Source organism: Geminisphaera colitermitum TAV2 (assembly GCF_000171235.2).
In the GTDB taxonomy this organism is placed as follows: Bacteria; Verrucomicrobiota; Verrucomicrobiia; order Opitutales; family Opitutaceae; genus Geminisphaera; species Geminisphaera colitermitum.
The window spans coordinates 1-41,108 of record NZ_ABEA03000046.1 but is presented as its reverse complement, the minus strand read 5'-3'; the positions used below and the strand labels follow the sequence as shown (position 1 = coordinate 41,108).

Annotated in this window: 31 protein-coding genes and 2 pseudogenes; 13 read left to right on the top strand and 20 right to left on the bottom strand. The window is 62.0% G+C overall.

Translation table 11 applies throughout. From position 1 onward, the window contains the following. From nusG to OBACDRAFT_RS05985, 4 genes and pseudogenes are all read left to right on the top strand, one after another. Window positions 1-491: transcription termination/antitermination protein NusG (nusG, locus tag OBACDRAFT_RS06000; RefSeq protein ID WP_043583723.1), on the top strand; the 491-nt coding region annotated here is incomplete at its 5' end. 280 nt (window positions 492-771) lie between these two features. Continuing rightward, a pseudogene (locus tag OBACDRAFT_RS29430) lies at window positions 772-1,197 on the top strand (transcription-repair coupling factor); the annotation flags it as partial. A gap of 215 nt (window positions 1,198-1,412) precedes the next feature. After that, the gene (gene mfd, locus OBACDRAFT_RS26270; protein WP_232766724.1) at window positions 1,413-4,040 is read left to right on the top strand and encodes a transcription-repair coupling factor; all 2,628 of its coding nucleotides are present in this window, start codon (window positions 1,413-1,415) and stop codon (window positions 4,038-4,040) included. After that, entirely contained in the window at window positions 4,037-5,092 is a 1,056-nt protein-coding gene (locus OBACDRAFT_RS05985) for a peptidylprolyl isomerase (RefSeq protein WP_043583719.1), read from the top strand. Before mfd ends, OBACDRAFT_RS05985 begins: the two co-directional genes overlap by 4 nt. 168 nt (window positions 5,093-5,260) lie before the next feature. Here OBACDRAFT_RS05985 and argA read toward each other — a convergent pair whose 3' ends face one another. The 5 genes from argA to glyA are packed head-to-tail and all read right to left on the bottom strand — an operon-like array spanning window position 5,261 to window position 10,321. After that, a complete protein-coding gene (gene argA / locus OBACDRAFT_RS05980; protein ID WP_052361299.1) occupies window positions 5,261-6,607 on the bottom strand; it encodes an amino-acid N-acetyltransferase in 1,347 nt (448 codons plus the stop codon). A gap of 42 nt (window positions 6,608-6,649) precedes the next feature. Then, complete coding sequence (locus OBACDRAFT_RS05975) at window positions 6,650-7,264, bottom strand: hypothetical protein (RefSeq protein WP_052361298.1); 615 nt, start codon at window positions 7,262-7,264, stop codon at window positions 6,650-6,652. 18 nt (window positions 7,265-7,282) lie between these two features. Next, on the bottom strand, window positions 7,283-8,245 hold the full coding sequence (locus OBACDRAFT_RS05970; RefSeq protein WP_232766722.1) for a Ppx/GppA phosphatase family protein: 963 nt from the start codon (window positions 8,243-8,245) through the stop codon (window positions 7,283-7,285). A 31-nt stretch (window positions 8,246-8,276) separates the two neighbouring features. Continuing rightward, window positions 8,277-9,029: a 16S rRNA (cytidine(1402)-2'-O)-methyltransferase gene (gene rsmI, locus OBACDRAFT_RS05965; RefSeq protein ID WP_232766720.1), complete on the bottom strand. Its 753-nt coding sequence runs from the start codon at window positions 9,027-9,029 to the stop codon at window positions 8,277-8,279. Between the two features lie 26 nt (window positions 9,030-9,055). Then, window positions 9,056-10,321 carry a serine hydroxymethyltransferase gene (gene glyA / locus OBACDRAFT_RS05960; RefSeq protein ID WP_043583711.1) on the bottom strand — a complete coding sequence of 422 codons (1,266 nt, stop codon included), beginning with the start codon at window positions 10,319-10,321 and terminating at the stop codon, window positions 9,056-9,058. Window positions 10,322-10,456: 135 nt separating this feature from the next. On the opposite strand from glyA, the gene tilS reads away from it, so the two are divergent. Further along, window positions 10,457-11,674, top strand: a complete 1,218-nt coding sequence (tilS, locus tag OBACDRAFT_RS05955) for a tRNA lysidine(34) synthetase TilS (RefSeq protein ID WP_052361305.1) — start codon at window positions 10,457-10,459, stop codon at window positions 11,672-11,674. A gap of 45 nt (window positions 11,675-11,719) precedes the next feature. Further along, window positions 11,720-13,849 (top strand): ATP-dependent zinc metalloprotease FtsH, encoded by a 2,130-nt coding sequence (gene ftsH / locus OBACDRAFT_RS05950; RefSeq protein ID WP_043583709.1) that lies wholly within the window; start codon window positions 11,720-11,722, stop codon window positions 13,847-13,849. Between the two features lie 55 nt (window positions 13,850-13,904). Here the strand turns inward: ftsH and OBACDRAFT_RS05945 are convergent, their stop codons facing one another. The 10 genes from OBACDRAFT_RS05945 to OBACDRAFT_RS05900 form a co-directional block, all read right to left on the bottom strand. Then, a complete protein-coding gene (locus OBACDRAFT_RS05945; RefSeq protein WP_043583706.1) occupies window positions 13,905-15,188 on the bottom strand; it encodes an acetylxylan esterase in 1,284 nt (427 codons plus the stop codon). Window positions 15,189-15,500: 312 nt separating this feature from the next. Next, the gene (locus OBACDRAFT_RS05940) at window positions 15,501-17,615 is read right to left on the bottom strand and encodes a glycoside hydrolase family 31 protein (protein WP_043583704.1); all 2,115 of its coding nucleotides are present in this window, start codon (window positions 17,613-17,615) and stop codon (window positions 15,501-15,503) included. Window positions 17,616-17,655: 40 nt separating this feature from the next. Further along, window positions 17,656-18,717 carry a zinc-dependent alcohol dehydrogenase gene (locus OBACDRAFT_RS05935; RefSeq protein ID WP_043583702.1) on the bottom strand — a complete coding sequence of 354 codons (1,062 nt, stop codon included), beginning with the start codon at window positions 18,715-18,717 and terminating at the stop codon, window positions 17,656-17,658. Between the two features lie 33 nt (window positions 18,718-18,750). Further along, window positions 18,751-19,737: a Gfo/Idh/MocA family protein gene (locus tag OBACDRAFT_RS05930; protein ID WP_043583700.1), complete on the bottom strand. Its 987-nt coding sequence runs from the start codon at window positions 19,735-19,737 to the stop codon at window positions 18,751-18,753. A gap of 33 nt (window positions 19,738-19,770) precedes the next feature. After that, entirely contained in the window at window positions 19,771-21,360 is a 1,590-nt protein-coding gene (locus OBACDRAFT_RS05925; RefSeq protein ID WP_125069371.1) for a hypothetical protein, read from the bottom strand. Window positions 21,361-21,452: 92 nt separating this feature from the next. Continuing rightward, window positions 21,453-22,157, bottom strand: a complete 705-nt coding sequence (locus tag OBACDRAFT_RS05920; protein WP_043583696.1) for a prepilin-type N-terminal cleavage/methylation domain-containing protein — start codon at window positions 22,155-22,157, stop codon at window positions 21,453-21,455. Window positions 22,158-22,179: 22 nt separating this feature from the next. After that, complete coding sequence (locus OBACDRAFT_RS05915) at window positions 22,180-23,007, bottom strand: DNRLRE domain-containing protein (RefSeq protein WP_043583694.1); 828 nt, start codon at window positions 23,005-23,007, stop codon at window positions 22,180-22,182. A 61-nt stretch (window positions 23,008-23,068) separates the two neighbouring features. Then, window positions 23,069-24,265 (bottom strand): LacI family DNA-binding transcriptional regulator, encoded by a 1,197-nt coding sequence (locus tag OBACDRAFT_RS05910; RefSeq protein ID WP_081721842.1) that lies wholly within the window; start codon window positions 24,263-24,265, stop codon window positions 23,069-23,071. Between the two features lie 125 nt (window positions 24,266-24,390). After that, complete coding sequence (locus OBACDRAFT_RS05905; protein ID WP_043583692.1) at window positions 24,391-25,728, bottom strand: type II toxin-antitoxin system HipA family toxin; 1,338 nt, start codon at window positions 25,726-25,728, stop codon at window positions 24,391-24,393. Further along, window positions 25,725-26,129, bottom strand: a complete 405-nt coding sequence (locus tag OBACDRAFT_RS05900; protein ID WP_043583690.1) for a helix-turn-helix domain-containing protein — start codon at window positions 26,127-26,129, stop codon at window positions 25,725-25,727. Before OBACDRAFT_RS05900 ends, OBACDRAFT_RS05905 begins: the two co-directional genes overlap by 4 nt. A 347-nt stretch (window positions 26,130-26,476) precedes the next feature. Here OBACDRAFT_RS05900 and OBACDRAFT_RS05895 point away from each other — a divergent pair, with 347 nt between their 5' ends. The 4 genes from OBACDRAFT_RS05895 to OBACDRAFT_RS05885 all read left to right on the top strand — a co-directional run bounded on the left by OBACDRAFT_RS05895 (window position 26,477) and on the right by OBACDRAFT_RS05885 (window position 29,450). Continuing rightward, on the top strand, window positions 26,477-27,997 hold the full coding sequence (locus OBACDRAFT_RS05895; RefSeq protein ID WP_043583688.1) for a carboxypeptidase M32: 1,521 nt from the start codon (window positions 26,477-26,479) through the stop codon (window positions 27,995-27,997). A 159-nt stretch (window positions 27,998-28,156) separates the two neighbouring features. Beyond that, window positions 28,157-28,468: a divalent-cation tolerance protein CutA gene (cutA, locus tag OBACDRAFT_RS05890; protein WP_043583686.1), complete on the top strand. Its 312-nt coding sequence runs from the start codon at window positions 28,157-28,159 to the stop codon at window positions 28,466-28,468. Window positions 28,469-28,506: 38 nt separating this feature from the next. Continuing rightward, window positions 28,507-28,662 (top strand): small basic protein, encoded by a 156-nt coding sequence (locus OBACDRAFT_RS26265; RefSeq protein ID WP_081721840.1) that lies wholly within the window; start codon window positions 28,507-28,509, stop codon window positions 28,660-28,662. A gap of 104 nt (window positions 28,663-28,766) precedes the next feature. Next, window positions 28,767-29,450, top strand: coding sequence for a DedA family protein (locus tag OBACDRAFT_RS05885; RefSeq protein ID WP_043583730.1), 684 nt, complete (start codon window positions 28,767-28,769; stop codon window positions 29,448-29,450). On the opposite strand, the gene OBACDRAFT_RS05880 is transcribed toward OBACDRAFT_RS05885, so the two are convergent. From OBACDRAFT_RS05880 to OBACDRAFT_RS05870, 3 genes and pseudogenes are all read right to left on the bottom strand, one after another. Then, on the bottom strand, window positions 29,431-30,327 hold the full coding sequence (locus OBACDRAFT_RS05880) for a transglutaminase family protein (RefSeq protein ID WP_052361295.1): 897 nt from the start codon (window positions 30,325-30,327) through the stop codon (window positions 29,431-29,433). The genes OBACDRAFT_RS05885 and OBACDRAFT_RS05880 overlap by 20 nt on opposite strands. Next, entirely contained in the window at window positions 30,324-31,361 is a 1,038-nt protein-coding gene (locus OBACDRAFT_RS05875) for an alpha-E domain-containing protein (protein ID WP_043583684.1), read from the bottom strand. Before OBACDRAFT_RS05875 ends, OBACDRAFT_RS05880 begins: the two co-directional genes overlap by 4 nt. 172 nt (window positions 31,362-31,533) lie before the next feature. Continuing rightward, window positions 31,534-33,017 (bottom strand): annotated as a pseudogene (locus tag OBACDRAFT_RS05870) (circularly permuted type 2 ATP-grasp protein). A gap of 386 nt (window positions 33,018-33,403) precedes the next feature. Between OBACDRAFT_RS05870 and OBACDRAFT_RS30585 the strand changes: the two are divergent. Next, window positions 33,404-35,164, top strand: coding sequence for a hypothetical protein (locus tag OBACDRAFT_RS30585; RefSeq protein WP_043583682.1), 1,761 nt, complete (start codon window positions 33,404-33,406; stop codon window positions 35,162-35,164). A gap of 486 nt (window positions 35,165-35,650) precedes the next feature. Here OBACDRAFT_RS30585 and OBACDRAFT_RS05860 read toward each other — a convergent pair whose 3' ends face one another. Both OBACDRAFT_RS05860 and OBACDRAFT_RS05855 read right to left on the bottom strand, forming a co-directional pair. Continuing rightward, window positions 35,651-37,189, bottom strand: coding sequence for a YifB family Mg chelatase-like AAA ATPase (locus OBACDRAFT_RS05860; protein WP_043583680.1), 1,539 nt, complete (start codon window positions 37,187-37,189; stop codon window positions 35,651-35,653). A 365-nt stretch (window positions 37,190-37,554) separates the two neighbouring features. Then, a complete protein-coding gene (locus OBACDRAFT_RS05855; RefSeq protein ID WP_198529849.1) occupies window positions 37,555-38,256 on the bottom strand; it encodes a M50 family metallopeptidase in 702 nt (233 codons plus the stop codon). A gap of 325 nt (window positions 38,257-38,581) precedes the next feature. Here OBACDRAFT_RS05855 and OBACDRAFT_RS05850 point away from each other — a divergent pair, with 325 nt between their 5' ends. Beyond that, complete coding sequence (locus OBACDRAFT_RS05850) at window positions 38,582-39,160, top strand: LysE family translocator (protein WP_232766717.1); 579 nt, start codon at window positions 38,582-38,584, stop codon at window positions 39,158-39,160. An 87-nt stretch (window positions 39,161-39,247) separates the two neighbouring features. After that, window positions 39,248-41,011: a SulP family inorganic anion transporter gene (locus tag OBACDRAFT_RS05845; RefSeq protein ID WP_081721839.1), complete on the top strand. Its 1,764-nt coding sequence runs from the start codon at window positions 39,248-39,250 to the stop codon at window positions 41,009-41,011. Window positions 41,012-41,108 lie beyond the last annotated feature (97 nt).

Sequence of the window (41,108 nt, the reverse complement as noted above, 5' to 3'; positions counted from 1 at the left end):
CGCTCGAATACGCCTGGTACGTCGCGCACACCAAACCCCGTTGCGAAAAAAAATTCGCCGCCCTGATGGACGCCGAACACTGGAACCGGGAGCTATTTTTCATCACCAGCGAACGCCGCTACGGCAACCGCCGTCGCGTTTACGCAAAACCCGTCTTTCCCGGTTACGTTTTCATTTGCATACCCCCTGCGCAAAAAAGCCGCTGCTACCAGCAGGAACTCCTCGTGCGCCTCATCGAAGTGGACGACGAAGCCCTGCTCCTGCGCCAGCTTGAAGACGTGCGCCGCCTGCTCGCATCCGGCAACGAAATGATCCTCTACCCCCTGCTCAAGCGAGGCGCCCGGGCCCGCATCAAGAGCGGCCCCCTGCGCGGCATCCAGGGCATCATCGACAACCCCGCCAATCCCAGCGGCATCGTCCTCTCCGTGGACGTCCTCCAGCAAGGCGTGCTCGTCAAGATTGCCATCGAAGACCTTGAGATCGAACCCTGATTCGTCCGCCACGCCCCCGTCGCCATCAGCACCGACTCTCCCCGTCGGCACCAAGCACACCGGCGTCTGCCCCCCCGCGCGCGGCTACGTCCTCGCGCACATCATCCGTCATGCCCCCGCCGGCGTGCCCGTGTGGCTCATCGTCGCCCCCGACGCCAAAACCGCCGCCCAACTCGCCGAGGACACCCCATTTTTCCTAACCCTCTCGCTCTCCTCCACGGCAAAACATCCCGCATTCCAATCCCTCCTCTTCCCCGAATCCGCCCCCGCCACCCGTGAAATGGCCGACGCCTTTGCCGCCTCCGCCGATCGTCACGCTGTCCTGTCGGCGCTCCGCGCCGTCAGAAATCAGAGGCCAGAGGCCAGAAGCCAGAGACCAGAAAGCAAAAAACATCCCGCAGCCGAAGCCCGTCCTCTGGCTTCTGGCCTCTGGCCTCTCTGCATTATCACCACGCCCACGGCACTACTCCAGTCCGTCCCCGCTCTGGAAGAATACGCCGCCCGCGAAATCACCCTCACGCGCGGCCAGACCATCGGCTTCCAAACCCTCCTCGAACAACTCCGCGCCCTCGACTACGATAGCGAAGCCGTCTGCGAAGCCCCCGGCCACTACGCCACCCGCGGCGGCATCATCGACGTGTATCCCGTCACCGCCACCCAACCCTGCCGCCTCGACTTCTTCGGCGATGAAATTGAGGAAATCCGCACCTACGACCCCGTCACCCAACGCTCCGACGCCACCCTCGAACAAATCACCATCGCCGCCTCCCCCCGCCTCCATCTCAACCCCTCGCGCACCGGCCTTGCCGCCTACCTCCCCTCCGCCACCCAACTCATCCTCGTCGAACCCGCCGCCATCGAAACCACGCTCTCCGCCCTCTCCGACGAACACCGCGCCCACCTCAACCCCCTCCTCTCCCGCTGCGCCGCCCTCCACGGCATCTCCGACCTCGACGAAACCTCCGCCCTCCTCGACCGCCCTCCCCCCCCCGCCAAACCGACTGGCCCCTCGAAAGCCTCCGCCACCACCGCCGTTACCCCTCCGACGACCTCCTCGCGCAAGACCGCCTCGCCGCCGAAGAACAGGCGCGCGACGAATTTTTCACCCAACTCGCCCACTGGCGCGACGCCGGCCACGCCCTCATCTGCGCCCTCTCCAAAGACGCCGAAGAACACCGCGCCCGCGAACTCCTCGCCGCCCACCTCGCCTTTGCCGGCACCCCCAAAAAACGCCTCCCCCATTTCGTCCGCGCCACCGCCAACGAAGGCTTCCTCCTCCCCTCCACCCACTCGACCTCCCCCCCCCCCCCCCTCGTCTTCCTCACCGAGACCGAACTCTTCGGCCGCCAGCGCACCCGCCATGCCGCCTCCGCCACGCTCGCCCGCAAAACCGTCCACCGCGCCCAAGTCGATCAACTCCTCGACTTCGCCGAACTCGTCGAAGGCGACCACGTCGTCCACCTCCAGCACGGCATCGCCATCTACCGCGGCCTCACCCGCATCGACGTCAACGCCAGTATCCGCGAAGTCATTACGCTGGAGTTCGACGAAGGCGTCACCCTTCACGTCCCCCTCCAGGAATCGCACCTCATCAGCCGCTACGTCGGCCTCAGCAAAACCCGTCCCCAACTCGGCAAAATCGGCTCCAACCGCTGGGAAAAAACCCGCCGCGCCGCCGAGCACGCCACCATCGATCTCGCCGCCGAACTATTGCGCATCCAGGCCGCCCGCGAAGCCCAACCCGGCCACGCCTTCGACCCCGACAACGACTGGCAGCAGGAATTTGAAGCCGCCTTCCCCTTCACCGAAACCCCCGACCAACTCCGCGCCATCACCGAAACCAAGGCCGACATGGAACGCCCCCGCCCCATGGACCGCCTCATCTGCGGCGACGTCGGCTTCGGCAAAACCGAAGTGGCGATCCGCGCCGCCTTCAAAGCCGTGCAAAGCGGACGCCAGGTTGCCCTCCTCGTCCCCACCACCGTCCTCGCGCAACAACACCTGAACACCTTCCGCGAACGCATGGCCGGCTACCCCCTCGTCGTTGAAATGGTCAGCCGCTTCCGTACCCGCGGAGAAATTACACGCATCCTCGCCGCCACCGCCGCCGGTCAAGTTGACATCCTCGTCGGCACCCACCGCATCCTCAACAAAGACGTCGTCTTCCGCGACCTCGGCCTCGTCATCATCGACGAAGAACAACGCTTCGGCGTGCAACACAAAGAACGCCTCAAAGCCATGCGCGCCACCGTGGACGTCCTCAGCATGAGTGCCACCCCCATCCCCCGCACCCTCTACATGGCCATGACCGGCGCGCGCGACATGAGCGTCATCGAAACCCCGCCCACCAACCGCCACCCCATCCAAACCATCGTCAAAACCTACGACGAAAAACTCGTCACCGACGCCATCCGCGCCGAACTCTCCCGTGGCGGCCAGGTTTTTTACCTCCACAACCGCGTCCAGACCATCGACCTCGTCGCCGCCCGCCTCGCCCAACTCCTCCCCGACGTCAAAATCGCCACCGGCCACGGCCAGATGAGCGAGCACGCCCTTGAGCGCATGATGACCGAATTCGTTGCCGGCGACTACCAAGTCCTCGTCTGCACCACCATCATCGAAACCGGCCTCGATATCCCCAACTGCAACACCATCATCATCGAAGGCGCGGACCGCTTCGGCCTCTCGCAACTCTACCAACTCCGCGGCCGCGTAGGCCGCTTCAAGCACCAAGCCTACGCCTACCTATTGCTCCACCGCCACACCCGCCTCATGGACGTGGCCCGCGAACGTCTCAACGCCCTGCGCACCCACAACCAGCTCGGCGCCGGCTTCCGCATCGCCATGCGCGACCTCGAACTGCGCGGCGCGGGCAACCTCCTCGGCCCCCAGCAAAGCGGCCACATCGTCGGCGTCGGCTTCGAACTCTACTGCCAGCTCCTCCGCCAGTCCGTCGCCCGCCTCAAAGGCGAAAAAACCGCCGCCCGCCACCGCGCCAGCGTGAAACTCGATTTCGTTTACGTCGGCGAAAGCGGAGAAGCCAGAGACCAGAAGCCAGAGTCCAAAGGCCAGAGTTCACAGACCAGTTACGCCGCCATCAAAGCCGCCGAATCCGCCGCCGCCGGTTCCGTCGCGGTTGAACCCATTCAAGCCCGCCTCCCCCACGCCTACATTGGTGAGACCCGCCTGCGCATCGACTTTTACCGCCGCCTCGCCCTTGCCGAAACCCCCGCCCAGCTCACCCAAATCGAAACCGACCTCCGCGACCGCTTCGGCGACTACGCCCCAACCTCGCACTCCGACCCCGTCCGCGCCCTCCTCCTCCTCACCGAAATCCGCATTCGCGCCGAAGAAAAAAACCTCATCCTCATCGAAACCCAAGGTTCCATCCTCAAATGCGTGCGCGCCCCCGCCGGTCCCGGACGTCCCGGCGAATTCGTGCAACTTGGCACCCGGTTTCCACGATTGACCGCTCCCAAGCCCCTCCTACGTTTGCGCGAAATACTGACGTTTCTACAAAACCTCTCCGATTCACCCGCCACCACATGACCGGTCTCCGCTCCTTTTCCGCCACCATCCGTGTTTCTCTCATCCCGGTCCTTGCCGCGCTCGCCGTCGCCGCCCTCCACGCGCAAAACCCGCTCACCCCCGGACCGCTCGCCACCCCCGCCGCCGCCAGCACCAACGACGACGGCCTCGACATGCGCTTCGCCAACGGCATTGCCGCCATCGTTGAAGACCGCGTCATCACCGTTGACGACATCCGCCGCGAACTCGCCCCCATCCTCCCCCAAATCCGTAGGGACTCCCGCAACGCCAAGGAATTCCAGGACAAAGTCCAGGCCGTGCAGGAAGACATCGTTCGCAGCCTCATCGACCGCACCCTCATCGTAAAAGACTTCTACAAAGACGGACGCCGCCACATTCCCGCCAGCTACATCGACAACGCCATCTCCGACCAAATGGCGCAAAAATTCGACAACGACCGCGCCAAATTCCTCAGCTACCTGCGCGCCCGCGGTCTCACCCTCCGCGACTACCGCAAGGAAGTCGAAGAAGACCTCGTTTACGGCTACATGCGCAGCCAGCAGCGCAAAAGCCAGAGCATCGTCAGCCCCGCCCGTGTCGAAGCCTACTACAAGCAAAACGAGTCCAAGTTTTATCAGGAGGAGGCCATCCACCTGCGCATGATCCAGCTCAACCGCGAAAACGGCCAGGCCGACGCCCATCTCATCGTCCGCGCCAACGAGATCATCGACAAATTCAACAACGGCGAAAAATTCGAAGACCTCGCCAAAGCCTACACGCAGGACTCCCGCAAAGCCCGTGGAGGCGACTGGGGCTGGCAGCGCAAAGTCGATCTCAAGCCCGATTTCAGCACCCCCCTCTTCTCGCTCAAGAAAGGCGGAGTCACCGCCCCCATCCTGCAAGGCGACGCCTGTTTCATTCTCTACGCCGAAGACTACCGTGCTGCTGGCGTCCCGGCGATTGACGAAGTCCGCGACCAGATCGAACGCACTCTCATCGCGCAAATGGCCCGCGAGTCTCAGGAGAAGTGGTTGGAAAAACTCCGCCGCGGCGCCTACATCAAGCTCTACTGAGCGCATCCCCTTAGGAGGGCGGGTCTCCCGACCCGCCAGACGCGGCATAGCCGCGCCCATCCGAAAAGCCGGGGGGGGGGGGGGAGAGCCCGGAAGGGGAGGGGAGGTCGGAAGGGCGGCGTTTCACGCCGTCGGCGGGTCAGGAGACCCGCCCTCCAGAGAGAGGGTTTACAGCGTCTTGCGCAGGACGCGGGCATTGCGGCCGTTGTCCTCGTAGGCCTTGAGACGGGCTTCGGGGAGGATGGTTTTGTCCACTTCCTCAAAACCCATGACCGACGTGAAAAAGGAAAAGCTCTGCGTGGAAAGCGCCACGATGGTGCGCACGCCGCGGTCCTTGGCGCGCAGGCAGGCATAGTCCACGAGTTTGCGGCCCACGCCGCGGTTTTGATAAAAGGGCATCACGTAAAGCGAGCCGATCTCGGCCAGCACGGGCTTGTCAGCGGAGGAGGAGGAGGGGGCGGAGTTTGTATCGAAATAAAAATACAGGGTGACGCAGGCGATGATGTTCTCGTCGATTTCGTAAACGAAAAACTGGTCGATGTTTTTCTCGATGGCCTGCTGCGTGCGGCAAAGCAGTTCCTCGCGGCGCACGGCGGCGCGCGTGAGGCTCCAGATGAAGCGCGTGTCGCTTTTGCGGGCCTGCCGGATTTGCTGGTATTCGTTGCCGTAGATCAGGGTGCCGACGCCTTCGTTGGAAAAGATTTCGTTGATGAGGCCGTCGTAGGCGCGTCCGTCCACGATGTGGATGCGAGGCACGCCGGCGGAGATGGCGTGCAGGGCGTGGATGGCCTTGCTGCGTCCGGACTCGGCAATGTGGGCAGGGTGCGCGGTGAGGAGATGGCGCAGGGATTCGTAGGAGATTTCGCGGCGGATTTCGCCGTTAATTTCCAGCCCGGCGTGGGGCATCAGGTAGATGATTTTGGAGGCTCCGAGGGATTCGGCCACGCCGGCGGCGAGGAGGTCGGAATTGATGCGGTAGGGGCGTCCGTCGGGGCCGTAGCCGATGGGTTGGATGATGGGCAGGATGGCGGCGGAGAGGAGGTGATCGACAAAGTCTTTGTCGAGGCGGTCGAGCTTGCCGGTGAACTGCTGGTCCACGCCGCGGATGATGCCGATGGGAATGGCGCGCACGGCGTTGGTGATGGCGCACTTGAGGGCGTTTTGCGTGAGGCCCTCCATGATGAGTTGCGAGACGCGGGCGGAGGCGCGGATGGCGAGGTCGAGCGTGGGGGCGTCGGTGACACCGGTGCCGTCGGTATTGGAAATGGCGATACTGCGAGCCGTGGAGAGTTCCTGCATCTGGTGCCCGATGCCGTGGACGAGCACGACTTTGATGCCGAGGCTGCGGAGGACGGCGATGTCCACGAGGAGGTTGCCGAAGTTTTCGTCGGCCACGATGGAGCCGTCCACGGCGATGACGAAGATCTGTCCTTGAAAACGGGGTACGTATTTGAGGATGCCGCGCAGGTCGGCGGGTTTGATGAGGGGCGGGGTGTATCCGTTGCTTTTGCTCATGGGCGTTGTGGCGGCAGTTTGTCGGCGATGGCGGGGCGGGCGTCAATGCACGAGCCATTGCCACACGTAGCCGTTGTTCGCGGCCATGAGGCGCACGTCGTAGGCGCCGGGCTTGAGCGTGCCGGGGGGGATCGTAATGCGCACGCGTTCGTTGAGGGTGCGCGCTTGCAGGTCGGCGTCCAGGGATTCGAAGGCGGGGAGGATGACGATGGCGTTTTCCTTGATGTAGATGTCCGCGCCGCCGAGCACGTCGTGTTCGCCGGCGAGGTGGCAGGTGAACTGGATTGCGACGGGTTCGCCGGACTGAATTTCGGCGGGAACGTTGATGAGGTTGACGGAGGCAGGCAGGCGGGGGGGCGAGCCGAGGATGTCGAGCAGTCCTTGCGGGAGGCCGGGGGGGAGGGGGGTGAGCGTGGCGCGTCCGATGGCAAAGGCGTCGCGCGGGACTTCCGTGTTGGGGGGAGCGGGGCGTTCGGCTTTGAGGGAGAGGTGGCGATGGGTGGTGGGCGCGGTGCGTTCGACGCGGTCCGCATAGGGTTCGGCGGCGGGGGCGGGTTTGCGGTAGCGGAGCGCGATCCAAGTGTAGGGGACGATGCAGAGGAGGATGGCCAGAAACACCCATTTCATGGGCCAGGGTTCGCGGGCGGGAGAGGGCATGGCTTCGTTAATTAAAATTCAGCGCGGGAGGAGTTCGTCGGCGACGCCCCAGCGGAGGTTGTTGAAGGAGTGGTGAACGGTCTCCACTCCGACGCACTCGGCGAGGGTGACGAGGGTGATGAGGGCGGTGCGAAAGACGTCGGCGCGGGGGGGGGGGAGGCCGGGGATGCGCTGGCACTCGGCCAGGGTGAGGGGAGCGAGGCGGTCGAGGAGGGCGCGAATTTCGGCGAGGGTGACGAGGGGCGAGGTGTTGACGAGTCCGATACCTTCGCGCACGCCGCGAATCGAGCGGATCGTGGCCACGGTGCCGCCGGCGAAGATGGTGTCGATGGGCGCGGGAGGGGGGGGGGGGGGGAGGGAGAGCCAGGGGAGGTTGCGGGTGACTTCGTCGCGCACATGGGCGGCGAGGGCGGCGGACTCGGCGGGGATGAGCGGGGCGCCGGGGTCGGCGATGAAGCGTTCGGTGAGGCGCACGCAGCCGAGGCGGAGGCTGAGGGCGTGCCGGACTTGGCGGTTGCGGAAATGCAGGCATTCGAGGCTGCCGCCGCCGAGGTCGAACACGTGGTAGTCGCGCAGCGAGGCGAGTTCGCCGTCGCTGGTGAGGCCGCGTCCGATGAGGCTGGCTTCCTCTTCGCCGCTGAGTATGCGGATGGGATGGCCGGTGGCGCGGAGAACGCGTTCGCAAAATTCGGGGCCGTTGACGGCGTCGCGGATGGCGCTGGTGGCGACGAGGGCGGTGTGCGTGGGGGCGTAGGGGGCGGCGATGGCGAGGAGTTCCTGGATGGCGGCGACGCCGGTGGTCATGGCGGATTCGCTGAGATGGGGGGTCGCCTGATTGATGCCGGCGCTGATGCGGGAGTCGATGCTGTGGTGGCGCAGGGCGGAAACCCCGCCATCGGGGCGGCGCGTGGCAATGAGGATTTTTATCGAGTTGGAACCGATGTCGATGACGGCGGCGGCTGAATAGGCGGGAACACTCACGCCGTCCATTGAGGAGGAGGCGGGGCGTGCGTTACAGCACGAAATCACGCGGGGCGATGAGAACGACGAATTCGCCTTTGAGGCTGCCGCGAAGGAGGCGGGCGGTGACGTCGGCGGCGGGACCGGTGAGGATGGTTTCGTGGAGTTTGGTGACTTCGCGGGCGATGCAGACGACGCGCGCGGGGCCGAGTTTTTCCACAATCTCGGCGGCGAACTTTTCGATGCGGTGGCAGCTTTCGTAAAGCGCGAGGGTGTAGTCGAAATCCTGATACTTTTCCAGGAAGGCGAGGCGGGCGGCGGATTTGGGCGGGAGGAAGCCGGCGAAGAGAAAACCGTTGGTAGGCAGTCCGCTGGCGCTGAGGGCCACGGTCACGGCGCAGGGGCCGGGCACGGGGACGACGGGGAGGGCGCGGCGGCGGCATTCGCGCACGAGGCGGAAGCCGGGGTCGCTGATGGCGGGCGTGCCGGCGTCGCTGACGAGGGCAATGGAGCGGCCGGAGGCGAGTTGGTCGGCGAGGCGGGCGGCGGCGTCCTGTTCGTTGTGATCGTGGTAGGGGGTGAGTTCGCGGCGGGGGAGGCCGAGGCGGGCGAGGAGCGAGCCGGTGGTGCGGGTGTCTTCGCAGGCAATGAGGTCAACGCTGGCGAGCAGGGTGCGCGCGCGTTCGGTGAGGTCGCTCAGGTTGCCGATGGGCGTGGCTATGACGTAGAGCACGCCCTGGGCGGCGGTGCCACCGCCGCCCAAGGGCGAACGTCCAACATCCAACGTCGAACATCCAACATCCAATGGGGGAACCTGTGGTTGCCGTAGTGTCACAATGAATACGGCAGCGGGTAGCGGGCGGTGAGTTTGGCGATGCTGGCCTTGGCGGTTTCGATGGCGGCAGCCTGGCCGTCGGTGTCGATGGCTTTGAGGACGGTGTCGATGGCGGCGGCGATTTCGTCCATGTCGGCCTCGACGAGTCCGCGGCTGGTGACGGCGGCGCCACCAATGCGGATGCCGGACGCTTGGAAGGGCGAGCGGGTCTCGAAGGGCACGGTGTTTTTGTTGAGCGTGATGTGGGCGAGATCGAGCGTCTCCTGGGCTTTCTTGGCGGTGAGGTCGGGGAGGTTGTGCCGGAGGTCGAGGAGGAAGAGGTGGTTGTCGGTGCCGCCGGAGACGATCTTGTAACCGCGCTTGGCGAAGGCGGCGGCGAGGGCCTGGGTGTTTTTAACGAGCGCGGCGGCGTAGGTCTTGAATTCGGGCTTGAGCGCCTCGGCGAAACACACGGCCTTGGCCGCAATGACGTGCATGAGCGGTCCGCCCTGGCCGCCGGGGAACACGGCGGAGTCAATGGCTTTGGCGTGCGCGGCTTTGCAGAGGATGAGTCCGCCGCGGGGGCCGCGCAGGGTTTTGTGCGTGGTGGTCGTCACGAAGTCGGCGTGGGCGACGGGCGAGGGATGGAGCCCGGCGGCGACGAGGCCGGCGATGTGCGCGATGTCGGCAAAGAGAAACGCGCCGACGGAGCGGGCGATCTCGCCCATGCGGGCGAAGTCAATGATGCGCGAGTAGGCGCTGGCGCCGACGGTGATCATTTTGGGCTTTTCGCGGACGGCGGTGGCGGCGAGTTCGTCGTAGTCGATCAGGCCGGTGTCTTCGCGGACGCCGTATTGGACAAAGTTGTAGAGTTTGCCGGAGAAGTTGGCGGGGTTGCCGTGCGTGAGGTGTCCGCCGTGGCTGAGGTTCATGCCAAGGATCTTGTCGCCGGGCTGGAGGACGGCGGTGTAAACGGCGAAGTTGGCTTGCGAGCCGGAGTGGGGCTGCACGTTGGCGTGGTCGGCGCCGAAGAGTTTTTTGGCGCGGTCGATGGCGAGTTGCTCGACTTTGTCCACGTATTCGCATCCGCCATACCAGCGTTTGGCGGGGTAACCTTCGGCGTATTTGTTGGTGAGCACGCTGCCCTGGGCTTCCATGACGGCGGGGTAGGTGAAGTTTTCCGAGGCGATGAGCTCGATGTGGCTTTGCTGGCGGGCAAACTCGGAGGCGATGGCCGAGTAAATTTCCGGATCGAGGGTCTGGAGCGGTGATGCGTTGATCATGGTATGGAAGCGTGGTGGAGAAAAATGGAAGGCGGACCTTTCGCAAAAGGGCAGGGGAGGGGCAACGGGATTTTTTGCCGGGTGGTTTTGCGGAGAGGTTGCGTCGGCGGGGGCGGGCGGCCAAGCGTTGGCGGCGTGTCTCGTCAATGTCGTCAACCTCACTGGCCTTCCGTCGCGGAGAAGCTCGCCGCTGCTTTCCCGCGCGAGCGGTTGCATCCGGCGGTGGTCGCGTTCGTGGAAAAAAGCCTGAAGACGGAAGGAGGAGGGACGCGGCTTCTTCAGCCTTCAGGCTTTCAGGCGTTCAGCCTTTCCCCCCGTTGGGCGGTGGCTTTTTCGGGCGGGGCGGATTCGCTGGCGTTGCTGCTGTTGCTTTGGGCGCACTGGCCGGAGCGACGGGGACGCTTGCTGGCGTTGCATTTCGACCACCGGCTGCGCGGGCGCGCCTCGGCGGGCGACGAACGGTTTTGCCGCTCCGTCTGCGCGGCGCTCGGGGTAGCGTATGCGTCGGGGGCGTGGTCAGCGGCAGGCGGGGGGGGGGGGGGGGACGGGAAAAAATGCGGGCAACAACGCGTGAGCGAGGCTCAGGCGCGCGAGGCGCGAATGGCGTTTTTCGCCGGGCAACTTTCACGCCGGCGCATCCGTTGCCTGTTTCTTGGCCACCAACTCGACGATATCGCCGAGACGCTTTTCATGCGCGTCGCCCGCGGCAGCGGCACCGCCGGGCTCGCCGCCCCGCGTCCGGTGCATCACCTTGACAATGTCGGAGTTGGGTCGGGGGGGGGGGGGGGGGCTGCCGGGCGCGGGCGCGTGCATCTGCGACCGTTGCTCACGTTGAGCAAGGCGCGGATTGTCGATTCGCTGGCCGCAGCCGGAGCGACATGGCGTGAGGACGCGAGCAACGCGGAGGGAGATTTTTTTCGCAACCGCATCCGGCTCGATGTCCTGCCGCGCTGGCTCGAAGCCGCCAGTGGACGCGTTCCTTCGCAGGCGCGCGACGCGCTGGCGGGCGCGGCCCTGACACGCGCACAACTGGAGGAAGACGCCGATGCGCTCGACGAATGGGCCGGGCGCGTGGCCCGGACGGATGCGGACGGACGCCTGCCGCTGACCCAACTGGCGGGCGTGCCGCGTGCGGTTGTCCGGCGCGTGTTGCACCTCTGGCTGGGCTCGTTGCCGGTGGCGAGCGACCTGTCGCGCCAGGGATTCGATTCATTATTGGATAAACTGATGGTTGCGCGATCGACTCGTTTTAGTCTTGGAGATCATGGATTTGCGGTCGTGAAACGCGGCTGGCTTGCCTATCAGACCGCAGCTTCGGCACGTGTTGTGCATCATAAGGTTCGGTCTCATTGACTAAGACTGGGGAACCTGCACCGTTTGCTCAAAGTCCATACCTTGATGTCTGAATCGAACAAAGAACCCAAACGTCGTCCGTTGAAGAGTGTGCCGCCCGACCGGTTTCAACCGAAGGTGCTCATCATCTGGGCGGCCATCCTCGCCGCCCTTTTTGCGGTCGTCTATTTTAATCCCGGCAAGGCGAGCACGCAGGAGGAGCTCAAAATTCAGCAGGTGGTCGAGCGTGCCGAGCGCGGCGAAATCCTCAAGGGAGCCATCCGTGGCATCGACTTGGTGGTCATCACGGGCGAACTCAAGCCCGCCGCTTCTCTCGCGTCCGCTCCCGCCGCTCCCGCCGCAACTGACGTCGCTGCCGCCGCCGCCGCCACGGCAGCTTCCCCGACCGCCGCCGCCGTTGCCCCCGCAGCTTCCGCGTCCGCCACCGTCACCGATGCCAAGACGGCAGCCGTGCGACGCACCTTTCGCGCCGAGGGCCGGTTGACCGACAAAAATCTGGAACGCCTGCAAGCGACAAAACTCTTCGAGGAACTGCCTGCCAACACCGTCTGGATGACGATCCTCGGCAACGTCCTGCCCTTCGTCCTCATCATCGGCCTGCTCTATTTCCTTTTCGTCCGCCAACTCCGCAGCGCCAGCCGCGGAGCCCTCACCTTTGGCAAGAGCCGCGCCAAACTGCTCAACCGCGACCGCGAGAAAACCACCTTCGCCCAAGTCGCCGGCTGCGACGAGGCCAAGGAGGAAATCTCCGAGGTCGTCGAGTTTTTGAAGGACCCTAAAAAATTCCAGAAAATGGGCGGCAAGATTCCCAAGGGCATCCTGCTCGTCGGTCCTCCGGGCACCGGCAAGACCCTGCTCGCCAAGGCCGTGGCCGGCGAGGCCGAGGTGCCGTTCTTCAGCGTGTCGGGCTCCGACTTCGTCGAGATGTTTGTCGGCGTCGGCGCCAGCCGCGTGCGCGACATGTTTGAACAAGGCCGCAAAAACGCGCCCTGCATCATCTTTATCGACGAAATCGACGCCGTGGGACGCCAGCGCGGCGCCGGGCTCGGCGGCGGCAACGACGAACGCGAGCAAACGCTCAACTCCATGCTCGTCGAGATGGACGGTTTCGACACCTCCGAGGGCGTCATCATCATCGCCGCCACCAATCGCCCCGACGTGCTCGACCAGGCGCTGTTGCGTCCCGGACGTTTCGACCGGCAGGTGTTTGTTGACCTGCCCGACCTTCAGGGCCGCGAACAAATCCTCAAAGTCCACGCCCGCAAAATCAACCTGAGCGAGGACGTGCAACTCTCCGAAATCGCCCGCGGTACCTCCGGATTTTCCGGCGCCGACCTCGCCAACCTTCTCAACGAAGGCGCGCTCCTGGCCGCCCGTCGCAACAAGAAAAAAGTCGAGCGCATCGACCTCGACGACGCCCGCGAAAAAGTCCTCTTCGGACGCGAGCACCGCCGTGCCATGGATGACGAGGAAAAGAAAATGACCGCCTACCACGAGGCCGGCCACGCGCTCGTGCAGGCGCTCCTCGACGACGGCATCATGCCCGTGCACAAGGTGACGATCATCCCGCGCGGACGTTCACTCGGCAGCACGATGTTCATCCCCAAGAAGGACATTCTCACGCAGCACAAGAAACGCCTGCTCAACCAAATTGCCATGGGCCTTGGCGGCCGCATCGCCGAGGAACTCGTAATGAACGACATCTCCAACGGCGCGTCGGGTGACATCAAACACATCACCAAAATCGCGCGCAGCATGGTGTGCGATTGGGGCATGAGCGACCTCGGCCCGCTCGCTCTCGGCGACAATCAAGACACCGTTTTCTTGGGCCGCGACATCACGCGCACGTCGCATGTCAGCGAGGCGACCGCGCAAAAGATCGACGCCGAAATCCGCCGCATCATCGACGAACAACTTGAACGCGCCCGAAAGCTCATTGCCGAGCACCGCGTCTCTCTCGACAAGATCGCCGAGGCTCTCCTCGAATACGAAACGATTGAGGGCAAGCACGTGCAGGAAATCCTTGATCACGGCGAGTTGCGTTCACCTGTCATCAGGACCGTTCCGCCCGCCGTGCCGCCTCCCGGTGACGACGGCAAATCCGGTCACAAGAAACAGGCCGAAGAACCCGACACCGGCGCCCTCAGCGGCGCACCCGCCCCAATGCCGACGTGATTGTCGGCGCGGTGGGGGGGGGGGGAGGGGGGGGCGTAGCGCCCCGCCCCGCAGGTCATTTGTTTTTGACTACAAACTTCATCATGTTGGGCGGGGTGCTGCCGTGGGTGGCTCCTTGGATGTATTCGATCTGCTTGGGAGTGGTGGCAGGAATGTTGTTGTAGAGCACGGTGACGCCGGAGGGCGGGCAAACGTAGTCGCCGAGACCGGCGGTGATGTAGGTTGCGGCTCGGATGCGTTTGGCGTGGTTGACCGGGTCGAAGTAATCGAGCGCGCGCGTGTAATCGGGCCGCCAGCCTTTGAGCCGGTTGAGCGTCACGCCGCCGAGGTCGCAAACCCAGGGTTTGCCAGCATTGCAACGGGTGACGTCAGGATCGAGTCCGGCGGCGAGCAGAGCTTGAAATCCACCTTGGCTGCCGCCGTTGACGGTGAGGTTTTTTCCATCCCACTCGGGTTGCGATTTGATGAACTCAAGCGCGCGCAGGGCACGTAGGGCGACGCCGTAAAAGTAGGCGGTCTCGGGAGTGGCGTTTTCCTGTTTGTTGAAGGCGTAGCCTTTGAGGGTGGTCTTGCCGAGGTTGGTGTAGAATTCGGCTGGCTGGCCGTTCTCGATGCCGTGGACGTTGATGTCGAGAACGAGCTTGGGATTAGCCGGATCGTTGGCGTCTTTGTCGCGTCGGATGGCGGAGCGGATTCCGTAACCATGGAAGTTGACGAGGGCGGCGGCCGATTTGGGCGCGGTGTTCTTCGTTTTGCTGAAATACCCGGAGACGGGTTTGGGGCCGGCGCAGGCGATTTTTACGTCGAAGGTTTCGACGTTGGCGTGGGTTTCCGGGAGTGGCTTTTGTTCGAGAATCGTGAGTGGAATCTTGGCGAGTTCGGCTTTTTGTTTGGCCCACCACGCATCAAAATCGGCGGGTTCTGAAATGCTTTGTAGTTTTTCCGGCATGACACCGGCGCCGCCGTCGAAGAAGACGTTTTTTTTGTTGTTTTCGTTGGCGAGTGGTTTGCCCTCGGCGTCGAGGGCGTTGACGAGGATGCGAACGAAGCCGGGTTTGTCGGTCGAGGTTGTGATGACGAGCGGTTCGACAGCGGATATCGCTTCGCCCTTTTCGGTAAGCCCATCATCGCCGGTGCGGGTCCATGAAAGGCGTGTGCCGGAGACGGGCTTGCCGTCTTGTTGGAGACGGATCTCAAAGGTCATTTTCTCGCCGGGTGCGTAGAAGGGTGTCGGTTTATCGTTTTTGCCGAGGAGCAGCAGGTCGCCTGCAAAGCCGAGGGCGGCACTGAGGGCGAAGAATAGCGGGAACAACAGGAGGGCACGGGTGCGGGTGTTCATGTGGTGGTAATACTTGATTACTAAAGGACGTGGAGCATGTTGGTGACATGGTTTTCATCGACATCAAACCGCAAATCGAACAGCTTCCACATAGTGGAAATGCATAAAGCTCTGGCGTTTATCGAGAAACGGCTGAGGGCTGGCACGGATGAAAATCGGCGCGCGTTGTCCGAAATCCACAATGAGATGGATGCCGGTGCGAAAGTTCGGTGAGAAGATATGAAACGTCAGCTTGGACTCAAATAACCGCCGGGTGAGCGGTTTTGGCTATGGGCTGGTTTTGAGCGAGGCGGCGGTTTGTGCGATACTCTTTCAATTCAACTGAATCTGAAACTGTAATGGACCTTCTCCACCGATGAAGAAAAGTTCGTGACGGGTGATATCCCATCGGAATTCCGTTGTGGTCTTGCCGTTCACGATCACTGCGGACGGTTCCTTTTCGAGTGCCACGGCAAAGGTCCATGTGCGATTTGGCGGGAGCGGAAAATCTCCCGCAGGACTGCTCACTTCTCCGTGGACGATGCCGGCATCACAGTGGCATGTGATCCGAGTGCGGGATGATTTTCCCGACTGGAAATCGAAGCTGATTCCGTCGTCTTCGTAGAGGTCAAATGTCGACTGCGTGGAGGCGGGGAATAGATGGCATTCGATTTCGTCCAGAGGTTTTTCTTTGCGATACTGCATCACTGGACCCAATGGAATGATTGCCCCCTCGCGCATGAATAAGTGGCCGCCGCGATCCTCCGGCCAGTCGAGCGAAAGCAGTTGCCCGCCCTCGTGAACCGAACCATCCCAGAAATTCCGCCAGCGTCCCGGAGGCAGCCAGAGTTCGCGTTTATAAATGCCGACCAGCAAATCGCGCCCCAACAGATATTGGTGCATGATGTCGCGACTGCCTGTATCGTGCTCGAACTCGATTTGCAGTGGCCGGAACAAGAGCGGGACGCCTTCGGCGGCCGTCTTTTCCGCCCACGAGTAGATGTAGGGAATCAGGCGTGCGCGAAAACGGCTGTAGAATTTATGCAGTTCCAACAGACGGGTTCCTTGCACCCAAGGCATGCGAAAGTATGCCCAGCTATTGATCTGGCTCCACGGCTGAAGGTAACCGAAGTGGATGCCTTCGGGCTGCATGACCTCCATGTCGTTGGTTTGCCAGTTGTGGCTCATTACGGCGGTGTTCAACATGCCGCCGAGCGTGACAAGGCGGCCGCCGGTGTCGCCCGACCAAGTGCCTGCGTGGGCTTGGAAGCCGGTCCAGCCCGCAACGGTAAACGTGACAGGGCGCCGATTCGTGTGGCTTTTGAAGCCTTCATACATCTGCCTTGTATATAACAATGGATACAGATTATGCATCTCACCGTCCATAAACTTGTTGCCCCATACTCGATCCGGGTGCTCGCAAACTTGCCAAGCACTGTCCTGCTTGAAAAAATCGATGCCTTGGTCGATGAATTTTTTGTGGTGTTCGAACCATGATTCCGACTTTCGGGTGACCGTATCCGAAAAGCGCGGCCAAGAGAAATGTTCGTCGGCCTCGGCCCCCTCTTGAAAATTGCCGGCGTGCGCGGACTCCACAATTTGACGGCCGAGCCGGCGTTCTTCCTCGTGGACGAGATCGTATTCATTGCACTCCCACAATTCGAAGTGAAATCCCATTCGCTTGATCGCATCGATGAAATTGTGAGGTCCATTCTGGCACCATCTCTGAATCGGGAAACGTTCGGGCGACCATTTTTTGTCAGGCGAAAAATCGTGATCCTTTTCCATCCATCCGGGCTCCAAGCCGAGCACATCGCAGGGTATCCCTTCGCGACGAAAGTTGACGGCGTCGTTCACCGCCTCGTAATCATTGGCTCCTTGGCGGCAAAGATACCAAAGGCCAAAGCTCCACTCGGGGGGGAGTTTGGGGGAGCCAGTGAGCCGGGTGTAGAGACGAATGTTTTCTAGAAATGAACCGCCGAGCATGACGTAGAAATCGAGCCGGCCGCCGTGATCGCGCCAAGTGACGTGGTTGGGTGCGGTGGCCGCGAAGTCGAATTCGAGGCGATGAGTGGAATTGACGAGCACCGCATAGCCGGCAGTGGAAAGAATAAATGGAACGGGGATGTAGGACTTGACGTTCCGCACCCAACAATCGAGCCGGTGCCCGCGATGATACATGCGCTCGCGGGTAACGTCTCCGAGGCCAATCCAGTCCTCGCCGGGCTCGGCGGCAAAGTCGATGCCGACGGCCTTGCCGGTTTTCGTGACGATAAACTTGGCCAGCAGCGCGGCGAGTTCCGGGTCGTCGGCGGGATCGGTCAGCGGCTCGCCGTCGGGAGCGAGAAAACCGTAGCGGTTGAGCGCTGAGCCGGAGGGAAAACCATCGCCGGTCACGCGATAGATACCGTCTTCGATGCGGATGACTTGGAAGGAAGAGGTTTGCATGGAAATGGGTGCTGGGGGGGGGAGCGGCCTGAGGGCGCGGTTATTCGGAATGGGTCAGTAGCACTTTCCCTGAAAGACCAGACTGCATCACGTGATAGGCTTCGGCGGCATTGGAGAGCGGGAAGCGGTGCGTGATGAGCGAGGCGACAGGCAGGCCGTTGTGGGTTTTCGCGAGCATGTCGGGATATTCGCAAAAATGGTAAAACCAAGAGCCTGTCGCGGTAATGTCGCGACGGATGAAATCTTCGCTGGGTGAGAGTTCGAGGGCGGGTTGTTCGCCGTTGAAGATGACCGTGCCGCCTTTGCGCACCGATGCGAAACAGAGGCGCGTGGTGGCAGGGACTCCGGCGGCTTCAATGGCAATGTCGGTTCCGACGTTGTGTGTCAGGTCGCGGATGGCGGCGGGGATGTTTGCGTTGTCGCTGGCTTCGATGGTGTGTGCGGCTCCAAGCTGGTGGGCAAGTTCGAGGCGGGCAGGCGCACGGTCAATCCCGATGACGCGGCGGCCAAGGTAGGTCTGCATGATGACATTGCCGAGCCCGATGGGACCGAGTCCGAAGATGGCAACGGTTTGCTGTTCGTTTGAGGAATCGGGGGGAGGAAGTTTGGTTGAGGTGTGGTAGGGGACGCCGAAGCCGTCACCAGTGATGAGCACGCCGATATCCCACGGAATGTCGTCGGGCAACACATGACAGGCTTGCGCGGGGATCGTGAAATACTCGGCGTGCATGTCGCAATGGAAGGTGAACTTGTCGCACCATGTATAGCGTCCTGCGATGTAGTGCGGATCGGGGACAGACGGATTTTCGCCGGGCCAACCGGCAATGGCACTGACTCCGACGCGTTCGCCGATTTTGAGCGGGGCGTGGGTGACGGGATTTTTAATGGTGTCGGCTCCGGGGCCAAACGCGGCAATTGTGCCTGCTGCTTCGTGTCCCATGTTGCCGTGAGTGCGTCCGTCCTTGCCCCGGTAGGTGGACATTTCGCTGCCACAGAGGGCGGAGACGGCGGTCTTGATAAGGACTTCGCCGGGGCCGGGCGCGGGCGTGGGAACGTCTTCGATGGCGAGGCGGGAATTGCCGGTTTGGTGGAGGATTTTCATCGGGAGGGGAGAGTGGGGGGAGGGGCGGATGCGTTACAGCGGGAATTCCCGTGCGATTTGCACAGGGCGGTTTTCGGCGATGGAGCGGCGGAGAGCGGCTTCGAATTGAAGTTCGCGCAAACCATCCACGCCCGAAACAGGCGCGGGTTTTCCGGTGCCCACGGCGTCGAGGTAGGCGGTCAGGGCTTTGTGAAATGAGGCGGTGTAGTGCTGCCAGCGTGATGCGTCGCGGACTGTTGTGATGCGTTCTTGGATACGAGTCGAGCCATCAAGAATTTCGAGATCGCCGTCGATGTCGCGCATGTGGAGGCGTCCTCCCTCGAAGGTAAGGATGAGTTCGAAGAGCGGGTGCTGCCACTTCAACCCGGCGGTGCCGATGAGGGTGCCGGTCGCGCCGTTTTCGAGCGTGAAGGCGGCAACGACATCGCGGGCTACGATGCCTTGACCTTGGTGTTCGGTTGCACCTTCAAGCGCGGTGATGGTGGCAGTTGTGCCACCGAAGTGGTGAACGAGGTCGATGCAGTGACTCCAACAGGCGTAGTGGATTTTTCCTGACAAATTGACGAGTTTTCCAAAGTTGCGTTCGGCCACGATGCGGCGGGCGGTGATGGTCTGGTCGAAGAAGCGATAGTTAAAAAGCATCGCGACTTCGGTGCCGGTTTTGGCGGCTAGTTGGAGGAGGGTTTTGCCTTGGCCAAAATCGGCTTCGCTGACATGCGCCTGGCCTTTGGCGGCGACGAGCGGTTTTTCAAAAAGGACACGGGGTAGGCCGGCTTCGATAAGCGGGAGGCCGGCGTCGTAGTGCCACATTTCGTTGGTGAGCACGAAGGCGGCGTCGGGTCGCCATGCGATGAGTTCGGCGGAGGTGGCGAAGGAGTGTCCTCCGAATTTACCCGAGGCGGCGCGGGCGCGGTCGGCGTTGTTGTCGAGGCATCCGAGATGGATGCCGGTTTGAGCGGCGAACCACGGCAGGTAGTTTTCGGTGGCCACGTTGCCTGTTCCGATGACGGCGATCTTCATAAGAAAAAAGGAGGGGGGGGAGGGGGGCCGGGATCAGTTCTGTGTGAGCCGAAGCCAAAGCAAAGTGTTTGATGGGATGTCGAACTGGTTCAGCGGGGCGGATGACAGGTATCTTGGCGCAGATTGGAGTGTGACGGGGCGCTTGGTCGCCGTGTTGTGCGCATCGAGATCAGGGGCGGTTATCTGACGGGCGTCAGCCACGTTGTATGGTTTTTCCAATACGATAGCGAGATGGCGGGCGGGGCCGTGGTTGGTGATGAGCAAGTGGAGTCCGTCGGGCGCACGGAGAGTGGCGGCCTGGAGGGTGAGGTCGGTGTTGGGCGCGGGATGCGCGGGGGTGGTGGTCCGGGTGGAGAGAACGGCACTGGCTTCGATTTGGCCGAGGAGTTTGTAGAGATCAAAAATGCCGGTGGTGTAGGGCTGGCGAGTTTGCGGGTCGCGATAAATGAGTCCCCAAGGACCGGAGGAAAAGGCGTGGTAACTGGCGGCAGTGATGCCGGGCGTGTTGAGGATGCGAATGAGATACCGGGCAGTGGAGAGGGTTCCTCCAAGGGAATGAGTTTGGTGCCAGTTTTGTTCCCACGGGCCATCCTTGGGGCGGGCGGGCCAGCGGGCGTGTTCTGAAATGTAAAGCTGGATACGGGTGGAGCCGGTGATGGCGTGGATATCGTCGAGGATTTTTTTTGTGAAGGTTTCGAGGCGCGTGACGGTGTGGCCGTCGTAGTAAAAATGGAAGCTGATGTAGTCGATATGGGTGGCAAGTTGACGAAGGAGTTCCTGATGCCAGTGATGCCAGGGGCGGGTTTCGGCGGGTCGGGGGGACCATGCGGCGGTTTTGGCATGGACGGCGATGCGGGCGCGGGGGTTGACGGCGCGGATGGCGGTGATGGTTTCGCGGGCATTGCGGATGTAGTGGTCGATGTCCCAGAGGGATTTTTTGTCCCAGTCGAGTTCGTTGCCGATTTCCCAGATGTGAACGGGGACGGGGGCGGGGATGCCGTAATCGACGCGCCGTTGTGCCCAGTTGATGCCGCCGTTGGGATCGTTGGCAGGATCGCCGGTGAGGAATTCGACGAGGTCGGCGTGGTCGGCGGGTGTGTCGTTGATGAGGTTGAATACCCAGGTGAAGCGGGCGCGCGGGTCGATGGTGGTTGTCCATTTGATCCATTCGATGGGACCGAGCCGACAGATTTTTTTGTCGTTGGCCTCCTGCGGAGTTCGTTCGGAAAGGGGGCCGATGGATTCCTTCCAGCGGTAGGATTGCGAGGAGGCTCCGGCCATCCGGTTGAGCGGCATTCGGAGGCCTGAGAGGAGGGCGTCGATTTCGGGGTCGGGCGTCTGCGTTCTGGCGTTCGGGAACAGAAGCCGATTGGTGGAACGCCATTCGTAATTAAGGCCGAGGTTTTCAGGTGTGTAATGTTTTACGGATACGCTTTCGGATATTCGAATCGTTGCGCGCCCGGTTCCCGGTGAAAGCGAACGGAAGGTCTTGGAATCGTCATCCAGGTTGACGCCTTGGTACTCGTTGCCCGCTCCGGTGGGAGCGACAGTCGAGGATGCGCCGTGGCATGGCACGACGGATAACAGGAGGGATGCGAACAGGGTTGTTCTTGATGCTGGCATGGTGGTGTGTGTGCGAATCGTTATAGGAACTCCTAAGAATGAGATATTCGGAGAATCGCGCGGCAGCGCCGGAGGGATTTTGTCGAACTGTTTTAATCGCCCGCACGGATCGTCCACATGCCCCGAGGATGGGCCAGACTGCCCTTTCCGATGGTGTCTTCCGGTTTGAGAATTTGAACGTGTCCGTCACAAAAACCGTAGGCGAATTTGCCTCCGGTCAAGGCGACGGCTTCAGCGGTCATTTGGGATGCGGCGGAATCAATGACGGAACAACTGCTGCTGTTGCGTTTGTTGTTCCGGTCAAATCGTTCAACGAGCAGGAGTGTCCGTGACGGGATTTCAATCGCGGAAAGCGAGACGGCCGGCGCGTTGTTAGTGGCATTGTAGTAATACCCGGCCACTCCCAATATTCCGTTCGTGTCAAGGTTACGGACCATTGAGTAGGAACGCCAGTTGGCGGGATTATTTTCGTCGGGTGCTGTACGCGGCAGCGTATCCAAGGGTGCGAGGACGGAGGGACCGCTTGCAAACACGTCTGGCGAGTCGGCGTTTATTTTTTGTCCCCAGACTTCACCGGCTGGCTGGTCGTAGCCGAGGGGAAATGTCGTTCCGTTTGCGGTTGTGTTGGTCAAGATTCCGATGCACAGGCCCCGGAGTTGGGCGGCGCTGCGGGACATTTTTGCTGTTTTCCTTACCGACGCGGCGGTCGGGATCAGAATCGCGGCCAGAATCCCGATGATGGCGATAACGGTAAGGAGTTCGACAAGGGTAAATGCGTGGCAGGTTGTGTTTTTCATGGGAAAACCAAGGGTTGGTGGGTTAACGGAACCGCCGTAGCCCAAGAACAATGACAAGGGCCAGTGCGGATGTGATCATAGCGTTGGTTCCGGGTTCTGGAATCGAAGTAGCGTTGATGGTGAGGAGGGGGCGCCAATTTTCCGTCGCATGATCATTGCTTGCAAATCTAATAAATCCTTGACCACTAGTTAGTTGTTCAGCCGTTTCCGAGATGATGATTAACTGAATAGGGAGACCGTTGTTCAGTGCCGTCTGAGCCACGCTTACAAATTCGGCAGTTGAGGCGAAGGTGTATTTCGCTCCGTTGGTCAGGGCACCCGTTGCAGGCACCACAGCTTCGGATAGTTTTACCAAGCTGCTAAAATCACCGCCTGGGGTGGTCCATTTTTTGGCATCTCCAGCCCCCCAGTTGTTCCACGTTGCGTCTGTTTCGGAAAACAGGTTGTTGTTGCTGCCAGAGGGCACCAGCGCGTAAAGGAAAAATGAACCGATGTCGGTTGCTGCCGAGGTTGCGTTTGTAGATCCTCCGGTGTTGCCGACCGTCATCTGCAGCGACAGACTGGAAATTTCCGCGCCGGCTGCGATTGAGCTGAGGTCAAATTGCAACACCGTGCGCATGATTTTTACGCTACTGTTGGCAGGCATATTTCCAACAAGGCACAAGTTGCCATTGAAAATCGTGTTGGGGTTGCCTTGGCGCAGTTCAGCCACAGCTCCATTGCGCAATTCGTATGCCGCATGGGCAACGGATGGCGTAGCGGTTGCAATCAGGATTCCGGCCAGCGGCAGGTAGGCAAGGCACCAGCCTGTAGTTGATGGGGGGGGAGATTTTTTGGCTTTTGTATTCATTGTTGGTTACTTGGGTTCAGGATAATTAATGACGGGAGAAATAGAGGGGGAGGGGCTTGGGTCAGGCGCTGGCGCGGGTGATGAGTTCGCCGCGGATTTGGGTTTCGAGGAGCGGAGGTTTTTTGTTTTCTAGCAAAAGGCTGAGCATGGCGAAGGCGCGTTCGCCCATTTTTTCGTAGGAGATGCGGTAGGTGGTGAGCGGGACGCCGGCAGAGGCGGCTATGGAGAAATCGTCCATGCCGGTGATGCGGATGTCATCAGGCACACGAAGACCGCGTTCGTGGGCGGCTTGCATGAGGCCGAGCGCAAGGTAGTCGCTCGAACACACAACGCCTTCGATGTCCGGGTGCGTATCCAGATATTCGTGACCTATGCGAAGCGGATCAGCGAGGGGATCATCGAAGCGAGGAGTCATTTCGGGGTCGAGGTGGGTGAGGGTAGCGCTGTCGGACGACAGACCGGCTTCTTCCATGGCCTGCCGGTAACCGAGGTGTTTGTCGCGGGCGGAGGGAGACCATGCGTAATTGGCGAGGAAGCCGACGCGGCGCAGACGTTGTTGCAGGAGGTGGCGCGTCATGGTGAGGCCAGCGTGGAGTCCATCGACGGTGACGGCAGGGCGGCGGACGCCAAGCATGTTGATCTCGACGAGCACGACCGGGAATTTGCAGGCAAGGACCATGCGGCTGTAGTAGGCATGATCCTGCGGGGTGAGGATGACAGGAAAGAGAACGGCTCCTTTGACATCGAACTCGCCAAGACGTCCGACGGCTTCGGCTTCACGGCGGAAGTCGGTGCCGGTGGAGAGCATGAGAGTCTGGCGTCGGGCTTGGTGCGCGGCTTGCTGGAATCCGCGTGCGATGCGCCAGATACCTTCGTGCTGGTCGCTGGGATAAATAAACGCGCAGGCGTCGAGCTGGACAGGCGGTGTGACGGGAGCGGCGGGCGTAGCAGTGGTGGAGTCCGCGGTGTCGCGGGCGTGGGCGGGGATAGCGCGGAGGACGCGGGTGCCGGCGCGGGTTTTGCGTTCCACCAAGCCGTCGTGCGCGAGACGGGAAATGGCCATGCCCATCGTGGATCGACTGCAATCGAGTTCGCGGGCGAGTTCGACCTCGGTGGGGATTTGCTCTCCCACCTGCCACTTGCCCTCGGCGATCTGGCGTTTGAGGAGTTCGTAGACGGCTTCGAGTTTGGACTTGGGGGACGAAACAGCGTGCGTGTCAGCAGACGTGGCTGGTGTTGGGGATATGATGGCTGTCATTTGCCAGACAAAAACAGGATATGTCTGGTAAATCAAGCTCTTTTTTCGCAGCATATTTTTCCCCACAGATAATCCCATAGGTAATGACCGCTTCAATGTGGTGTCGTTTTACCAGACAAATACGGTTACTTCGCGGGGATTTTCAGGCGAAAGGTTTGGCGGATTTGTTTTGTTTGCACCTCGGCGACGCCGGCTTGTTCGGCGAATTTGGGCCAGCGTTTCACGGCCTCAGTCACCTCGGCGAGAATCGTGTCGGCACGTCCGCGTTTCATCATCGCGCTTTGAGCGCAGGCTCGGAAATCGGGCAGGGTGAAATCGTCGCGTTTGCCGTTGATCGTCATCTGGTGCGTCGAGGTCCAGGTGCCGTCCGGGTTGTAGCTGTAGGAGATGTCGAAGGCGGGCGAGAGCGACCAACGGCCTTCGCGGTCCATGAGAAAGGCAATGTTTTTGACGTGGTCGTCCTGATTGCGGGCAACGACGTTAAAAACCATCCGGCGGAATTGTTCCTCGGTCGTCTCCATCGGCAGGCCGAGTTGGCGGATCACCAGCAGGGCCTGTTCGTAGCCATAGGCGCCGGCCTGGTTGAAGTCGTAGTGCGCGAGCGCGCACAGCGACTGCATGTGGAGCTTGCCGCCGCCGGGCGGACGGTCGAAGCGGCGCGTCATGAAATGCCGGCGGCCACCCTCCTCCATCAGACGGCATTCGCTCATGCGGATACCCGCAGCCTTGGCCATCAGCGCGTAGGCGTATTCGATGGCTCCGTAGCCCTTGGGGTCTTCGAGTTCCTTGTCCTTGTTGCCGGTGACGCCGTCGAATTTCAGCAGCCAATACTCAAACCCGGCTCCGGCGTCGATCTGTCCCGAGCGCACTTCGCCGGTGTCGCGGTTCCATGCAATGACAGCCTTGGCCCGGGCGCCGCCGGCCGAGGTGCCGACGCGGAGGATGTCACGCAGGGCGTTCTTTTTGGCGGCGTCGATGTCGGAGAATGTAGTTTTTAATTCATTACGATGCCGGAGTATTTCCGAGGCGAGGGAGACGAGCGCATCAATCCGTATGTCTTTGGCCTGACGCAGGCGCGGGCCGGCATTGGGCACGAATTCCAGAGCGCCCATGCCGCGCGCCCCCGTGTAGCAAAGGCGTTCGACGGCGTTGAAGCTGCCGGGAGGGCGGCCTTGCGTGGCGAGCCAGGCGTCGATGAGGGCGTTGCCGAACTTGTCGGGCAGAGAATCGGCCAGCATGCCCGGGAGCCCATGAAATGTCCCGGCGGGTAATTCGGAAAACGAATACACGCGCCCATCGAGCGGCATCATAAGTGGCGCGACCTGGATGCCGCTTCTGGCGAACGCGGGGTCGTATTGAAACGTGGCGTGGGAGGCTCCTCTTTCGAGCGCCACGACACCGATCGTGCTGCCCCACAGGCGCACCTCCGCCAGCGTGGAATCAAGGGCGGGGATGCTGCTCATTTTTCATCCCCCCATTTCCAAGTGCGCAAGGGCGTTTCGTTCAGCGTTCCCGGAGGGAAATCCGGTGTGTTCATGTAGCTGTTCATGTTGCGCGCGCGCGTGCCGGTGGCCCGCTGGCGTCGGCGTCCGCGGAGTTTTAATTGTTCCAGCGGGCTGATCGTGGGTTCCGGGATAAGGGCATCGAGCCGTTCGAGAATGCCGAGCACGCGGCCAATACGGATGATGCCCGACAACTGCGTGCCCACCGCGCCGGCTTCCAGCCGTTCGACCGTGCGCTTGGCCACGCCAGCCTGCTCCGCCAACTGAGCTTGCGTCAGGTTTCGCTCCAGCCGCGCATGTGTAAAGCGCGCACCCAATTCGGTCAAAATTGCATCATCGGTGGCATCCCGGGTTATTCTCATGCGCGTCAGAATTGGCGAATTATAGTCGAAAATCAAGTTTTTTCGTCATAAATGGAGAATTATAACTTTTCAATAAATCGCTAAAAAAGGCGAGAAAGTTAGAAAAACGTAGCTTAATCGTCTTATATGAAGAATAATGACGTTTCTGATTTTCTATTTGGGGATATTTTAAAGCGAAAGCCCGTTTTCGAAGCTCGTGCGATGGCAGTGTGGAGGTTTGGCTGGCCGGTGTCATGCTCATGCGTCTTACCAATCGTGAACGCCATGCGTTGCTGGTGATTGCCGTGCTTATTGTGCTCGGGACCATTGGTTGCTTCATTTTTTGAAACCCATAAGTCGTCAACATCGTGAACACCACCACCTCTGCCTCCTCCGCGCTCCATGACACGCTGCTGGCGAAACTCCGTCGCTCGCATCTGCTCGGCACTGTGGCGGGGCTGCTGGGGTGGGACGAGCAGGTCAACCTGCCGCCCGACAGCGCCGACCAGCGCGCCGAGCAGATGGCGCTCATCGCGGAACTCCAGCACGCCGCGGCGACGGATCCGGAGATAGGCCGTCTGCTTGACGCTCTCGAACGCGAAGGCGCGGCGCTGACGGCCGACCAGCGCGTCAACGTCCGCGAGGCCCGCCGCGACTACGATCGCGCCACGCGGTTGCCCGCCGAACTTGTATCCGAAAAAGCACGACTCACGAGCGCCGCGTATCACGCATGGGCGGGGGCGCGGGCGGACAACAATTTCGCGGCCTTCGCGCCCTTTTTGGAAAAACATCTCGATCTGGCCCGGCGCGAGGCCGAGGCGCTGGGCTGGGGAGACCGCCCTTACGACTACGCCATCGACAAGCACGATCCGGGCATGACGTGCGCCTGCATCACCGGGCTTTTTGACGAACTCAAGACCGGCCTCGTGCCGCTCGTCCGTGCGCTCGACGCTTCACCGGCGGCGCAGGCCGGGGCCGAGGCGGAGGCGCGGTTGCGTGGATTCGGGGTCGAGGCGCAGCAGGAATTTCTCACCGAGGTGACGACCGCCATCGGCTTCAACTACCGGCGCGGTCGCATCGACGTGTCGCTGCATCCGTTTTGCGAAGGCGCGGGGGCGGACATCCGCATGACCACGCGCTTCCACGAGGACAAGCCGCTCGAAGCGCTTTTCTCCGCGATTCACGAAACGGGACACGGGCTTTACGAGCAGGGGCTGCCGCTGCCTCTCCAAGGCACGCCGCTCGGGCAGGCGGCGGGCATGGCGGTGCACGAATCGCAAAGCCGCCTGTGGGAAAACCAGGTGGCGCGCAGCCGCGCCTTCTGGCGTCATTTCGAGCCGCGTTACCGCGGGCTTTTTGCGCGGCAACTCGACGGCATTTCGTCCGACGAACTTTATCGCGCCGTCAACGCCGTATCGCCCACGCTGATACGCGTGGAGGCCGACGAGGTGCACTACAACCTGCACATCCTGCTCCGCTTCGAGATCGAGCGGCGTCTTTTCGCCGGAGACCTTGCCGTGCGCGACTTGCCGGGGGCATGGCGCGCGCTTTCGCAAGAACTGCTTGGGCTCACGCCAGCGACCGACAGCGAGGGTGTCTTGCAGGACATCCACTGGAGCGGCGGGGCGTTCGGGTATTTCCCGAGTTATTGCCTGGGTAACATGATTGCCGCGCAACTTTGGGAGACAGCGCAGGAGACTTCGGGGTTGCAGGCCGATTTTGCGCGCGGCGACTTCTCGCGCTTGCTCGGCTGGCTGCGCGAGAACGTTCATGCGCAAGGGCGGCGTTTCACGGCGCTGGAACTCGTGCGTCACGTCACCGGGTCGGAGTTGTCGCCCGCGCCGTTGCTCGCGTATTTGAAGAACCGCTACGCCACGTTGTGGCTTTAAAGAAATGTTGGGAAAATGTAGCACAATCCAACTGGTAGGGAGGCCTCTCCGAGGCCTCCGCATAGGGCACCGCAACCAAGCTCTCATCGAAAATTTCCAACTACATGCTACGGAGGTCTCGGAGAGACCTCCCTCCCGTTTTTTAGGAGATATTTTATTATGCTGATTGCCTGGACCACTCTTGAAAACGAAGCCGATGCCCAACGGCTCGCCGCCGAGTCGATTCGGCTCGGGCTGGCGGCCTGCGTGCAGGTTGAGGGGCCGATCACCTCGCATTACCGATGGGAAGGCGGACAGCAGCAGAGCGCGGAATACCGGCTCTGTTTCAAATTTCTCCCCGGCCAGCAGCCGCGTCTGGAAGCGTGGTTGCATGAACACCATCCCTATGAGACGCCGGAGTGGGTGGTGGTCGCGGCGGCGCACGTTGGAGAAAAGTACTTGTCTTGGGCGATGGCCAACTCTAGCTCCTGACCCTTTTCACGAAACTACATCCGCTTTTTTTCAACGTCATGTCACAACATAACAGTCTCCAAGGCCCCCGCGGCATCGTCATTAAACGCAACGTATTGAAGCGTTTCGAGCGCGTCGCGCTCCTCAAAAAGCGCAGCCAGTGGAAGGAAGGCGATCGCGTCATGGGTCTGCGCAAGACCAAGCCTGACGTTTGATTGCCCTCCCCCCCCCCCCTCCATCGCGGGCATTTTTTTTTTTCTTTTTCCAAGCAGGCGGCTTTACCCCGCCTGCTTTTTTTATTGGTTCTCAATTTTCCATCATGTTTGAGCTCATCAAAAAACTCATCGATTTCATCCTTCATATTGACGCTCATTTGAAAGAGATCGTGGCCACCTACGGCCTGTGGACCTACGGCGTCCTCTTTCTCATCGTGTTTGCGGAGACGGGGTTTGTGGTGACGCCATTCCTGCCGGGCGACTCGTTGCTTTTTGCCGCCGGCGCGCTCAGTGCGCCTGTGGACAGCCAGCTCAACGTTCATCTGGTGGCGCTGCTCCTGTGGGTCGCCGCGGTGCTGGGCGACACGGTCAATTACTGGATCGGCAACCGGATCGGCCCGGCAGTGTTCAAACGCGAAGATTCGGTTTTTCTGCGCAAAAAGCACCTCGAACGCGCCCATGAGTTTTTTGAGAAATACGGCGGTCGCGCCATCATTCTGGCCCGCTTCGTGCCGATCGTGCGCACGTTCGTGCCGTTTGTGGCGGGTGCGGGGAGCATGACGTATCCGCGCTTTTTTGCCTACAACGTGATCGGCGGTTTTGTGTGGATTTACGGGTTTACCTACGCGGGATATTTTTTCGGCACGCTTCCGTTTGTGGAAAAGAATTTCAAAATCGTGATTGTGGCGATCATCATCCTGTCGGTGATTCCCATCGTGTGGGAGTTCTGGCGGGGATGGCGTGAGGCGCGGGCGAAGCGTCTGGCGGCTAACGCATCGCAGGCATAGGGGCGTGGGAGGTCGTTGCGGCGGGAGCCAGATTGGTGACGAGAACTTCGACTGAGAGTTTGCGGTCGCCGGTGCCGCGATAGGTGCCTTTGAGCGGAGAAACGTCGGCGTAGTCGCGGCCAACGGCCGTCTTCACGTAGCGCTCGTCGGGTTGGGTGTTGTTGGTGGGATCGAGCGCGCGCCAGCCGAAGTCGGGCAGGTAAACCTCCACCCAGGCGTGGCTGGCCTGGGCGCCGCGGAGTTGGTCAACGGGACCGTTGTAAATGTATCCGCTGACATAGCGGGCGGGGATTTTGAGGGCGCGGCAGATGCCGAGCATGACGTGGGCAAAATCCTGGCAGACGCCGCGCCGGTGGCGGAGCACGTCGCGCATGTGCGTGTGGACGTGCGTGGCGGAGGGCGTGTAGGCGAAGGTGGCGTGGATGTGGCGCATCACGGCGCGCGCGGCCTGCCAGGCGTCGGTGATGCCGGCGCCGTCGGTGAGGTCGAGGCCGATGCGCCAGGCTTCGGGCGAGGGTTCCACGTAGTGGCTCGACTGGACGAAATCATAACAGCGTTCGAGCCAGGCGCAGGCGGGCATGGCGGAGAGGGGCGTGGTGATCTGGTCGTCGGGGAGGCGGTGATCGTTGCTGGTGGTGACGACGGAGGTGGCTTCGACGGAGAGATGCGTGTGCGGTTCGGTGATTTCGAAGAGGTGCACGTAGTTGAGATGAAAATCCCGGTAGTGCGTGAGCTTGGTGGCGGGCAGGATTTTCAGGATAAATTGGTCGCAGGTTTGTCCGTTGGCTGTGACGGGTTGGAGGCGGGCTTCGTTGAAGCTTTCTTTGACCGGCGTGGCGTAGGCGTAAGAGGTGCGATGCAGGATGTGAAGCTTCATGAATGGCGGGGATCGGACTCCTGCTGTTGCTGTTCCTCCTGCTGGCGGAGACGGTCGGTTTCGTCCTCCTGGAAGGCGTGCAGGATGTAGGTGTTGAAGAGAGCGCCACCGATGGCGTTGAGGCGGGTTTGGAGGAGGTCGATGTAGGAGTGCAGGCCGGTCTCGAAGATCTCGGTGACGGTGTTGAACTGGAGTTCGGCCAGAAGGCGTCCGGCGAGTTTTTCGGCGTCGTTGGAGAAGCGTCCTTCGGCCACGCCGGAGATGCTGCGCAGGGCCGCATTCAGTTGTTGGATACAAAAACGGACGGAGCGGGGGAAGCTGTCGGAGAGGAGCAGGAGTTCGGCCACGCCGGCGGGTTGCACGTCGGCGCCGTGCAGATATTGGTAGGCGTCCCATGCGCTGCAGGAGCGGAGGATGGCGGACCAGGAATGGACGTCGGCCGGGGAGGCAGGGCCGGGAATGCCGCGGGGGGGGATGGTGTTGTGGCGGACGTCGAGGATGCGCGAGGTTTTGTCGGCGCGTTCGAGGTATTTGCCGACGTGGATGAAGTGCCAGCCTTCGTTGCGCACGACGATGGCGTCGGTGAGTCCCTGGAGGTAGAGGGAGGCGGCTTTGATTTCCTGAAAAAATTCGGAGGGCGCAGAGCGCAGGAGTTGGCGGGCGCGCGGGGAGCGGAGGAAGAGGTAGAGGCGGTTGAGTTCCTCCCAGAGTTCGACGGTGATTTGGTCGCGGACCATGCGGGCGTTTTCGCGGGCCTGCGACACGGAGCTGAGGACGGAGTTGGTGTTCTCGGTTTGGAAAACCATGAACTCGGTCACGGCCTCGCCGGTGGCGCGCGGGTGAAGCGAGGTGAAGAGGGTTTCGTCCCCCGAACTCTGGACGATGGGCATCCAGTGGACGGTGAGGGTGTGATCGTCGAGATCACGGAAATCGAGGAGGAGTTGGAGATTCACATCGACGAGCCTCGCGGTGTTTTCGGCGCGCTCGAGGTAGCGACTCATCCAATACAGGCTGTTGGCAACACGACTGAGCATAAGTGGAAAAAAGTAGCGAAAGAAGTAGCGGGTAGTGATAGCGAGTAGAGTAGCTGTGTAGTTGTTTTGTGGATAATGGTAAGGGGGGGGGAGGAGGAGTGTGGGTTGCGAGAGTTATGCTTGCCGCCTCATGCTCGCTACTCGCTACCGACTACTCGCTACTCCCTCGTCGCTACTCGTCTCCATACAGGACCCAGGTGTCCTTGCTGCCGCCGCCTTGGGAGGAGTTGACGACGAGGGAATCGCGGCGGAGGGCGACGCGGGTGAGGCCGCCGGGGATGACACTGGTTTTTTTGCCGTAGAGGATGAAGGGACGCAGGTCGATGTGGCGTCCCTCGAAGGCGCCGGGCGAGGGCGCGGCGGTGGCGGCGGACGGGATGGCCCCTTCCCCCCCCCCCCCCCTGCGCCTCCCGCCGTGGCAGTGACGGCGGCGTCGATGTAGGTCGGGTGGCGTGAGAGCGAGATCATGGGTTGCGCGATGTAGTTGCGCGGATCGGCTTCGATGAGACGGCGGAATTTTTCGCGTTCGGCCATGCTTGCCTGCGGTCCCATGAGCATGCCGTAGCCGCCGGCTTCGTTGGCGGCTTTGACCACGAGCTTGTCGAGGTTTTGCAGGATGTAGGCGCGGTCTTTGTCCTCGCTGGCGAGGTAGGTGGGCACGTTGGGCAGGAGTGGGTCTTGGTCGAGGTAGTATTTGATGATGCGCGGGACGAAATAATACATGACCTTGTCGTCCGCGAGGCCGGTGCCGATGGAGTTGGCGAGCGAGACGTGGCCGGCGCGGTAGGCGTGGATGAGGCCGGGGACGCCAAGCGCGGAGTCGGGCCGGAAAACGGTGGGATCGAGAAAATCGTCGTCAATGCGGCGGTAGATGACGTGCACGGGTCGGAGTCCCTTGGTGGTGCGCATGCACACGCGCTGGTCGCGCACGACGAGGTCGCGGCCTTCGACGATCTCGATGCCCATCTGGCGGGCGAGCGAGGTGTGCTCAAAGTAGGCGCTGTTGTAGGGTCCGGGCGTGAGGAGCACCACGGTGGGATCGGGCACGCCGGCAGGCGCGATGTGCTGGAGCACTTCCAGGAGTTCGTTGGGATACACGCTTACGGGGCGCACGCCGACGGACTCAAAAATGTCGGGGAACGAGCGTTTCATGGCGCGGCGGTTTTCGAGCACGTAGCTGACGCCGGAGGGGCAGCGGGCGTTGTCTTCGAGCACCAGGTAGCCGCCGTCCGCACCGCGGATCAGGTCGGTGCCGCAGATGTGGATGTAGATGTCGCCGGGGACGCGGAAGTTCACGAATTCGCGCCGGAAGTGTTTGGCCGAAAGCACGTAGAAGGGCGGGATGACGCCGTCCTTGAGGATGCGTTGTTCGTGATAGATGTCGTGCAGGAAGAGGTTGAGCGCGGTGATGCGCTGGATGAGTCCGGCTTCGATTTTTTCCCATTCGGAGGCCGAGATGATGCGCGGCATGAGGTCGAAGGGGAACACGCGTTCGGCACCCTGCGAGTCGCCATACACGTTGAAGGTGACGCCTTGGCGCAGGAACATGAAATCGATGGAGTGGCGTTTGGCTTCAAAATCTTCGCGTGTGACGTTGCCGAAGCGTTGCACGAATTTGCGATAATGCGGGCGGATGTTGCCCTCGGTCGTGAACATTTCGTCGAAGAACTCGCCCGGCGCATAACCCGAAAATGTTTCGGGCAACGACGACGACAACGGCGGCGGCGGGGCTGCCGGACGGTCGCGGGTCGTGATGGGGGGGGGGGGGGGGGGAGTGGCGGGTGTGATGGTGGTCTGCGGGGACGTGGATGCGGTTGGCAGCATGAGTATCGCCGGAAAGCAGGTTGCGTGCACAGCAAGCGGGGCGGGGCTTTTTTTTATTTTGGAAACAGCCCAACTTGGCGTGCGGCAACAGGTTTGCGTGTTACGTTTTTTCGCGGGACTGGATTTCGGACGCAGAGGAAGGGCAGGGGGGGGGGGAGGTTGTTTTGGGCGAACGCTTGCTAGTGCGCCGTGTCCGGATAACTGGTTTGACTCACTCAATGCCAAGCTTCTTTTCTACCACAAGGGAGCGGTTCCGTGAATACTGGGACCGCCTTTCGCACGGAGAGCAGAAACGCTTCGTCACCGTTGCGATCCTCGTCGTGCTCATCGTGGTCGCTGTGCCCGCCGCCTTTCTTTTCAAGCCCGCCTGGAACAAATGGCGTCACCGTCAGGCGCTCCGGCAGGCCTCGCAATTTGCCGTCGAGCATGACTACCGCAACCTCCTGCTCGCCCTGCAACGCGCCACGCAACTCGCCCCCGGCGACAGCGACACGTGGCGCGAAGTCGCCCGGCACCTCGCCGACATCGATCTGCGCAACACCCTCGTGGCGCGCGAAAACGTCGTGCGTCTCGCCCCCGACGATCTCTCCGCCCGCCTCGCCTTCGCCACCGACGCCCTTCGTTTTGGGCAGGTTGCCCAGGCGCGTGATGCCATCAATCAAGCCGGCGAACGCGCCGTCACCGACGCCGCCTACCAGCGCATCGCCGCCACCCTCGCCATGACCCTCGGCGACACCGAGGCCGTCGAGCAACACCTCGAAACCCTCATCAAGCTCGAAGCCGCCAATGGCGGCGCCAGTGCCAGCGCCCGCTTCAACCTCGCCATTGTCCGTCTCTGGAGCCCCGATCCCGTCCGCCGCTCCGCCGCCCTCACCGAACTCGAAACCCTCCTCGCCGAGCCCGACGTGCAGATCCCCGTCGCGCTCGAACTCCTCAAACACGCCGCCCGCCAGCGCGACGCTAATCGTGCCGCCGTGGTTGCCCGTCTCATCGGCAAAAACCTGAAGGCTGAAGGGCTGAAGGCTGAAGAGGCGTCCCCCGATGCCGCCACGCCCACCTTCGACCAGCTTGCCGCCACGCTCAAACGTGCCGCCTCCCGCCGTCCTTCTGACGTTGCCCTGCTTGCCCGCTGGCTGGGTGACATCCGCCGCGGTCCTGAAGCGCTATTCTGGATTGATTCGCTGCCCGAATCCACGCGCCGCGACCGCGCCGTGCTCTCCATCACCACCGAACTCGCCGCCGAGGCCGACGATCTCCCCCGCGCCATCCACCTGATCCACGAAGGCGCGCTTGGCGGCGTCGATGGCGGTGTGGCCCTCCTCGCCGTGGCCGCCCGCCAGCAGCGCCTTCTCGGCAAGGAAGCCCGGGCCCGCGAGACCTGGACCGATGCCATCAACGCCGCCCTCGCTTCCTCGCCCGACATCGGCAACAACACCCTCGCCATCCTCGCCCGCCTCGCTTCCGCCTGGCGCGAGCCCGACTGGACCGAGGCCGCTCTTGAAGCCGTCATTCACCGGCAGCCCGGCGCCCGCTGGGCCTACGCCGCGCTGCGCGACCAGTTCATCGCCCGCGGTCAGACGGCCCGCCTCTGGGCGCTCGCCGAGCGTTGGCTGGCCGCGGAGCCGGGCGACGCCTCTGTCGTCAATCTTTGGATACGCACCGGTATCGCGCTTGTGCCGGCTCCCGCCAATTTTGACACCCGCGCCCGCGTCCTGCTTGAGCAAGCCGCCGCCGCCCCCGCCCCCGCCTCGCATCCCGCCCTGCTGGCCGCCGCTCGCGCCGCCTGGCTGCGTCGCAACCACAAAATCGATGACGCCGCCGCTGTTCTCGACCGCCTCACGCCCGCCCAGCGCTCCCTCCCGGAAGTCGCGTATTGGGCCGCGCTCATTTATTCCGCCAAAGGCCGTCGCACGGATGCGGAAAACGCTACCGAGGCAGCAAAAAAGTTGATCCTGCTGCCCGAGGAACGGCGGATTTAGAGCAATTTCATTTAAGCTGGAGCCATTTGCTACCTGGTAGGGAGGCCTCTCCGAGGCCTCCGCCGTGCGTAGTGTGAGGATGCGAAATTCATAGGTAGATGGAGCGTGGTTTCGGAGGACTCGGACGGAGCGCAGCAGCGCGGAGATGGCATCGCCGGAGGCGATGGCCCGAAGGGCTGCCCTCGGCAGAGGGCACAAAGGCCTCCCTACCGTTAAGACGACGGCTACACCACTCAGCTTGGGACCGTCGGCATCCTGCCGACTCCGAGTGCGGGCGGGACGCCCGCTCCGTGCGTAGCGCAGGCATCCTGCCTGCAAGTCAGTCTATTGCGCGAAGCGCCGCTTTCCCAAATAACACAATCAGCAAAAAGCAGAAGAGAGCACCGCGCTTCGCGCAACCTATGGATTGCAGGCGAGACGCCTGCGCTACGGGAAGCACGTTGCGGGCGGGACGCCCGCGCCACGACGTTTCGCGTAATCATCAGCCTAATAGAACAGGTTGCGGTCGAGGCTGCGGTATTGGATGGCTTCGAGGAGGTGGTTGGATTGGACGTGGTCGCTGGCGGCCAGGTCGGCTATCGTGCGGGCCACCTTGAGGATGCGGTCGTAGGCGCGGGCGGAGAGGGATAATTGCTCCATGGCGGCTTGCAACATGTCGCCAAGTGTCGAATCGAGCGGGATGTGGTCGCGGATTTGCGCGTGCGTCATGCGGGCGTTGGAGAGGGTGCGGGTGCCACGAAAACGCGCAAGCTGGCGGTTGCGCGCGGTTTGCACGCGCTCGCGCATGGTGGAAGAGGTCTCGCCGGGCGTGGTGTTGCGCAATTCGTTGATGCTGAGCGCAGGGGCTTCGATGTGGATGTCAATGCGGTCGAGGAGGGGGCCGCTGATGCGGGCGCGGTAGCGTTGGATTTGAGTGGGGGTGCAGCGGCATTCGTGTTTCGGGTCGCCGAGGTAGCCGCAGGGGCAGGGGTTCATGGCGGCAACGAGCATGAAGGCGCAGGGGAGGGTGACTTTGCCGGCGCTGCGGGAGATGGTGACGGCGCCTTCCTCCAGGGGCTGGCGGAGGACTTCGAGGGCGGAGCGTTTGAACTCGGGGAGTTCGTCGAGGAAGAGGACGCCGTGGTGGGCGAGCGAGATTTCGCCGGGGCCGGGAATGGTGCCGCCGCCAAGGAGTCCGACGTCGGAGATGGTGTGGTGCGGGGCGCGCACGGGGCGCTGACCGAAGCCGGTGGCGTGCGAGAGGGTTTGGCCGGCGGCGGAGTGGATGGCGAGGATTTCGAGGGATTCGTCGAGGGTGGGGGAGGGCATGATCGTGGGGACGCGCTTGGCAATCATTGATTTTCCCGAGCCGGGGGGGCCGACCATGATGAGGTTGTGGTTGCCAGCGACGGCGACTTCGACGGCGCGGCGCAGGGCATGCTGGCCTTTGACTTCGGCAAAATCGCCGGTGTGAGGGTCGGCGGTTTGGAGGAGGCGGAGGGCTTGGGCGTGGTCGCAGGGGGCAAGGGTGGTTTGTCCGCCGAGGAAGGCGGCGGCTTCGGCGAGTGATTTTACGGCGAACACATCAAGGCCTTCGACGAGGGCGGCTTCGGCGGCGGAGGCAACGGGGAGGATGAGTCCGCGGCAGCCGAGGGAGCGGGCGAGGCGGGCGATGGCGAGGGCGCCGCGCACGGGCCGGGTTGCGCCGGAGAGGGCGAGTTCGCCGGCGATGAGGTAGTCACCGATGGCGGGGGCGGTGATCTGGCCGGTGGCCACGAGCATGCCGAGGGCGATGGGGAGGTCGTAAAAGGGGCCTTCTTTGCGGAGGTCGCCGGGGGCAAGGTTGATGGTGGTGCGGGTGCGCGGGGGGGTAAAACCGCTGTTGTTGAGGGCGGAAATGACGCGGTCGTCGGATTCCTTCACGGCGGAGTCGGGCAGGCCCACCATGATGATTTTCCATTCTCCACGTTCGCCGGTGTTGACTTCGATGTGGACGGGCTGGGCTTCAATTCCGTTGAGGGCGGCGGAGAGGAGGGTGGAGAGCATAGTGGAAATTAATAATTAAGAATTAATAATTAAGGGAACTTCTAAAAATTACACAGAGGACACAGAGGAGGCACAGAGTTTGGGGAGGCCTGTCCGGTGGAAGGACATTTTCCTCGCGAATGAATGTCTCTGTAATTCATTTATTATAAATAAAATAATATTTTTTACGGAAAAAGGAGCAAAGTCGTTTTGTCCTCCCTGAACTCTGTGCCTTCTCTGTGATCTCTGTGTAATTTCTGATTTTTAGAACCTCCCTTAAGAATTGGGAGAAGGAGTTCCGGCGGACTGAGGTTTGAGATGGATGGGAGATGGTGGTGTGTGTGGGGGACGGAGGCTTCTCATTCTTAATTATTAATTTTTAATTATTAATTTCCAATGCGCATCATGGCGCGGGCGTATTGAAAACCTTGCCAACTGTTCATCATCAAGAAGGCCATCAGGATGGCGATCCAGACGGAGAGCACGCCGAAGGCCCAGGCGAGTCCGAGCAGGACGACGCCGCCCGCCAATCCGATGGCGGAGGCCACGAGCAGGCTGCGCGCCTGTCCGAGCGGGAACCAAAGCAGGGACCGCAAAATCTGTCCGCCATCAAGCGGGTAACAGGGGAGCAGGTTGAACACGAGGAGCACGAGGTTGATCCGGAACAGGGTGCCGAAAAACTCCGCCGTGTCGGGCACGCGCGCGGTGAGGCCACTCGACTCGGCCAGCCAGGCGGCGGCGAAGAACACAGGGAGGAGGACGACGTTGACGAGGGGGCCGGCCACGATGCTCCACAGGGTGGCGCCGGGGCGTTGCGGGGGGTTGACGTAGGCGACGCCGCCGAGGGGCCAGAGCACAATCAGGTTGGCCTCGCCTCCGGTTTGGCGGCAGGCCAGCGCGTGGCCAAATTCGTGCAGGAGCACGATGACGAAGAGGCCGAGGTATTCGAGGACGTTCCACAGGGGCGAGTGGTAGTAGTTCACGCGGGTCGAGAGCGAATAGACGGCGACGAGGAACCATGACCAGTGCAGAAACACGTCAATACCGGCGAAGCGAAAGAGGCGGAGCGAGCCGCGGTGGGTGGGCATCATTGGGAAAAGGCTGAAGGCTGAGAACTGAGAACTGAAAGGCTGAATGTCGGAAAACATTAAACATTAAACATTAAACGCTGAACATTAAACGCTGAACTCCGAATGCTGAATGCTGAACACTGAAACGTTGAAAAACTGAAACGTTGAAACCAAGCAGCCGGATATCCGCAGGCGACACCTAATTCTGATTTCAGCTTTTCAGGTTTCAGGTTTTCGGCTTTTTCAGGCCGGCATGTATCCGCAACTGGCAACGCTTTTGGGTATTTTGACCGTGGGCTTGTTGAGCCCGGGGCCGGATTTTTTTCTCATCGTCAAGAATAGCATGAGCGGTTCCCGCGCGCGTGCGTTTGCAACCGGCTGGGGCATTGCGGCGGGGCTGGCGGTGCAGGTGCTGGCGTTGTCGCTCGGGCTGGCGGTGGCGCCGTCCATTGTGCTGCGGATCGTCCAGCTTGCGGGCGCGGTGTTTCTGGCCTGGCTAGGCATGAAGGCGCTGCTGGCGAGGGCGGACGTCAAGGTAGCGGCGGAACCGTCGTCATCGAGAGGGGGGGGGGGGGGGGGGGATGAACGCAAAGGCAGGGGCGTGCGCGATGGGCGCGGGCAGGCGGCGGCGGGGTTCGCGGAGGGGTTTTTGTGCAATGTCACCAATGTAAAGGTGTTCGTTTTTTTCGTGAGTTTGTTTTCGCAATTCGTCACGGCGGACTCGCCGTGGGGGTGGCGGGTGTTGATGCCGTCGGTGGTGGTGGCGCACGGGGCGGTCATGTGGTTGTTGATTACGTGGGCGTTGTTGTTTCCGCCCGTGGCGCGGCAACTGGCGCGGGCGCAACGGTGGCTGCCGCGGGCGTTTGGGGTGGTCTTGATTGGGTTCGCCGCCTGGGTGGTGTGGGAGAGTTTGAGGGGTTAATGGATTGATGAGAGGGCAGGGGAGGAGGCAGAGCGTGCGCGTTTCGCGGCTTGCCTTGGACGGGGGGACGGGCGGGATGTTGGGGTCTTGGCCTCTACGATCAAAAACTCGCTTTCAAGGTTGTCGCGCTGGCTGCCGGGTCTGCCGGATCTGTTGTATTACGAACGGGCGTTTTGGAAAAAGGATCTGGCGGCGGGGTTGTCGGTGGCGGCGGTGGCGTTGCCGGTCGGGGTGGCTTACGCGCAACTGGCGGGGTTTCCGCCAGTGGTGGGTCTTTACAGCACGATCCTGCCAATGGTGGTTTATGCGTTTTTCGGGACGTCGCGGCAGTTGATACTGGGGCCGGACGCGGCGACGTGCGCGATGATCTCGGCGACGTTGCTGCCGCTGGCGGCGGCGGGTTCGGACCGGTATGCGTCGCTGGCGGTGTCACTGACGTTGTTGACGGGCGTTTTTTGCATGTTGGCGAGCCGGTTCCGGCTGGGGTTTCTGGCGAGTTTTCTGTCGCGACCGATCCTGACGGGGCTCCTCAATGGCGTTGCGATCAGCATCATGGCGGGGCAACTGACCAAGGTGTGCGGGATGCCGGACGGGGGGCGCGGGTTTATCGGGCAGGTGGTGTGGTTTGCGAGGCACGCGGGGGACATCAATTGGTCAACGCTGGGGGTGGCGGGCGTGACGCTGGGTGTGTATGTGGCGAGCAAGGTTTTTTGGAAAAATGGTCCGGCTGCGCTCGTGGCCATGGTGGGGGCGACGGGGGTGGTGGCGGGGGCGACTGCGGCGGGGTTTTATTGGGTGCATGGGGTTGCGGTCATCGGGCCTGTGAACGCGGGTCTGCCGCGGTTGCACTGGCCGGCGCTGCCGCTGGATGCGCTGGGGATTTTGGTGCCGGCGGCGGCGGGCCTGGCGCTGGTGAGTTTTTGCAGCAGCATGCTGACGGGGCGGAGTTTTGCGGCGAAGAATGGTTACGATGTGGATGCGAACCGGGAGTTTCTGGCGTTGGGGGTGGCGGATGTGGCGTCGGCGGTGTCGCAGGGGTTTGCGATCAGCGGGGCGGATTCGCGCACGGCGGTGAACGATGCGGCGGGGGGACAGACGCGCATGGTGTCGCTCGTGGGGGCGGGCGTGATGGTGCTGGTGTTGCTGTGCCTGACGCGGCCGCTGGCGTGGCTGCCGGTGTCGGCGTTGGGGATGATTTTGTTGTGCGCGTCGTGGGGGCTGCTGGATTTGCCGTCGTTGTGGCGGTTGCGGGGGTTGGACCGGGGGGAGTTTTATATCGGTACGACGACGTTGGTGGGGGTGCTCGTCATCGGGGTGATGCCGGGAATTCTGCTGGCGGTGTCGCTGGCGTTGCTGCGGTTCCTGAGCCGGGTGGCAAGGCCGACGGACCAGCGACTGGGGCGAATCGCGGGGCGCGACGGGTTTTACGAGATCGCCCACCATGGAGAGGCGCGTTCGGTGCCGGGGTTGTTGTTTTACCGGTTTGAGTCGCCGTTGATTTTTTTCAACGCGGACTACTTCCGGGAGCGGGTGATGCGTCTGGTGGAGGGCGAGGAAACGCCGGTCAAGTGGGTCGTGATTGATGCGGTGTCGTTGAGCGAGGTGGATTTGACGGGAGCGTTCGCCATCCGGACTTTGGTGAAAGAACTGGAGGTGCGGGGGATGGTGTTGGCGATCGCGGGTCGCACGGCGCAGGCGCGGGCGTGGTTGCAGCGTAATCATGTGGAGCTGGCGTCCAACATGCGTCTTTACCCGACGCGCCACATGGCGCTGGCAGCGTATTTTCTTGAGTATCCCGAGGCGAAGGCGGCGATGGAGGGAACGGGGAATGGGACTGACGTTTCAGGGTAAAGGAGCTGATACAATTTTCCGTTCAAAGATATAACAACAGCATCAAGAAACTCACGCGGAGGCGCGGAGGACGCGGAGGAGAAAACAACAAAACTCC

Coding starts and splice junctions, on each gene's coding strand:
- OBACDRAFT_RS05915 (WP_043583694.1), bottom strand. CDS start 23,007: ATGAATACAAAAGCCAAAAAATCTCCCCCCCCATCAACTACAGGCTGG.
- OBACDRAFT_RS05985 (WP_043583719.1), top strand. CDS start 4,037: ATGACCGGTCTCCGCTCCTTTTCCGCCACCATCCGTGTTTCTCTCATC.
- OBACDRAFT_RS05935 (WP_043583702.1), bottom strand. CDS start 18,717: ATGAAAATCCTCCACCAAACCGGCAATTCCCGCCTCGCCATCGAAGAC.
- OBACDRAFT_RS05880 (WP_052361295.1), bottom strand. CDS start 30,327: ATGAAGCTTCACATCCTGCATCGCACCTCTTACGCCTACGCCACGCCG.
- OBACDRAFT_RS05905 (WP_043583692.1), bottom strand. CDS start 25,728: ATGAGCAGCATCCCCGCCCTTGATTCCACGCTGGCGGAGGTGCGCCTG.
- argA (WP_052361299.1), bottom strand. CDS start 6,607: ATGAGCAAAAGCAACGGATACACCCCGCCCCTCATCAAACCCGCCGAC.
- OBACDRAFT_RS05975 (WP_052361298.1), bottom strand. CDS start 7,264: ATGCCCTCTCCCGCCCGCGAACCCTGGCCCATGAAATGGGTGTTTCTG.
- ftsH (WP_043583709.1), top strand. CDS start 11,720: ATGTCTGAATCGAACAAAGAACCCAAACGTCGTCCGTTGAAGAGTGTG.
- OBACDRAFT_RS05875 (WP_043583684.1), bottom strand. CDS start 31,361: ATGCTCAGTCGTGTTGCCAACAGCCTGTATTGGATGAGTCGCTACCTC.
- OBACDRAFT_RS05900 (WP_043583690.1), bottom strand. CDS start 26,129: ATGAGAATAACCCGGGATGCCACCGATGATGCAATTTTGACCGAATTG.
- OBACDRAFT_RS05910 (WP_081721842.1), bottom strand. CDS start 24,265: ATGACAGCCATCATATCCCCAACACCAGCCACGTCTGCTGACACGCAC.
- glyA (WP_043583711.1), bottom strand. CDS start 10,321: ATGATCAACGCATCACCGCTCCAGACCCTCGATCCGGAAATTTACTCG.
- OBACDRAFT_RS05850 (WP_232766717.1), top strand. CDS start 38,582: ATGAGCGGTTCCCGCGCGCGTGCGTTTGCAACCGGCTGGGGCATTGCG.
- OBACDRAFT_RS26265 (WP_081721840.1), top strand. CDS start 28,507: ATGTCACAACATAACAGTCTCCAAGGCCCCCGCGGCATCGTCATTAAA.
- OBACDRAFT_RS05940 (WP_043583704.1), bottom strand. CDS start 17,615: ATGCAAACCTCTTCCTTCCAAGTCATCCGCATCGAAGACGGTATCTAT.
- OBACDRAFT_RS05930 (WP_043583700.1), bottom strand. CDS start 19,737: ATGAAGATCGCCGTCATCGGAACAGGCAACGTGGCCACCGAAAACTAC.
- cutA (WP_043583686.1), top strand. CDS start 28,157: ATGCTGATTGCCTGGACCACTCTTGAAAACGAAGCCGATGCCCAACGG.
- OBACDRAFT_RS05885 (WP_043583730.1), top strand. CDS start 28,767: ATGTTTGAGCTCATCAAAAAACTCATCGATTTCATCCTTCATATTGAC.
- OBACDRAFT_RS05945 (WP_043583706.1), bottom strand. CDS start 15,188: ATGAACACCCGCACCCGTGCCCTCCTGTTGTTCCCGCTATTCTTCGCC.
- OBACDRAFT_RS05855 (WP_198529849.1), bottom strand. CDS start 38,256: ATGCCCACCCACCGCGGCTCGCTCCGCCTCTTTCGCTTCGCCGGTATT.
- OBACDRAFT_RS05860 (WP_043583680.1), bottom strand. CDS start 37,189: ATGCTCTCCACCCTCCTCTCCGCCGCCCTCAACGGAATTGAAGCCCAG.
- OBACDRAFT_RS05925 (WP_125069371.1), bottom strand. CDS start 21,360: ATGCCAGCATCAAGAACAACCCTGTTCGCATCCCTCCTGTTATCCGTC.
- OBACDRAFT_RS05920 (WP_043583696.1), bottom strand. CDS start 22,157: ATGAAAAACACAACCTGCCACGCATTTACCCTTGTCGAACTCCTTACC.
- OBACDRAFT_RS30585 (WP_043583682.1), top strand. CDS start 33,404: ATGCCAAGCTTCTTTTCTACCACAAGGGAGCGGTTCCGTGAATACTGG.